Annotated in this window: 49 protein-coding genes and 1 tRNA gene; 19 read left to right on the top strand and 31 right to left on the bottom strand. The window is 59.1% G+C overall.

Features of this window, described 5'->3' with window-relative positions:
* Positions 1–281 precede the first annotated feature (281 nt).
* Both msrQ and msrP read right to left on the bottom strand, forming a co-directional pair.
* A complete protein-coding gene (msrQ, locus tag ACR0KW_RS21420; RefSeq protein WP_480806820.1) occupies positions 282–896 on the bottom strand; it encodes a protein-methionine-sulfoxide reductase heme-binding subunit MsrQ in 615 nt (204 codons plus the stop codon).
* A 4-nt stretch (positions 897–900) separates the two neighbouring features.
* The gene (gene msrP / locus ACR0KW_RS21415) at positions 901–1803 is read right to left on the bottom strand and encodes a protein-methionine-sulfoxide reductase catalytic subunit MsrP (RefSeq protein ID WP_480806819.1); all 903 of its coding nucleotides are present in this window, start codon (positions 1801–1803) and stop codon (positions 901–903) included.
* Between the two features lie 246 nt (positions 1804–2049).
* Between msrP and ACR0KW_RS21410 the strand changes: the two genes are divergently transcribed.
* The 3 genes from ACR0KW_RS21410 (at position 2050) to ACR0KW_RS21400 (ending at position 4976) form a co-directional block, all read left to right on the top strand.
* Positions 2050–3012, top strand: coding sequence for a hypothetical protein (locus ACR0KW_RS21410; protein WP_480806818.1), 963 nt, complete (start codon positions 2050–2052; stop codon positions 3010–3012).
* A gap of 167 nt (positions 3013–3179) precedes the next feature.
* Positions 3180–3995, top strand: a complete 816-nt coding sequence (locus ACR0KW_RS21405; RefSeq protein ID WP_480806817.1) for a cyclase family protein — start codon at positions 3180–3182, stop codon at positions 3993–3995.
* A gap of 57 nt (positions 3996–4052) precedes the next feature.
* Entirely contained in the window at positions 4053–4976 is a 924-nt protein-coding gene (locus tag ACR0KW_RS21400; RefSeq protein WP_480806816.1) for an alpha/beta hydrolase, read from the top strand.
* 45 nt (positions 4977–5021) lie between these two features.
* Here ACR0KW_RS21400 and clpB read toward each other — a convergent pair whose 3' ends face one another.
* Positions 5022–7640, bottom strand: a complete 2619-nt coding sequence (gene clpB, locus ACR0KW_RS21395; RefSeq protein ID WP_480806815.1) for an ATP-dependent chaperone ClpB — start codon at positions 7638–7640, stop codon at positions 5022–5024.
* A gap of 305 nt (positions 7641–7945) precedes the next feature.
* Here clpB and ACR0KW_RS21390 point away from each other — a divergent pair, with 305 nt between their 5' ends.
* Entirely contained in the window at positions 7946–8803 is an 858-nt protein-coding gene (locus ACR0KW_RS21390) for a glycosyltransferase family 2 protein (protein WP_480806814.1), read from the top strand.
* Positions 8804–8824: 21 nt separating this feature from the next.
* Here the strand turns inward: ACR0KW_RS21390 and ACR0KW_RS21385 are convergent, their stop codons facing one another.
* Complete coding sequence (locus ACR0KW_RS21385; protein ID WP_480806813.1) at positions 8825–9145, bottom strand: hypothetical protein; 321 nt, start codon at positions 9143–9145, stop codon at positions 8825–8827.
* A gap of 149 nt (positions 9146–9294) precedes the next feature.
* On the opposite strand from ACR0KW_RS21385, the gene pyrF reads away from it, so the two are divergent.
* Both pyrF and ACR0KW_RS21375 read left to right on the top strand, forming a co-directional pair.
* Positions 9295–9999 carry an orotidine-5'-phosphate decarboxylase gene (pyrF, locus tag ACR0KW_RS21380; protein ID WP_480806812.1) on the top strand — a complete coding sequence of 235 codons (705 nt, stop codon included), beginning with the start codon at positions 9295–9297 and terminating at the stop codon, positions 9997–9999.
* Positions 10000–10358: 359 nt separating this feature from the next.
* Complete coding sequence (locus ACR0KW_RS21375; protein WP_480806811.1) at positions 10359–11612, top strand: DNA polymerase IV; 1254 nt, start codon at positions 10359–10361, stop codon at positions 11610–11612.
* A gap of 2 nt (positions 11613–11614) precedes the next feature.
* Here the strand turns inward: ACR0KW_RS21375 and ACR0KW_RS21370 are convergent, their stop codons facing one another.
* Complete coding sequence (locus tag ACR0KW_RS21370) at positions 11615–12475, bottom strand: N-formylglutamate amidohydrolase (RefSeq protein WP_480806810.1); 861 nt, start codon at positions 12473–12475, stop codon at positions 11615–11617.
* Positions 12476–12625: 150 nt separating this feature from the next.
* On the opposite strand from ACR0KW_RS21370, the gene ACR0KW_RS21365 reads away from it, so the two are divergent.
* Both ACR0KW_RS21365 and ykgO read left to right on the top strand, forming a co-directional pair.
* Positions 12626–12700 (top strand) — tRNA-Val (locus tag ACR0KW_RS21365).
* Between the two features lie 90 nt (positions 12701–12790).
* Positions 12791–12916: a type B 50S ribosomal protein L36 gene (ykgO, locus tag ACR0KW_RS21360; protein WP_008755722.1), complete on the top strand. Its 126-nt coding sequence runs from the start codon at positions 12791–12793 to the stop codon at positions 12914–12916.
* Between the two features lie 145 nt (positions 12917–13061).
* On the opposite strand, the gene ACR0KW_RS21355 is transcribed toward ykgO, so the two are convergent.
* Positions 13062–14420 (bottom strand): tetratricopeptide repeat protein, encoded by a 1359-nt coding sequence (locus ACR0KW_RS21355; protein ID WP_480806809.1) that lies wholly within the window; start codon positions 14418–14420, stop codon positions 13062–13064.
* Positions 14421–14642: 222 nt separating this feature from the next.
* Here ACR0KW_RS21355 and ACR0KW_RS21350 point away from each other — a divergent pair, with 222 nt between their 5' ends.
* The 3 genes from ACR0KW_RS21350 (at position 14643) to ACR0KW_RS21340 (ending at position 16848) form a co-directional block, all read left to right on the top strand.
* Positions 14643–15659, top strand: coding sequence for a Fe(3+) ABC transporter substrate-binding protein (locus ACR0KW_RS21350; RefSeq protein WP_480806808.1), 1017 nt, complete (start codon positions 14643–14645; stop codon positions 15657–15659).
* 119 nt (positions 15660–15778) lie between these two features.
* Positions 15779–16333 carry a helix-turn-helix domain-containing protein gene (locus tag ACR0KW_RS21345; protein ID WP_480806807.1) on the top strand — a complete coding sequence of 185 codons (555 nt, stop codon included), beginning with the start codon at positions 15779–15781 and terminating at the stop codon, positions 16331–16333.
* Positions 16330–16848 (top strand): N-acetyltransferase family protein, encoded by a 519-nt coding sequence (locus tag ACR0KW_RS21340; RefSeq protein WP_480806806.1) that lies wholly within the window; start codon positions 16330–16332, stop codon positions 16846–16848. Before ACR0KW_RS21345 ends, ACR0KW_RS21340 begins: the two co-directional genes overlap by 4 nt.
* On the opposite strand, the gene ACR0KW_RS21335 is transcribed toward ACR0KW_RS21340, so the two are convergent.
* The 12 genes from ACR0KW_RS21335 to nadA form a co-directional block, all read right to left on the bottom strand.
* Positions 16845–17570, bottom strand: a complete 726-nt coding sequence (locus ACR0KW_RS21335) for a response regulator (RefSeq protein ID WP_480806805.1) — start codon at positions 17568–17570, stop codon at positions 16845–16847. The genes ACR0KW_RS21340 and ACR0KW_RS21335 overlap by 4 nt on opposite strands.
* Positions 17571–17665: 95 nt before the next feature.
* On the bottom strand, positions 17666–18910 hold the full coding sequence (locus tag ACR0KW_RS21330; protein WP_480806804.1) for a molybdopterin molybdotransferase MoeA: 1245 nt from the start codon (positions 18908–18910) through the stop codon (positions 17666–17668).
* Positions 18903–19388: a plastocyanin/azurin family copper-binding protein gene (locus ACR0KW_RS21325; RefSeq protein ID WP_480806803.1), complete on the bottom strand. Its 486-nt coding sequence runs from the start codon at positions 19386–19388 to the stop codon at positions 18903–18905. Before ACR0KW_RS21325 ends, ACR0KW_RS21330 begins: the two co-directional genes overlap by 8 nt.
* Positions 19389–19402: 14 nt before the next feature.
* Complete coding sequence (locus ACR0KW_RS21320) at positions 19403–21604, bottom strand: HEAT repeat domain-containing protein (protein ID WP_480806802.1); 2202 nt, start codon at positions 21602–21604, stop codon at positions 19403–19405.
* Between the two features lie 164 nt (positions 21605–21768).
* The gene (locus tag ACR0KW_RS21315; protein WP_480806801.1) at positions 21769–24450 is read right to left on the bottom strand and encodes an arsenate reductase (azurin) large subunit; all 2682 of its coding nucleotides are present in this window, start codon (positions 24448–24450) and stop codon (positions 21769–21771) included.
* A 14-nt stretch (positions 24451–24464) separates the two neighbouring features.
* Entirely contained in the window at positions 24465–25034 is a 570-nt protein-coding gene (locus tag ACR0KW_RS21310) for an arsenate reductase (azurin) small subunit (protein ID WP_170327762.1), read from the bottom strand.
* A gap of 5 nt (positions 25035–25039) precedes the next feature.
* Positions 25040–26227, bottom strand: a complete 1188-nt coding sequence (locus tag ACR0KW_RS21305) for a cytochrome-c peroxidase (RefSeq protein ID WP_480806800.1) — start codon at positions 26225–26227, stop codon at positions 25040–25042.
* 11 nt (positions 26228–26238) lie between these two features.
* Entirely contained in the window at positions 26239–27345 is a 1107-nt protein-coding gene (locus ACR0KW_RS21300) for a cytochrome-c peroxidase (RefSeq protein WP_480806799.1), read from the bottom strand.
* A gap of 98 nt (positions 27346–27443) precedes the next feature.
* The gene (locus ACR0KW_RS21295) at positions 27444–29696 is read right to left on the bottom strand and encodes a hybrid sensor histidine kinase/response regulator (protein ID WP_480806798.1); all 2253 of its coding nucleotides are present in this window, start codon (positions 29694–29696) and stop codon (positions 27444–27446) included.
* 85 nt (positions 29697–29781) lie between these two features.
* Positions 29782–30630 (bottom strand): carboxylating nicotinate-nucleotide diphosphorylase, encoded by an 849-nt coding sequence (gene nadC, locus ACR0KW_RS21290; RefSeq protein ID WP_480806797.1) that lies wholly within the window; start codon positions 30628–30630, stop codon positions 29782–29784.
* On the bottom strand, positions 30627–32192 hold the full coding sequence (locus ACR0KW_RS21285; RefSeq protein ID WP_480806796.1) for an L-aspartate oxidase: 1566 nt from the start codon (positions 32190–32192) through the stop codon (positions 30627–30629). The genes nadC and ACR0KW_RS21285 overlap by 4 nt, the downstream gene beginning before the upstream one ends.
* Before the next feature lie 8 nt (positions 32193–32200).
* Positions 32201–33253 carry a quinolinate synthase NadA gene (nadA, locus tag ACR0KW_RS21280; RefSeq protein ID WP_480806795.1) on the bottom strand — a complete coding sequence of 351 codons (1053 nt, stop codon included), beginning with the start codon at positions 33251–33253 and terminating at the stop codon, positions 32201–32203.
* 376 nt (positions 33254–33629) lie between these two features.
* On the opposite strand from nadA, the gene gntH reads away from it, so the two are divergent.
* Positions 33630–34886 (top strand): guanitoxin biosynthesis MBL fold metallo-hydrolase GntH, encoded by a 1257-nt coding sequence (gene gntH, locus ACR0KW_RS21275; RefSeq protein WP_480806794.1) that lies wholly within the window; start codon positions 33630–33632, stop codon positions 34884–34886.
* A gap of 365 nt (positions 34887–35251) precedes the next feature.
* On the opposite strand, the gene ACR0KW_RS21270 is transcribed toward gntH, so the two are convergent.
* Positions 35252–36130, bottom strand: coding sequence for a LysR substrate-binding domain-containing protein (locus ACR0KW_RS21270; protein ID WP_480806793.1), 879 nt, complete (start codon positions 36128–36130; stop codon positions 35252–35254).
* 116 nt (positions 36131–36246) lie between these two features.
* On the opposite strand from ACR0KW_RS21270, the gene ACR0KW_RS21265 reads away from it, so the two are divergent.
* Positions 36247–36996, top strand: a complete 750-nt coding sequence (locus ACR0KW_RS21265; protein WP_480806792.1) for an SDR family oxidoreductase — start codon at positions 36247–36249, stop codon at positions 36994–36996.
* A 17-nt stretch (positions 36997–37013) separates the two neighbouring features.
* Positions 37014–37403: an ectoine synthase gene (locus tag ACR0KW_RS21260; RefSeq protein WP_480806791.1), complete on the top strand. Its 390-nt coding sequence runs from the start codon at positions 37014–37016 to the stop codon at positions 37401–37403.
* A gap of 469 nt (positions 37404–37872) precedes the next feature.
* On the opposite strand, the gene ACR0KW_RS21255 is transcribed toward ACR0KW_RS21260, so the two are convergent.
* Entirely contained in the window at positions 37873–38613 is a 741-nt protein-coding gene (locus ACR0KW_RS21255; protein WP_480806790.1) for an SDR family oxidoreductase, read from the bottom strand.
* 32 nt (positions 38614–38645) lie between these two features.
* Entirely contained in the window at positions 38646–39641 is a 996-nt protein-coding gene (locus ACR0KW_RS21250) for a zinc-binding dehydrogenase (protein ID WP_480806789.1), read from the bottom strand.
* A 91-nt stretch (positions 39642–39732) separates the two neighbouring features.
* Here ACR0KW_RS21250 and ACR0KW_RS21245 point away from each other — a divergent pair, with 91 nt between their 5' ends.
* Positions 39733–40569, top strand: coding sequence for a LysR family transcriptional regulator (locus ACR0KW_RS21245; protein ID WP_480806788.1), 837 nt, complete (start codon positions 39733–39735; stop codon positions 40567–40569).
* Between the two features lie 2 nt (positions 40570–40571).
* Here the strand turns inward: ACR0KW_RS21245 and ACR0KW_RS21240 are convergent, their stop codons facing one another.
* From ACR0KW_RS21240 to ACR0KW_RS21220, 5 genes are all read right to left on the bottom strand, one after another.
* Positions 40572–41267 (bottom strand): SDR family oxidoreductase, encoded by a 696-nt coding sequence (locus ACR0KW_RS21240; RefSeq protein WP_480806787.1) that lies wholly within the window; start codon positions 41265–41267, stop codon positions 40572–40574.
* 11 nt (positions 41268–41278) lie between these two features.
* Positions 41279–41788: a nuclear transport factor 2 family protein gene (locus ACR0KW_RS21235; protein WP_480806786.1), complete on the bottom strand. Its 510-nt coding sequence runs from the start codon at positions 41786–41788 to the stop codon at positions 41279–41281.
* A 61-nt stretch (positions 41789–41849) separates the two neighbouring features.
* Positions 41850–42803: an alpha/beta hydrolase gene (locus ACR0KW_RS21230; RefSeq protein WP_480806785.1), complete on the bottom strand. Its 954-nt coding sequence runs from the start codon at positions 42801–42803 to the stop codon at positions 41850–41852.
* Positions 42804–42916: 113 nt separating this feature from the next.
* Complete coding sequence (locus ACR0KW_RS21225; RefSeq protein ID WP_480806784.1) at positions 42917–43804, bottom strand: helix-turn-helix domain-containing protein; 888 nt, start codon at positions 43802–43804, stop codon at positions 42917–42919.
* An 87-nt stretch (positions 43805–43891) separates the two neighbouring features.
* Positions 43892–44788, bottom strand: a complete 897-nt coding sequence (locus ACR0KW_RS21220) for a LysR family transcriptional regulator (protein WP_480806783.1) — start codon at positions 44786–44788, stop codon at positions 43892–43894.
* Positions 44789–44930: 142 nt separating this feature from the next.
* Between ACR0KW_RS21220 and ACR0KW_RS21215 the strand changes: the two genes are divergently transcribed.
* Genes ACR0KW_RS21215 through ACR0KW_RS21205 form a run of 3 tightly spaced genes read left to right on the top strand, consistent with a single transcriptional unit; the run spans position 44931 to position 46437 of the window.
* Positions 44931–45425, top strand: coding sequence for a nuclear transport factor 2 family protein (locus ACR0KW_RS21215; protein WP_480806782.1), 495 nt, complete (start codon positions 44931–44933; stop codon positions 45423–45425).
* Positions 45426–45445: 20 nt separating this feature from the next.
* A complete protein-coding gene (locus tag ACR0KW_RS21210) occupies positions 45446–45838 on the top strand; it encodes a nuclear transport factor 2 family protein (RefSeq protein WP_480806781.1) in 393 nt (130 codons plus the stop codon).
* Positions 45835–46437 carry an NAD(P)H-dependent oxidoreductase gene (locus ACR0KW_RS21205; RefSeq protein WP_480806780.1) on the top strand — a complete coding sequence of 201 codons (603 nt, stop codon included), beginning with the start codon at positions 45835–45837 and terminating at the stop codon, positions 46435–46437. Before ACR0KW_RS21210 ends, ACR0KW_RS21205 begins: the two co-directional genes overlap by 4 nt.
* A 75-nt stretch (positions 46438–46512) precedes the next feature.
* Here the strand turns inward: ACR0KW_RS21205 and ACR0KW_RS21200 are convergent, their stop codons facing one another.
* The 5 genes from ACR0KW_RS21200 to ACR0KW_RS21180 are packed head-to-tail and all read right to left on the bottom strand — an operon-like array spanning position 46513 to position 50086.
* Positions 46513–47571 carry a 2Fe-2S iron-sulfur cluster-binding protein gene (locus ACR0KW_RS21200; protein WP_480806779.1) on the bottom strand — a complete coding sequence of 353 codons (1059 nt, stop codon included), beginning with the start codon at positions 47569–47571 and terminating at the stop codon, positions 46513–46515.
* Between the two features lie 11 nt (positions 47572–47582).
* Positions 47583–48056, bottom strand: a complete 474-nt coding sequence (locus ACR0KW_RS21195) for a hypothetical protein (protein WP_480806778.1) — start codon at positions 48054–48056, stop codon at positions 47583–47585.
* 18 nt (positions 48057–48074) lie between these two features.
* Positions 48075–49226 (bottom strand): aromatic ring-hydroxylating oxygenase subunit alpha, encoded by a 1152-nt coding sequence (locus ACR0KW_RS21190; protein ID WP_480806777.1) that lies wholly within the window; start codon positions 49224–49226, stop codon positions 48075–48077.
* 9 nt (positions 49227–49235) lie between these two features.
* Entirely contained in the window at positions 49236–49499 is a 264-nt protein-coding gene (locus tag ACR0KW_RS21185; RefSeq protein ID WP_480806776.1) for a hypothetical protein, read from the bottom strand.
* Positions 49499–50086 carry a TetR/AcrR family transcriptional regulator gene (locus ACR0KW_RS21180; RefSeq protein WP_480806775.1) on the bottom strand — a complete coding sequence of 196 codons (588 nt, stop codon included), beginning with the start codon at positions 50084–50086 and terminating at the stop codon, positions 49499–49501. Before ACR0KW_RS21180 ends, ACR0KW_RS21185 begins: the two co-directional genes overlap by 1 nt.
* Positions 50087–50631: 545 nt before the next feature.
* Here ACR0KW_RS21180 and ACR0KW_RS21175 point away from each other — a divergent pair.
* Positions 50632–52278: a hypothetical protein gene (locus tag ACR0KW_RS21175; RefSeq protein WP_480806774.1), complete on the top strand. Its 1647-nt coding sequence runs from the start codon at positions 50632–50634 to the stop codon at positions 52276–52278.
* Positions 52279–52590: the final 312 nt, after the last annotated feature.

Raw genomic sequence — 52590 nt, 5'->3', positions numbered from 1 at the left:
CAGTCTCTCCCGTGTGTCTCCACCGTCTCTCCGATGCGTCCCACCGTCTCACCGGTGTGTCCCGAGCGCCTCAGCAGCGCCGGTGAAGGGGGTTCTAAGTATAACCAACACTAGCCGCAAGTGGAAAATTCGAGAAACCTGCAAAAAACCGCAAAAACGTATTTTTTACAATAAAAACAATTAACTACAGATTCACAAATTGCGCCGGCTGCGCGTTTCCCTACTGACCCCACCCCGAATCCAGGCTTTTGCACAGGGTTACCCACAGACTCGGTCGCGAGTCAGGCGGAATCGGCCTCACGCGGCCGAGTCAGCAGACCTGCAAACGGAACACGCAGCAGCAACAGACCGATAATCAGGGACAAGTAGACCAGCGGTTCGATCTGGAAGCCCTTGGCCAGCATGACATAGTGCACCCCCCCCAGGATCGCCGCCGGGAAGACCAGTCGCTGCAGGCTGCGCCACCGGGCCCCCAGTTTTCGTACGGACAGATTGTTCGATGTCACCGCCAGTGGCAGCATCAGGACAAACGCCGCCATCCCGACCGTAATATAAGGACGTTTGAGAATATCGGCCCAGATCTGGCTGGGTACCTGCACGTCCAGAACAAGCCACACCAGCAGATGCAGACTGACATAAGTGAATGTCAGCACGCCAAGAGCACGGCGGAACTTGAGCAGGTTCAGACCAAGGAACCGCCGCAGCGGAGAAATCGCCAGCACAGCGATCAACAATTGCAGCGCCAGTTCTCCATACCGATGCTCCAGCGCCTCGATCGGTTCGACACCCAAGCCTCCGGTCAGTGCCTGATAGAACAGCCAGGGGGCCGGAAGCACCCCCAGCAGATACACCGCCCAGACGGGGATGCGGCGCAATATCTGATTCACCCGCTGCATAGGCTTAATAGTATTCCGCCAGATCCATGCCCTCGTACAGGCCCGCGACCTCTTTCTCGTAGCCATTGAACATCAGGGTCGGGATCCGCTTGGCAAACAACCCACCGCCGATCTGGCGTTCCGAGGCCTGCGACCAGCGCGGGTGATCCACGTTCGGGTTCACATTACTATAGAAGCCATACTCGCGCGGGTTGGACATGTTCCAGCTGGTGGGCGGTTCAACATCCGTCAGGGTGATCCGCACAATCGACTTGATCGACTTGAAGCCATATTTCCACGGCACCACCAGACGCAGCGGCGCGCCGTTCTGGTTCGGGATCGGACGGCCGTAGATGCCGGTCGCCATTATGGACAGCGGATGCATCGCCTCATCCAGACGCAGACCTTCGCGGTAGGGCCAGTCCAGAATCGGATAGCGCACGCCCGGCATCTCATCCGGGATCACTGCGGTTTCAAAGGCCACAAATTTGGCGCCGTCCTGCACACCCGCCATATTCAGCAGATCGGCCAGTTCGAACCCGTTCCACGGAATCACCATCGACCAGGCCTCGACACAGCGGAAGCGGTAGATGCGCTCCTCGACCGTCATTTCGGACAGGATGGCCTTGAAGTCATAGTCACCCGGATTATCGACCAGACCGTCAATCCTGATGCTCCAGGGCTCGGTGGTCAGGGCGCCGGCATATTTGGCCGGATCGTCCTTACCGGTCCCGAATTCGTAGAAATTGTTGTACGAGGTGATCTCTTCCCAGGTGTTCGGCTCCAGCGCCTCCTGCGCCGCGGCCCCCCGCGTCATCCCTGCCAGTCCGACACCTGCCAGCCCGGCCATGACCTGCCGCCGGTTCAGAAACGCCGCCCGGGGGGTGACGTCAGCATGTGTCAGTGTATTGGTCCAGCGATGCGCCATGTATGTCTCCAGTCGTCAAACATCCTCGGATAGTGAGGTAATCCGCTGATAGCACAGAGCCAAGGAAACAGGCGTCACGATTGAGAGACGAGATTGTAACGTATCAGGTCCGTCGGCCGGTCACTGCGATTCCAAAATGACACATTGCCGCCCTGCATTTGACAATCCCTTCTGAAAAGAACTGGCGCAGCCTGTGCGGCTTGGATACGCCGACAGTTAAACGAATACCGATAAGAGATTACTACAGTGCTGTTTGCCAAAGCGTTCCCTTTGTCCCTGTCCATTTGCTGGCGCCTGGCCGTTGTCTTGCCGGTCATGTTTATTGCCCTGACCCTCTATAACCTGGTCGGAGTCCTGGTCGGGTTTCTGCTGGGCCTCATCTTTCCGCCATTTGCCTTCATCGTTACGTTCCTGATCATGGCCTCTTCCAGCGTCGTTCCGACCCTGCTTGGGACAAGGATGGGGCTGCAGGTCAAAGGCGTAAAGCCCAGCACGGGCATCAAGGGGCTGTTCACCCCGGCGGTGATATATGGCGCCGTCGAGGGTGTAAGCGTGACGCTTATTGTTGGCGTGATCGTTGCGGCATCAATATTCGTGATTTCACCGGACATTCTGCAACAGAGTGAAGTCGCCGACCTGGCGCTTGAATATGTCGACCCGTCCTGGGCAATTCCTGGGCTGCTGGGGCTGCTAGCGGTCTTTCTGTCGGTGTGCTCGATCCGGGCCAGCCTACTTGTGCCGATCACATCTGCCTCGATCGGACGGGACCCGGACGGTATGCACTATACACCTTTCCGGCATTTTCGCGCCTCGTTCGGCCCGTTGTTTGCGCTGACCATCTTCAGCTATGTCGGGATGATCGCCCTGCACGTGCTTCTGATCGCGCTGATGATCGCCTTGGACTATTTCGGTTCCCTGCAGGCTGAACTGCAGGAGTTTGAAGACATGACCAAGGGCATGGCCTCGATCCGGCCCCTTTGGTCGCTGCTTGGCCTGTTCGTACTCTACATGCTGATCGGGACATGGGCTTTCAGCCTGCAATGCGCGGGCGGGGTACTGGGGTATCTGAGGTTGCGCGAGACGGCACCGAAACTGTCCGAGGTGATCGAGGCCAATCAAAAGTCCAGGCAGGACAACGAGGACGCCCCACGCATGAGCGCGGAAGACTTGCGCGCCCTGCGCAAAAGCCGCCAGACAGGCGGCTACTAAGCCCGATTTGCGTAAGTGCTTGCAGGCGCGGCCGTGGCGGCGCCTACATCCTTCCCGGGCTTTACAACGCTTGCGGCAAAAATGCAGGCTGATCCTCAGGTACTGAAGACGAAAAGCGGATGGCCTGCCCGTCCCAACAGCTGAAGAACCTCAGAGGGAGAAGACGAATGTGTGACATTTGCGTAATGAACGCCGTCAAGGACCGCATGCTGTCGCGACGCGGGTTTTTCAAAGCCGCCGCTGCCACCGGCGTGGCCGCTGCCGCAACCGGGGCTGCCGCACCTGCGGCGCTGGCTGCAGGCCATGGCGGGATCGAGGACATGACCCACACGATCAGTCCCGATTTCCCGACCTATTTCGGAGAGCCGGGATACGCGTCCGAACAGGTTTTCAACTTCGCAGACCACGGCTTCAACGTGCAGCGGATGGTGGTGAACGAACACACCGGCACGCATATTGATGCACCTTTGCATTTCTCGGCAGACGGGGCCTCGGTGGATGAAATCCCGGTCTCGGATCTCGTGGCACCGCTCTGTGTCGTGGACATCGCGGCCCGCGCGGCCGAGGACGCGGACACGCTGCTGACCCCGGATGACCTGAGGGCGTGGATTTCGGCCAATGGCGATATTCCGGACGGTGCGTGCGTTGCGCTCTATTCCGGCTGGGCCGCCAAGGCCGACAGCGATGCTTATCGCGGATTTGATGGTGAAGCACAGCATTATCCCGGTTTCCATGTCGAGGCCGCGCAGATGCTGATGGAGGAAACCGGCGCGCGGTCGATCGCATCGGACACCCTATCTCTGGACCACGGCCCCTCAACGGATTTCGCCACGCATTATGCGTGGCTGCCAACCGGCCGTTTCGGGATCGAAAACATGGCCGGTCTGGACCGGGTGCCAGCCGCCGGTGCCACGCTGGTTATCGGCGCGCCCAAACATGTCGGCGGCACGGGCGGTCCGGCCCGGATATTTGCACTGATATAAGGCCGTTTCTGACCCGCCTTTGCAGGCGGGTCTTTTGCCCCCTCTCAAGCTACCACTATGACCAAAGACCATCCCTCCCCCACCTTTGCCCTGATCAGTCCCGAAGCCGAGGCCTTTGCCGCCCAGGCCCCAAACCGCGATCTGAGCCAACCTCTGGACGACCTTCGGGCCTTGTTGCGCAAGGAAAGCGAACAGGGGTGCGCGTCAGTTGTTAAAAAGACCGGCGTCACCTTGTCCGAGCAGACAATCGCAGGCGTGCAATGCATGGTCATCACGCCACCTGAACCGCGCGTGGGCCGAAAACTAGTCTATCTGTTCGGCGGCGGGTTCACCTTGGGCAGCCCGTTCGAAGACCTACCGATTTCCGCTTCGCTCGCCGCGAAGACCGGGGCTGTAGTGATAGCGCCACATTATCCGCTGGCCCCCGAACACCCTTACCCGGCCGCGCTTGATGCCTGCACTGCGGTAATCTCGTCCGTTTTGGCCGAAACACCGGGCACCTGCCTGTGCGGAGAGTCTGCTGGCGGCAATCTGGCGCTGGCCGCGCTTCACCGACTGCGTGCAACTCATGGACCGCAACCAAAGGCGCTGGCCCTACTGTCGCCGTTTGTCGATGTAATCAACCCCGGAGACAGCGGACGGGCTGACCGCGACCCGTTCCTCAACCAGTCGGAAATCGAGTTTTTCCGGTCCTGTTACGTGCCCCAGAACGCCGACCCGACGCACCCTGACGTCTCACCGATCTACGGTTCGTTCGACGTCGATTTTCCGCCCGTCTTCCTGACCAGCGGAACACGCGATCACCTGCTGAGCGGTTGCGTGCGTCTGGACCACCTTCTGCGCGAGGCGGGCGCGGACTGCACCCTGCGCATTTGGGAGGGCATGTGGCACGTGTTCGAATTCTACCCGGATATCCCCGAGGCAGATGCCTCACTGACGGAAATCGCCGGCTTTCTGAATCGGCACTTTGCCGGGACATAAAAAAGACCCGCCGAGGTGGCGGGTCTTTCAGTACTAGGGCGCCAGTTAGTGCACGACGGCATCATCCGGGCGGGGGCGTTCCGACGTTCCCAACCGGTCGCCGATGATCAGGCCATCGGTCCCGGCGGTCACGGGAACGGCTTCGCCATCCTTGATCTCACCGGCCAGCAAGGCTTCGGCCAGCGGGTTCTGCAGGGCACGTTGGATCACCCGCTTGAGCGGACGGGCACCAAAGACCGGATCATAGCCTTCGTTTGCCAGCCATTCCTTTGCGCCATCGTCCAGCGCCAGCTCGATCTTGCGGGCAGCCAGACGTTTCTGCAGACGTGCCATCTGGATATCGACGATGCCATCCATGTCGGCCCGCTTGAGGCGATCAAAGATGATGGTCTCGTCCAGACGGTTCAGGAACTCGGGCCGGAAATGCGCCCGGACCGCATCCATCACATCCCGCCGTGCCTGCGCGCTGTCGGCGCCTTCGGGCAACTGGCTCAGTGCCTGAGACCCAAGGTTCGACGTCAGGATGATCAGCGTCTGCTTGAAGTCGACGGTGCGGCCCTGACCATCGGTCAGAACGCCGTCATCGAGAACCTGCAACAGCACGTTGAACACGTCTGGGTGCGCCTTTTCGACCTCATCGAACAGCACGACCTGGTAGGGCCGGCGCCGCACGGCTTCGGTCAGCACACCGCCTTCGTCATAGCCGACATAGCCCGGAGGGGCACCGATCAGACGGGCGACAGCGTGTTTCTCCATGAACTCGGACATGTCGATGCGCACCATCGCGTTGTCATCGTCGAACAGGAAGTTCGCCACGGCCTTGGTCAGCTCGGTCTTACCCACGCCGGTCGGGCCGAGGAACAGGAACGAACCCAGCGGGCGGCCTTCGTCGTTCAGACCCGCGCGCGCGCGGCGCACGGCGTTGGCCACGGCAGTGACCGCCGCATCCTGACCAATCACGCGCGAATGCAGATCGTCTTCCATCCGCAGCAGTTTCTCACGCTCGCCTTCCAGCATCTTGGCGGTCGGGATACCGGTCCAGCGTTCGACCACCGAAGCGATCTGTTCCGGACGCACCGTTTCCTCGGCCATCATGGCGTTGCTTTCGGCGTTTTCGGCCTCGGTCAGCTTTTTCTCAAGCTCGGGGATGATGCCATAAGACAACTCACCCGCTTTCGCCAGGTTGCCCTCACGCTTGGCGATCTCCAGATCAGCCCGCGCTTTGTCGAGCTGTTCTTTCAGATCACGCGCGCCCGCAAGCTTGTCGCGTTCGGCCTGCCACTGGGCGGTCATCTCGGCGGATTTTTCCTGCAGGTCGGCCAGGTCCTTTTGCAAGGTTTCCAGACGATCCTTCGAGGCCGCGTCATCCTCAAGCTTCAGCGCCTCTTCCTCGATCTGCATCTGCAGGATCTGACGGTCGAGTTGATCCAACTCCTCGGGCTTGGAATCCACCTCCATCCGCAGACGCGACGCCGCCTCATCAACAAGGTCGATGGCTTTGTCGGGCAGGAAGCGGTCGGTGATATAACGATGCGAGAGCGTCGCCGCCGATACCAGCGCCGAGTCGGAAATCCGCACACCGTGGTGCAGCTCGTACTTTTCCTTGATGCCACGCAGGATGCTGATCGTGTCCTCAACCGTCGGCTCGGTGACCATCACAGGCTGGAACCGACGCGCAAGGGCCGCGTCTTTTTCGACGTATTTGCGGTACTCGTCCAGCGTGGTCGCGCCGATACAATGCAACTCACCCCGGGCAAGCGCAGGCTTGATCAGGTTGGCGGCATCCATTGCGCCGTCGGACTTCCCGGCACCGACCAGCGTGTGCATCTCATCGATGAACAGGATGATCTCACCGGCGGCTTCAGTGACCTCGGTCAGAACCGCCTTGAGGCGTTCTTCGAACTCACCACGGTATTTCGCACCGGCGATCAGCGCGCCCATGTCGAGCGCCAGCAGCTTCTTGTCTTTCAACGATTCTGGCACGTCGCCATTGATAATGCGCAGAGCCATGCCCTCGGCGATCGCGGTTTTACCGACGCCGGGTTCCCCGATCAGAACCGGGTTGTTTTTGGTGCGGCGCGACAGAACCTGCATCGAGCGGCGGATTTCCTCGTCTCGCCCGATGATCGGGTCGATTTTGCCCTCAGCCGCAGCCTCGGTCAGATCGCGTGCGTATTTCTTGAGCGCGTCATAGCCCTCTTCCGCCGACGCGCTGTCAGCGGTGCGACCCTTGCGGATGTCGTTGATCGCCTCATTCAGTTTCTGTGCGGATACGGCACCGGCCTCCAACGCCTCTTTGGCTTTGGACTTCACCATGCACAGCGCCATCAGAACGCGCTCGACCGGCACGAAGCTGTCGCCCGCCTTGGTGGCGATCTTCTGCGCCTCGTCCAGAACTTTGGCAGTCTGGCCGTCCATGTAAATCTGGCTTGCGTCGCCGCTGACCTTCGGGATTTTCCCCATGGCCGCGTCCAACGCCTCGACCACGCGGCTGGGCGCACCGCCCGCGCGTGAAATCAGGTTGCTGGCCAGCCCCTGATCGTCATCCATCAATGCTTTCAGTATATGTGTGGGCTCCAGTCTCTGGTGCCCCTCGCGCAGCGCAATTGTCTGCGCCGCCTGTACGAACCCCCGTGCCCGCTCGGTGAACTTGTTTAAGTCCATAGCAATCTCCTTTATCTCAAGCGCCCTGAATATGATGCGCCCGCTTGGCGGCACACATCGGTCTGGGCCTCGCATTCAATCTGGTGAATTTCTAAACGCTTTCAAGACATAGCATGCGCAAATACTACTGCATCGTCCCTTCGGCCCGCGTGCACTACGCCGGTTATTGACGTCGGCGCCACGAACCACGTTGCTATGCCAGATGGCTCCAAATAGTCGAAAGGGCGCTATCTCATCGAAGCCTTTGGCCTTGCCCGAAGATTCACGCTCAATTAGTTTCGCGTCGCCGACAGGGAGAGTTCGAGTTGAAAGTTTGCGCCGTCACCATGGTCTACAAGGATCATTGGTATTTATCGAAATGGATTGAGTATTACGGCCAGCTGCTCGGCACCCAAAACCTGTACATCATTGGTCATGGCAACGATGAGGTTCATTCCGAACTGGCGAAAGACTGCAACCTGATCAGAATTCCGCGCAATCAGTTGCCGGAAGATTTTGATGAACAACGCTGGCGGATGCTCACCGATATCTGCGCCGTTCTTCTCAACTCGCATGACTGGGTGCTGTGCGGAGACGTGGATGAAATCGTCCTGCCGACACAGCCCGACCAGACGCTTCTTCAGGTATTGGAAAGCCAGCAATCGCAAAGTGTCGTAGGTGCTGTGGGGTTCGAGGTCGAGCCGCTGACGGACAGTCGGTTTCAACTCAGGTTTTCGGCCCGCTATTCGAAACCCTTTGCCCTGAGCGAACCGATCACGTTTTCTCTGGGCGCGCATGGGGCCTTCCATCCTTGGTCACACACCCCCGGGCTTGCGCTGATTCACTTTCCGCTGGCCAACAGAACATCCCTGCAACACCGATCCGACGCGCTTGAGGCTGATTTCGAGGCGTTGCGCAACGCACCGGCGCAGGACCGCAGTTTCCGCCACAACGCTTTACTCAAGTGGGGCGATGTGCAACGTCGCAAAGCCAACACCACAGCGCACGTGCAAAACAGTGATACCCCCGTTTCCCTCAGCGACGCCGTACTGCAAGCCGCGCCGCATCTGGCCAGCTCGATGAAGGTTGTTGAGGGCAAGGAATATCGCGTGGCACCGCGCAGGCTGCGAAACATCAATATCCTGGCGGAAATGGATGACAGGCTGACCACGCTTTTCTCCTAGGCTCTGCTACGCCCGTGCGGCCTATCGCCGTGGAACGGTATACACGGCATAGCCCCCGGTTTTCGCCACCTGCCGCGCCCCGTACATTTCGACCAGCGATCGCTCGGCATCGCTGCCTGTCGGGCAGGACACAAGATCCGCTGCGTCATCCAGAAAATCGATGGTAAAAGCCGTTTCTCCGGTCAGCTGGCAATCGTCATCGGTGGATCGGTATCCGCGCACAAGACGCAGATCATCATTTGTCGGCGACACGATGAATGTATCCGCCGCCTCCGTCTCCAATGGCATGTCCTGACAGGCCGCCAATACCAGAACGAGTCCAAACCCAAACCGCGCTTTCATATTCCCCCCATCAGAATTGCTCGCATGTTCGACCGGCACCATAGCACAGCCCGGTTTTCGCGACTTGATCTAAATCTCTCCGGCGCTGCATGGACACAAGCGTCCGAAACCGCTAGGACGCAGACGTTTGCCAAAAAGGAGCTTGCCCCATGTCCGATGACCGCCTGATCGTTGCCCTTGATGTCCCGAACGCCCTGCAGGGGTTGGCCATGGCCGAGCGGCTGGGCGATGCGGTGTCCTTCTACAAGATCGGTTTGGGGATGCTGACCGGTGGCGGGCTGGCCCTCGCCAATGAGTTGAAGCAGGACCATGGCAAGCGCATCTTTCTGGACATGAAGCTGTTCGATATCGGCAACACGGTGGAAAACGCCGTGCGGGGGCTGGCGCAGTTCGATCTGGATTTCCTGACCGTGCACGGGGACCCCCACGTGGTCCGCGCCGCGAAAGAAGGGGCATCCGGCAAGGACCTGAAGATTTTAGCGGTGACCATCCTGACTTCGCTGAACCGCGATGATCTGGATGCCAGCCTGCTGAAACAAGGTGACGTACAGGATCTGGTGGTTGAACGTGCGGCCAAGGCTCTGGAGGCCGGGGCCGATGGCGTCATCGCCAGTCCGCAAGAAGCCGCCCTGATCCGCGCCCTGCCGCAGGCCGAAGGCCGCCTGATCGTCACCCCCGGCGTTCGCCCGGCCGGGGCCGCCTTGGGCGACCAGAAACGCGTCGCGACGCCCGCCAGCGCCATTGGCGATGGCGCCGATCACATCGTTGTCGGCCGCCCGATCTATCAGGCCGACGACCCGAAAGCGGCCGCCGAGGCGGTTCTTGCCGAGTTAAATTCCTTGACACAGCACTGAGGCGCCCCGCCAAATCAGCGGATATTCGCGGCTAAAAACGCAGCCAACCGGTTGACCTTACGTCACTTTCCCGCCGATCCGCGCCAAATCGTCCCTGTGCCCCAAAACACACATGAAAAACCCGAGTTTTTCTTCTGTGAACTGGATCCTATCGAAACCGGTGAATTTGAGCGATTCTGGGGCTGTGATACTCCCCGCGGACCGTCTCTTCCTGAGGTCCGTCACCTCCCCCCGCCACTTCGCGGGGGGTCTTCTTCCGGAAAGTGCTGTGACCTTTGCATCCGCTGGTACTTTGCGCCGCAGCCGGGGCTGGTATAAGTAAACCGCTGACTGGATCGCACGGAAGGCGGGAAAATTACATGCCCGGTCTCTGCCGAGATTGCCTGACTACTTTGACCGACGAACGGCGCTGCCCTTCTTGCGGCAGCCCGCGAGTAAAGACACATCCCGAACTGTTCGATCTATCCATCGCCCATATGGATTGTGACGCCTTTTATGCCTCGGTCGAGAAACGCGACAATCCGGAGCTGGCCGACAAGCCTGTGATAATCGGTGGCGGCAAGCGGGGGGTTGTATCGACCGCCTGTTACGTCGCCCGTATTCGCGGGGTGCGCTCGGCCATGCCGATGTTCAAGGCGCTGCAACTCTGCCCCGACGCGGTGGTGATCAAGCCGCGCATGTCCGTTTATGCTGAGGTCTCGCGCGAAATCCGCAACATGATGGATGAGTTGACCCCGGTGGTCGAGCCGCTGTCGCTGGACGAGGCGTTCATGGACCTGTCCGGCACTGAACGCCTGCACGGCGCGCCGCCTGCCGTGATGCTGGCGCGCTTGGTGAAACGGATGAAGGATGAGCTGGGCGTGACCGGCTCGATCGGCCTGTCGCACAACAAGTTTCTGGCCAAGGTGGCGTCCGATTTGGACAAACCACGCGGGTTTTCGGTGATCGGCCAGGCCGAAACGGCGGATTTCCTGTATGACAAACCGGTGCGGCTGATCTGGGGCATCGGCCCGGCTGCGCAGGAATCATTGGACCGCGCCGGTATCCGCAGCTTTTCCGACTTGCTGCGCTGGGATCAGGAGGCGCTGACCGCACGGTTCGGATCTATGGGTTATCGGCTGTGGCATCTGGCGCGCGGGCAGGACAAACGGCGCGTCTCAGCGCACGAGCCGATGAAATCGATCAGCAACGAGACTACATTCTTTGAGGACACCGCCAGCCTGGACATTCTGGATGGTCACTTGTGGCGCATGTCGGAAAAGGTTGCCGACCGCGCCAAGGCCAAAGCTCTGGCCGGGCGGGTCGTCACTCTGAAACTGAAACGCGCCAATCACAAGACCCTCACCCGCCGCGTGTCCCTGCGCGACGCAACGCAGATCGCTGACCGAATCTATCGCACCGCCCGAGGGCTGTTCGATCAGGTCGGGAATCAGGGGCCCTACCGCCTGCTGGGCGTTGGCCTGTCCGATCTGTGCGCTGAATCGCAAGCGGACATATCGGGTGACCTTCTGGACCCCGGCGCGACCCAGCGGTCACAGGCCGAACGCGCCACCGACGAAATCCGGCGCCGCTTTGGCAGCGATGCGATTGTGAAAGGCCGTGCCCTGCGCTGAGGTCACTCGGCGGCCAGAGGCAGAGATTCCTCCCCAATACCGGCAATGTCCCGGATGACCTCGCGCAGAATCTCCTGAAACGCGGCGAAGTTCTCATTCGGCTCGATTCGGGCTTCGTCCATGTAAAGCGCCCGGTCGATCTCGATCTGCACTGCGTGCTGATCACGGGTCGGGCGACCATAAGTCTGGGTCAAGTAGGCCCCGGCAAAGGGCGTGTTGCGCGCCACGTTCAGCCCGGCCGCGACGAAAGCTGCCTCGATCTGGTCCACAACGTCAACCGAAGCCGACGCCCCGAACCTGTCACCCAGCACCACATCCGGCCGTCGGGCCCTTGGGTTGCTGACCATGGCAACGGCCTCATGCGGCATCGAATGGCAATCGACCAGAATCGCCTGCCCGAACGCATCATGCGAATCGGCGAGCAGGGATTTGATCCGTGCGTGATACGGCCGCCAACAGGTGTCGATGCGCAGCCGGGCCTCATCCATCGTCAGCTTGCCGCGATAAATCGCACGTCCATTGGCCACCACGCGGGGAATCACCCCCAGCCCGGAGGCAACACGCGGATTGTGGCCATGTCGGCGCGCGCCCTGAATCAGCGCCGGATCCAGTTCCTCGGCGCTGCGGTTCAGGTCCAGGTAGGCGCGGGACATAACTGCCGAAATCAACGGCGCACCAAAATCAGCTGCCGCTGAAAACAGCTGATCCACAAAAGCATCTTCCGAGGATCGAATCACGTTCTCGCCCAGTACAGTACGGTTGAGCATGGATTCAGGGTAGTTCCGGCCACTATGCGGAGAGGAAAATACCACGCAGGACGTGCGGCTGGCGGGCATATCCAATACATATGGCGTGTTCTGCATGGTGACTCCTTGTTCGGTTTCAGCATAGACCGGAAAATAGTTGGACCAAACCCCTTGAACCCCTTTGCGACTCCTTTTATAGACCCCGCTACCGGCGCGGGGTTCCGCGCCCCATTTCGTTATGGGGCAGGGCAACGCAAAGGTTTAAGTGGGCGGTTAGCTCAGCGGTAGAGCACTTCGTTGACATCGAAGGGGTCACAAGTTCGATCCTTGTACCGCCCACCATCGTTTAACTGTTCCGGGTTTCCGGGGCACCCGCTAACCCAGGCGCTGGCCACGTCCTTGATGAAGGCGCCGCAGATTGGAGACAGACCAATGAAGGTCAAGAACTCGCTCCGCTCGCTCAAGAACCGGCACCGCGACTGCCGGATTGTGCGTCGCAAAGGCCGCGTCTACGTGATCAACAAGACGCAGCGCAAGTTCAAAGCTCGCCAGGGCTGAGAACTGCACATGACCGTTTAAAGAAGCCGCGCCCTTGGGTGCGGTTTTTTTGTTGATGGGAGTACATGTTCTGAGCAGATAGAGAGCTTTCGCGGCAGGTTTGCAAATGACCGCTTTGTTGTTGGAAATCAGGCAACAGCAATTGCTAGCGCAGTTCCAAGCCCCCGACATTCTCCCATTTGCAAGTGACGTCCTTCAAACAGGCATATACCGCAGCTTGCGTTTCGGGAGTGTAAACATCGGTCCTTTCGCCCGTATAGTACCCCCCATTTTTCATCAATTCCTGAACGTCCCAGATCACACTGTTGTCAGCTATCGCCAAAGCTTCGTCCCATATATCCTGCGCCTCGACCGTTCGGCCCTCTTGCTCGTATACGGCGGCCAAGCGAAACAGCGCCTCAATGAACGGTGGGGAAGTTGCATGGCCTGCATCGTAGTTTTCTGGCCGCGCCAAACGGATAGCTTCCTTGTAGCTCGTCTCTGCTTCCTCCAAACGATCTAACTGTTCGAGAATCTTGCCTTTCGTAGTCCAAGGCATATGCTTTTGCGGCCTGTAGGCGATCAGCCGGTCCACTGAAGTTAAGGCACCCGTCCAATCCTCCAATTCCATTTGAGCTTCCACTTTAAGTTTCAAGCCATCGCTGTAAACAAAAGAGAAGTTTGAATTATGGCTGGTAAACACGTCGGCCGCACATTCATTTCCGGCGGCCCTCAATTCAGATACTTGTGCTCTGAATCCCTCTCCTAATTGCTCGTAGAGTTCCGGGCTTTGAGTCACATACGACAGCTCCTCTAACGCTGCCTCGTATTGTTCCATCTGCATGTTCTGTCTTGCGCGTAACAGCATCAGGTACTCGGGACGATCAGTTGATTGTATCAACAAGTCCAGCGCATTCAGCGCCCCCGTTTGCGGTCCATCCGCATAGTTGGCCAAATGGTTTACGAAAGCCATATCCGGGTTGTTGGGACTCGTGCCTTGTTCTCTTTTTAGAATCTTGTCCAGTGCCGAAGGGTCACGCCCTCCGACCTTCCAGATCACCCACGTCATATACCCAATTCTTCGGCTTGGTGCGCAATAAAGCGGGTCTAGTACCAGAGCCTGCCGATAGTCAGAAATCGCCGATTCCAAATTTCCAGCGGGCATGTTCAATCGCCCGCGCCAATACCAGGCCCAGGCCGAGTTCGGATTAAGCTCCAGAGCCGTGTTGATATCCGACATGGACCCCGCGTAATCACCCAAAATTCCCTTAACCCATGCTCGATCCCGCCAATGGTGATCAATTTTCTCGTCATTCGGATAAGTGGAAATCACTTTGTTGAGCGCCGCCAACATCTCGTTGCACGTCCGGGTTTGGTTTTCCGTGCGGCGCGCCTCCTTGCAAGCGGTCAGTGTGGAATTTACATTTTCAAAAGCCGTAGCTTTAAACGGCTTATAGATGAAAAGACCGACTGTAGTTGTGGCAAGAACCAGAGAGAGCAACCGAAGTTTATTACGTAGAATCATTGGTTAGAAACGTCTGTTTTTTGGAATGCGACTTCAGACATAGTGATGCGCAGAGAGTATGGCTGAAGTAGGGCAGCGCGATTTTCTCAAAGTGTGCCCCTAGCGACAGCGACCATTTGACCTACTAAATTTGTCAGATTTACTTGCATCCCCCCAAGAATTGTTTCATTGACCTTTTCAGTCAGAAATAAACCACCACAGCTTTCAAAGTTGGGAAACATGATGCTGAAATCCTCTACCTGCGTTGCCGCCGCCCTGACGGCCCTGATTGCAACCTCTGCCGCTGCCGAGGGAGAGCTGAACCTCTATTCCTCGCGCCACTACGACACTGACGAAAACCTGTACGGTGAATTCGAAGAGGCAACCGGCATCACCATCAACCGTATCGAGGGCAAGGCCGATGAGCTGATCGCCCGGATGGAAGCCGAAGGGGCGAACTCGCCTGCCGATATCCTGCTGACCGTTGATACTTCGCGTCTGGCGCGGGCCAAGAATGCGGGAGTTCTGCAATCGGTCGACAGCGCCGTTCTGGAAGAGCGCATCCCCTCCAACCTGCAGGACACCGACAATGAATGGTTCGGCTTTTCCCAGCGCGGGCGCATCATCTTTTTCGACAAGGAAAACGTGGCCAACCCGCCGACCACCTATGCCGATCTGGCCAAGCCGGAATACAAGGACCTGATCTGCATCCGGTCGTCCAGCAACACCTACAACCAGACCCTGCTGGCCTCGATCATCACCCACGAGGGCCCCGAGGCCGCTAAAGCCTGGGCCGAAGGCATTGTCGCCAACATGGCGCGCGACCCGCAGGGCGGAGACACCGATCAGCTGCGCGGCATCGTTTCCGGCGAGTGCGACATCGCCGTGTCGAACACCTATTACTTTGCCCGCGCCATCCGCAAAGACGTCAAAGGCGTGTCCGCCGATATTGACTCGATCGGCTGGGTCTTCCCCAACCAGGACAGCACCGGCGCGCATATGAACCTGTCCGGCGCCGGTGTGGCGGCGAACGCACCGAACAAGGAAAACGCGATCCTGTTCCTGGAATACCTGGCCAGCGACTCGGCCCAGAAATACTTCTCGGCTGGCAATGACGAATTCCCGGCAGTCGAAGGCGTCGAGCTTGTGGACTCGGTCAAGGCACTGGGTGACTTCAAGGCGGATGACGTGAACTTGTCCGAGGTTGCCAAGAACCTGCCCGAGGCGCAGAAAATCTTCAACGAGGTTGGCTGGAACTGATCCGAACAAAAACCCGAGCAGTAGAAGTGGGCGCGGATGTATCTGCGCCCTTTCTTGTTGTGTTGTGATTTTTTTTGAATAATATTCTCAGATACGAACGCGATTCCCATATCTGAACCATGCTGGACGACCTCTCAAACCGCCTTGCCAACCACCTGAACGAGCTGCGCCGGGGCCACGGATGGTCACTGGACCAACTGGCCCAGCACAGCGGCGTCAGCCGCGCCACCCTCTCGCGGATGGAGAAGGGGGATGTCAGCCCCACCGCGGAAACGCTGGGGCGGTTGTGTGCCGCATATGGCCTGCCGATGTCCCGCCTACTGATGATGGTCGAGGACAGTTTCGACCCGCGGGTACCTTTCGAGCGTCAGCCGGAATGGCGCGACCCGGAAACCGGGTTCACGCGCCGCTCGGTGTCTCCGCCTGCCACGGGGCTCAGCGCCGAGGTCCTGGAAGGCCATCTGCCGCCCGGCACGGTGATTACCTATGACACGCCGCCCAAGCCCGGGCAGGAACATCACCTGATCATGCTGGACGGTGCCCTGACGCTGACGGTGGACGGGGTCGCGCATGATCTGAGTGGCGGCGATTGCCTGCGCTATCACCTGTCCGGTCCGACCCGGTTCGAAACACCGCCCGCCCGCGGGGCGCGATACTTGCTGGTGCTGATATGATCTTGCGCCTGGACGACAGCGGCTTTGACAACGCATTGGAGGACCTGACGGATATCCTGCACGCCTGTGTGCAGGACGGCGCCAGCATCGGGTTCATCCTGCCCTTTGCGCAGGATCAGGCGCGCGCCTATTGGCAGGGCCGGGTGCGGCTGGACCTGCAGACCGGCGCGCTGGACCTGTTCGTGGCCCGCGACAGTGGGCGCATTGTGGGAACGGTACAGTTAATCCCGGCAGCGATGCCCAACCAACCGCACCGGGCCGATGTGGGCAAATTGCTGGTCCACCCGAAGGCCCGGCGCCGGGGGCTTGGGCGTGCTTTGATGGCCGCGCTACAGGATCGGGCGACCCAACTGAATCGAACTCTGCTGGTGCTGGATACGCGCAGCACTGACCCGTCGCGCATCCTGTACCAAAGCATGGGGTTTCAAATCGCCGGAGAGATTCCGAACTATTGCCGCAACCCGATCGAAGACCGGCTGGAGCCCACGACCTATATGTTCAAGGACCTTAGCTAGGCCGAGCTTTTGCGCACATTGGCGGCAAAGCAATAGCCGATCCCATGCACCGTCTTGATAAAGGTCGGCGCGGCGGGATCGGGCTCGATCTTCTTGCGCAGCCGCGCGACATGCACGTCGATGGTCCGGTCGCCGACAATGGTTTCGCGCCCGCGGGCCTTGTCCAGCAATTGATCGCGGGAAAAAACCATGTGCGGGTTCGTCACAAAGGCCAGTAGCACATCGAACTCGGTGGTCGTCAAAGGCGTGGCCCCGGACGCACCAGCGGCGGTCAGGGTGCGCTCATTCACATTCAGCACCCAGTCACCGAACTTGACCTGAGGCATCTCGTCCCCATTGGCCGCTTTCTCTTCGGGTCGGGCCCGGCGCAGAACGGTGCGGATGCGGGCCAGAACCTCACGCGCCTCAAACGGTTTGGTGATGTAGTCATCGGCCCCGAACTCCAACCCGACAACCCGATCGAAAATCTCATCTCGGCCCGAAAGAACGATGATCGGAATGTTGGAACTCACCCGCAGCTCGCGCGTAATGTCGAACCCGTTGCGACCGGGCAGACCGATATCCAGCAGGATCAGGTCGATCTCGGAGGTTTCCAGAACAGCATCCATCGCATTGCCATCTGCGGCGCAGCTGACCCGGCAACCCTGCTTTTCAAGGTAGCGCTGCAGAAAAGACGTTATCTGCGGGTCATCATCGACGACAAGGATATGTTCTTTAACCATAATCAGATCCAAGCGGGCGTGTTAAGCTGGCGCGGAACAGTTGTAGCTGCTGCTGATCGTTTCATGCAAGAACGCGGCTGACCTATTCAGCAGCGTCAGAAACGCAGGAACTGCAACCCGTGGCCTTGCGGCAGCGTCTCAGTTTCGGCCGGAATGATCGCCAGACCATCCGCCTGCGCCAGCAACGCGACCCGACCGCTATAGGATGCTGCCATCAGGCGCAGCCGCGGGGTACCGTCAGGTGCCGAGCCCTCGATCCTTACGGGACGGTATTCCTGACGCCCTGCCCGGCGCTCCAGCGGTTCAGCCAGAACAGCCTGTTCCGGCGTGTGCGGGGCGTGGTGCAGACCGGCCCTGCGGGCCATCATGTGCGATCCGATGATCTGCCATGTCACATAGGCCGAGACCGGATTGCCCGGCAGCCCGACATAGAGCGCATCGCCCCGGCGTCCGAACATGATCGGTTTGCCCGGTTTCATCGCCACCTTCATCACATCGGTCTGACCGCCGATTTCGGCAAACAGGCGCGGCATGTGGTCTTCGTCGCCCACCGACACACCCCCTGTGGTGACGATCAGGTCAGAGGTATCGCAGGCCTCACGCAGCACCTGCTCCAACAGTTCTGGATCATCCTCAACCGGGCCTTTGTCGTTAAGGTCGACCCACGGTTTGTCCAACAGCGCCCGCAGCATGTAGCGGTTCGAGTTGTAAATCTGGCCAAGGCCCAATGCCTCACCGGGCTGACGCAGCTCGCTGCCGGTCGAAAAGATTGTGACCCTCAGCTTGCGATACACCTTGACCTCGCCATACCCGGCCGAGGCCAGCGCGGCGGCCTCGCGCGCGGTGATTTCGCACCCGCGCCGCAGGATCGCGGCACCGGCCTTCAGGTCCTCACCCGCGCGGCGAATATGCTGGCCGGGCTTGGGACGGCGGGTAAAGCGGATGCCGTCGGCGGTGGTCTCGCAATCCTCCTGCATCAGGACTGAATCAAAATCCGCCGGCACCGGAGCGCCGGTGAATATCCGCAGAGCGGTACCTACGGGCGCCTTATGGGCACCGCTGTCCCCGGCGGCCACGCGCCCGGCGACGGGCATATCAAAGGTCGGACCATCGCCCAGTTCCGCCGTCCGAACCGCGTAGCCATCCATGGCCGAATTGTCGAAGGCCGGCATGTCCACCTTGCTGGTGCAATCCTCGGCCAGCACTCGGCCGATGGCGTCGATCAGCGGCAGCACCTCGGTATCGGCTACCGGATCGGCCACGGCCAGACCTCGGGTCAGAGCTTCGGACACCGTCAAATACATTTGAGCGTGCCGGTCGCAGGCGCATCCATCAGCCATTTTGATCCTCCAGTTGTTCGAAAAGCTCTTCAAACCCGGCCTGTTCGGCCTCGCCCAATTTCGGCAAATAGGCGCGCGCCTCTTCCAGGTTCGAGCCTGGGTCACCCACAATCAGCAACATCACCATGCCATGTCGCCCATGCACGCGGCAACGGATGCCATAGACGCCTTCCTTGTCGAAGGTCAGGTCCATTTCGGGCTGGCCGCGGATCTCGAACGCGCGCGCGCCCACCGGGATCATGCGAATGATCGAGGTCACCGTATGCCGCCCGGTCGAACCCTTGAAACGGACGGTCGATCCGGCCGGCACATGCAGCAGCTTCGGCTCGAACCGAAAGGCATGGGCCGGGGTGTCGGCGTTCAGGTCTATGATCTGGTGCACCACGGCAACTTCGGGAATATCCTCGGCCTGTGCGGCGGGGGCAAAGGCCATCACCCCCGCAAGGATCGCTGCACTCAGTTTCAGCGAAATCGTCATCTGTCCCTCCGGGTTCAGGCCACCCGCGAGGGTTTCCCCAGCAGATCGGCCAGCGCGCTGATCATCACCGGCCATAGGGCACGGCGGTCTTCGTCGCGCAGCCCGGTCAGCAATTCGCGCCCAATGGACACCACCGCCGGGGTGCTGTCATTGACATAGGTCACGATTCGCTGCTCGGGATTGGCCAGCAGGAAGGGCACGATGGCCGCCCCCGCCTGATCCGGCGCGGTTTCCGACAGCAGCCGCATCGCCGACTGACGCACCGGGGCCGAGACGTCGTCCAGCAGGCTGCGCGCCACATCCGGGGCGCCATCCCATCTGGTCAGAATGTGCATGGCGTCGATGCGGAACGGGGTATCCCCGGTTTTCACCATCGCCCGCAGCTTGCCGCGTAGCATATCCTGCGGTGGCAGATCAGCCTGTTGCAACAGTTTCAGGGCCTGCAGCGAGAGGGCAGAATCCGTGTGTGACAGGCCCTGGGTGATCAGATCGACCAGTTGACTTTCATCCAGCTCCGCACCGTGACGCGCCACCGCGACGCCCAGCGCCGCAAAAGCCTGTTGCGCAATTTCGGTTTCGGGGTCTTTGGCGATCTGCGCCAGCATGATCTGCATCCCCTTCACCTCTCCCAGCAGGCGGATGGCGGACATGCGGGTTTCACGCTCCAGCGCTTCGGCATTGTCGTCCAGCGCAATGCGACGGCGTTTGGGGTGGCGTGTCGCCTTGGCCAATAGCGCCTGTTCGCGCGGGGTCAGGGGTTGGACTTCGTCCTCCTCGGCTTCTTGCTTCATCTCGGCGGCGATGGCGTCATGGCCGAGGATTGCGCCAAGGCTGGAGGTCGGGCCGTTGTCGCCGCCCTCAGACACATCCAGACCGGCTTCTTCCAGCGCGGCGATATCGGTTTGCGGTGTGTCGGTGGGTTCTACTTCCGAAACGGGCATCGGGGCCAAAGCAAAGGACAGCAGCAATTCGCGACCCTGCTGCTGGTTCACATGCGGGCGCTCTGCATCGGTAACGATCATTGCCAGCGAGGCCACGGCTTTCAGCCGCACCGACCGGAACGGAGACCGGCAGGCGCGTTGCAACCATTCTGCCGCTTCGCGCAAAGGCGAGGTCACCAGCGCTTCGACGATGGCCCATTGGATGCGCTCGGCCTTGAGATCATCCGCATCTACCGAAAACAGCGCATTCAGCCGGTCGGCCACCAGTTCCGGGGCCAGTGCGGCCAACAACCCCAGCGCCTGCGCAGACACTTCGGGCTGTTGCCCGGTGGCGAGGAAATCCAGAACCTGCCAGCGCAGATCCTCCTGATCGGAGATCGGCGTACTGCGGTCCAGACGTTCAATCAGCGCCAGCTGTACCTTGGCACCGGGGTCGCGCATCATACGATCCAGCAGTTCGGGCTCGGAAAAGCCCGAGAGGTTCAGCGCCGCGATGCGGATGTCTTCGACCGCATCGGTCAGGGCCTGATCGACAAGCGCGGCATCATTCGGCATCAGCGCCTCATAGGCGATCAGACGCACGGCCCCGTCCTTGTCTGTGACGGCCTTGCGCAGGATGGCTTCGGCCTCGGACCCGCCAATCGAGGCCAGCGTCCGCAGGGCGCGGTGGCGCAGGCGGCGGTTCGAGGATTGGGTGAACACGCCCAAAGTCGGCACGGACGGTTCACCGATCCGGCCCAGCGCCTCGCAGGCCACATCGCCCAGCTCCTGCCCGTCTTCATCCATCAGGGCCAGAACAATGGGTTCAATCGCCGCCGGATCACCCATCCGACCCAGCGCCTTGATCGCTGCGATCTGGGTATCGAGCCAGTCGTCCCATTCGTCCTGATGCAGCTCATCTTCGTCCCAAGTGATCTCATCCCCGCGTCCGGTCACGAGTGTGCGCAGATAGGGCGCTGCATCGTCGGATTTCAGCTCGGCCAAGGCCGTCACGCAGGCCAGTTTCACCTCGCCGCAGGGATCGTGAATCAAGTTCTCCAGCAGTTGCGGCGCGGCCTCCTGCACGCCCAGCGCGCCCAGCGCTTGGGCGGCGTCCTGGCGCACGTCTTCATCGTCGTCCAGCAGCGCCTCGACCAGCGCGGGACTATTGGAGGCACCAATAGCGGTCAGGGCCTGAATGGCGCGCAGGCGGATCACGTCATATTCGGATTTTGCGTATTCGGAAAACAGGCCGGTGGCCTCATCGCGCAATGCGGTATCGGAATGCATGTTCATATCAAGCTGCCATGTCTGCGGTTGGGAGAGGTTGGGAAAATGGAAGGCAGGTTTCCCAACCGATGCCTGCCTTCCAAGTGAACCGGGGGGCCGGTTCAAGGCCCCTTCTGCAGTGGGGCCGAACCCGGAGGGCGGCATGGCGTCCGCCCCCCGGAAAGCTGTCGTCAGGCGATGTCGCGCGGTGCAAAGGACATCGTACGGAACGAGGTCTTGTAGGGGCTCGGCCCCAGTTTGCGCAGCTTGGCAACGCCCATCTTGTAGTTGTAGTTGCCGCTGATCCAGTCGACGATCCGGCCCTCAAGCGCGTTGGCGGGCTGCTGCATGTGCAGGAAGTCCATGTAGACCACGCTCTTCTTGATGGCGGGCGTGACCATGGCCACGGCGGTGATCGCCGCTTTGGTCAGTTCGATATGCCCGTTCTCCATCAGTTTCGAGAACTGGAAGTCATCGCCTTCCACACCCAGCAGCGTGGTCTTGTTGCCCGGAACCCGTTCAGAATAGACCATCACATAGTCGCCGCTTTCGATGCCACGCTCGGCCGCATCGTCAGGGTGAATCTCAACCCAGTTTTCCGGCCAGCGCTGCACGATATACGGGCGGCGACGGTCGTCGAAGCCGGACTGCCAGCGTTCATTGATCCGACCGGATGTGGCCCACAGCTCGCCTTCTTCCTTGTTGGGTTTCAGCCATTCCCAATAATCCGAGAACAGACCCCATGGCGATTTCTGGATGTTGCACTTGCCGGTCTGACTGTTGAAATGCGTCAGTTTCTTGTTGAACACATCCTTACCTGCGGCGCCGGTATCGGGCAGCGTACGGGTCGTGTCGTGAAGACGCTTGGTTTCAATCAGCGTGACACCATCGGCATCCAGCATAACCGGACACTGCACACCGTCGGTGCCAAACTCACGGACCTTCTGGTGCAGGCCTTTACCTTCCATCTTGGCCAGACGATAGACCGCGTGGAAGTCCTTGCGCGACCCGCGGGTAAAACGCACGGCCTCTTCCGCAACCTCGTTCGAGTTCTGCCAGTCGAACCCGTCAAAGCCCATCCGCTGTGCCAGTTGCGCGATGATCCACCAGTCGGGCTTCGCCGCACCGGGCGCATCATAGAACTTCTGATACAGACGCAGACGGCGTTCGCCGTTGGCCCGCAGGAAGTCCTCTTCACCCCAGGTTGCCGCCGGGAACACGATGTCGGCGTAGCGGTTGCCGATCGGGTCCTGCAGATAGATGTCCTGGTTGATCACCACCATGCCGCCGCTGTCGGCGCGGGCCTTCAGTGTGTCGATCATCTCTTGCTTGTCGAAAGAGGCGATCTGGTTCGGATTGCGGACGGTCAGCTCCTCAAACTTGTCGGCCAATTGCTGCGATCCGCACATGGACTGGATCCAAGTGGTGCCGATAACGTGGGCCATACGGGTATGACCTGCGATCAGATACCGGTCGGTATCCATCGCACGGCGACGGCGACCCGGCAGTTTCTCGGGCGATTTATTGCGCGGGTATTTCCCGCCCTTCACACCGCCCCGCTGGTGACCACCGGCCCGGCCAATGACCTGACCCGGACGGCCGCCACAGCCACAGATGATGCCCAGCGCGGAAATCGCCTGCGTGTTGCCGGTGTTGTTGGACCAGTAGAACCCTTTCTCGATCATGACCGAGGTTTTGGGCCGTGTGCCATCCTCTTTGGGTTTGGCCAGCCATTCAGCAGCAGTATAGATTTTCTGCACGTCGATTTCGGCCATGGCGGCTGCGTTCTCGGGCGAGAATTCGTCCTGCGACAGCAGCCACTCTTTCCAGTCTTCAAAGCCCTTAGTCTGGAACTTGCCCCAGGTCGTACGCCACTGCCATGGCGTGTTCCGGGTGCCCTGACCAAAGCCAGACGAGCTTTCCCACTTGTTGTTGACCCATTTCTTGATCCAGTCGCTGTCTTCCCAGCCATTTTCCACGATGACGCGGGCGATGGCGTTGACGACCAGCAGGTCAGTGCCAGGCAGAACGTCGATATGCAGACCGCCCATCTTTTCAGCATGGGCCACGCCAGCAGACCGACGCGGGATCAGATAGATTTCTTTCTGACCGTTCTGCATCCCCTTCATCATCCACTGGGTATAGAGGATGGTCTTGGTCTCATACGGGTCGGTGCCGCAGACCAACAAAGTTTCCGCATCCCGCCAATCCTCATACGACGGGCCGAAATTGTCGAAACCCGCATCCCGGAAACCGGGGGTCGAGGTCACGTCGGAGGGTGTGTCGTGGAAGGTGAAGTTCGCAGTGTTGATATGGCGCAGCGCGTATTTCGAGATCGCATAGGTGTTCTCGATATACTGATAGCTGAAGGTCTTCACGCCATAGGCATTGGTGCCGTGTTTGGCGATGACATGGTTGCCCACCTCAGCCGCCACATCCAGCGCCAAATCCCACGGAACCGGCATCAAGGTGCCATAGATCCGCATCAGTGGCGTCTTCAGACGGTCGCGCGTCGGTGTCTGCGGGTTATAGCATTTCTGCGCGATACACCCGCCCCGCAATGAGCTGTCGCCGTCGGTGTTGACGTATTGCGTGTCCTTGTCGGGGATGATTACCACGTGGTGCGGCTGACCCTTGTGCAGAACGATATTGTGCTGGTTCGGCGCGACCCAGGCACCCAGCGGTGCTACGGGGAAATCCTCGCCAAATGCGTTTTCGTCCGCGGAAGGGCCGCCGGGTTTGGCCGTTACGGGCCAGCGATAGACTTTGTAACCACAGGCCACGATGCAGTAATCGCAGGCGGTCGAGATGACCTCGGCGCCTTTGGGCGGCAGCGGGACGTTGGTTTCGGGTACGTAATACGGGGTTGCCATGATACCGTTTCCCCTTATGCAATCAGGTTGTCGTAACGGCCGTAGATCAGGCCGAACATGCCAACGGCGTAGATGTCATCGCCGTCCAGTTCCAAAAGGACCTGCGGCAACGACTGGTAGGCCTGCCCCGAGACGAGGATGCCGTGCCGTGTCACGTCATAGGTGGACAGGTGCAGCGGGCATGGGCCCAGCACCTTGTGATCCGCTTTGTAGGTGTCGTAGAGCGATCCGCCCTGATGCGTACAGGTCAGGTTGAACGCCACAACGTCCTTTTGCGGACCGATGCCGCCGCCGCTTTCCACGCCGGTCTTGACCAGGATCGAGTCCGAATAGTCGCCCTCATCCGGGTAGTAGAATTCGACCGGGACATCCTGCTCCAGTTCGGAAAGTTTGCCGATCAGCTTTCGCGGATAGGTGGAGACCAAGGCGGGAACCTGTTCGGCCTGACCGTGGCGGGTGGGCATCGCCACCATCACGGCAAAGGTCGTGGCACCCGAGGCGAACAGGAACTGGCGGCGGTTCACGGTGCAGGCCTTTTTGGCCTCGCCCGAACAGCTGCATCCGGTTGCGTTATGATCTGTCATGACGCTTACTCCTCTGCTGCAACCGCAGGAAGCGGCTGGTAGTCCGGCAGGTCGGGTTCCTCGATCAGGATTTCCTCGCCGGACAGGGATTTCAGGAAGGCCACCAGATCCGATTTCTCCTGGTCATTCAGACCAAGTGGTTGGATCAGCTGGGACTTGTTGGCTGAGAACTCGTTCTCGCCGCCGCCCTGGTTGTAGAATTCGACCACATCCTCGAGCGTCGCCAACATGCCGTTGTGCATGTAGGGTTCGGTATAGAGGGTATAGCGCAGAGACGGTGTGCGGAACTTGCCCTTGTCGGCCTTTTCCTTGGTGCGGAAATAGAAGCCGGGGTCGTCCTTGGTGTGGCGATACATCTCTTCGGTCGAGCCTTTGGCATACAGCTCATACCGGAAGGTCACTTGCGCCAGGCCATCGTCCTGCCAACCGTCATAGGCGGGCACGCCGGTGTTGTAGTATTTCTCATCCGACAGCAGCGCGCCGTTGTGGCATTCGGAACATTGCGCCTTGCCGGTGAACAGTTCCAGCCCGCGTTTCTGTTCTTCACTCAGCGCCGCATCATCTCCGCGCAGATAGTTGTCGAAGGGCGTGTCTGTCTGAACGATGGTCCGTTCAAACGCGGCGATGGCCCGCCAAGCGTTACCGACGCGCGGCCACTGATCGCCAAAGACATCGTTGAACCGCTCGACGTATTCCGGGACAAAGGCCAGACGGGCCTCCATCATGTCGGCCTCGCCGTTCCCGGCGACCGCACCGCCTGCGGCGGATTTGGCCTGGCTCTCAAGGCTCTTGGACGAGCCCGCCCAGAACAATTTGCCGTAATAGGCCGAGTTCACGATGGTCTGGCTGTTGCGCCAGTGGGTCGTACCGGGATATCCGAATGAAATCGGAGCTTCGACATCCCAACCGATATCCGGCATGTGACAGGCCGAGCACGGTGTCGACGGGTTGCCACCCAGACGCGGATCGAAGAACAGCATCTTGCCCAGTTCGATCTTGGCGTCGGTCTGCGGGTTGTCCAGCGGAATTGGAGGCTCGCCCAGCGCCACCAATGGCGCATCCGGGTCGGGGTCTGCCCCGCCAATACCGGCCTCAATCTCCATGCTGGTTTCCGCAATGGCCTGTGATCCCAGGACGGCAAACAGGGCAGCGGTGGCGATTGTGCCTTTGAAGTAAGACGAAAGGTCTTTCATGGGTCCACTCCTCAGTTTGTCGCGTTTTGCCAGTTTTCGATCGGCGCATAGTCCGTATCGATACCCTCGGCGACGAAGTCGGGGCCGGTCAGCGGCTCGCCGGACAACGCCTTGAGGAAGGCCACCAGCTGCGCTTGCTCGGTTTCGTTCAGGTTCAGCGGCTTGATGCGCGGATCCTTGTTTTCATCCTCGCCACCACCGGCGTTGTAGAAGGCCACCACGTCCTCGAGCGTTGCCAGCGTGCCGTTGTGCATATACGGCGCGGTATAGGTCAGTTCGCGCAGTGTGGGGGTCATGAAGGTGCCGAACGTGTCGGCGGTGTGGGTGCGGATGTACGCTCCGGGGTCGGCGCGCAGGTTCATGTAGTTCGCAACGCCCAGGAACTTCATCATCGCCACAAAGGTGATGTGACGTTCGGGGGTCGCCCAGATATCGGGGTTGTCGCCCACACCGATATTGTGCGGCAGGTCATCGGTGAACCGCTCGCCCGCGTGGCAGGAGTTACAGCCGCTGGCCTTGAACAGCTCATAGCCCGCCTTGGCTTCCTCCGACATCTCACCCGTGTCGAACGGAGCGCCACGCGAGATCAGCGTTTTCAGATATTCCGGGATTGCGTTGCGGACGCCGCCGTTCGAGGGCTCGCCAAATCCGGCAGCTTCAAACATCTCGACATAGACCGGGTCCTGCTTGATGCGTTCCTGCATCAGACGCATGTCCATGTTCATGGAATATGTCTCGGTGATACTTTCGCGGGTCACGTCATTCAGGTTGGTGCCGATCCGCCCATCATGGAACCACGCCGCGCGCTTGGCGCTGTTGATCAGCGTTGGCACATTGCGGAAATGCAGGTTGCCTGCATAGGCGTCCGACAGGGCCTGCCCGTCGGTGAAACCCAATTCCGGCTGGTGGCAGCTGGCGCAGGACAGCTCGGTATCGCCGGAAAGTCTTGGATCAAAAAACAAACGTTTGCCAAGGGCCGCCTTGGCTGGGTCGAACTCTATGGCTTCTACCGGGCCCGGCTCATCGGCCTGGGCCTGGTCTACCGGTAACGCAGCGCAGATCGTCAGCAATGAAACTGTCGACAGCGCCGAGAACCACGTTCTGGCTTTGGTCATCATCTGAAAGCCCCTTTATCGCTATTCCGATCACACGGTTTGGCCGAGGACCGGCTGGACAAACCTTAGGGGGCAGATGTTTCGTGGTGATTTGATCCAGGTTAAGGTCTGTGAAGAGATGTTAAATTTTGTTTCGAAACCTGATGCAAAGATGTGCGGATAATGCGTGCAAGACTTTGGACATCAACGGGTTTCTGAACGCGTACGGTCGAGTCGCCATCGTCAGGCGTTTCTGCATCGTCAAAATAACTGCTGACCAAAATGGTCGGAATATCAGGCCGCAGAGCCCGCGCCGCAGCGATCAGATCGGTACCGGTCAGCCCGGGCATCATCAGGTCCGTCAAAAGGACATCATAGCTCTCTGGTGCTGCACGGAACGCCTCCAGCGCCCGTAGCGGATCGGAATAGGCCTCGACCCGATAGCCATAGCGGGTCAGCAGCCGGCGCGTGACATACAGGACGTTTTCATCATCATCGACCAGCAGAACGTGTTCATCTCCGGCCACTGCGCGCAGTTCGGACTGCTGTTCGGGGCTGAGCGCGGGCATCATCGGATAAAACAGACTGAACCGGGTGCCCTTGCCGGGTGCCGAGTGCAGCTCGACCCGGCCATGGGATTCCTCGACACTGTTATGCACGATGGTCAGCCCAAGACCGGTGCCCTTGCCCACCGGTTTGGTCGAGAAGAACGGCTCGAACACTTTTTGCTGTACCTCGTCGCTCATCCCCGGCCCGGTGTCGGTGACATCCAGACGGATAACGCCAATCGCCTCGTCCGGCATGTCATCCAGCGCGTCGTCCTCCGCCCGGCTGATCCGCAGCACCACCTCGCCGGGCTGGTCGCCCATCGCCTCGAACGCGTTGTGGCACAGGTTCAGAAGAGTCTGGAAAAACAGGGTGGTGTCGAAATCGGAAAAGGCCGCGTCAATCTCAATGTCAAAGCGGGTCTCAATTCTGGGCGGGGCCGAGACCTTGATCAACTCCAGCGCCTCTTGCGTGGCTTTCACCAGATCGCCGCGCTGCGGGTTGCGCGGGCGCTGGCGGGCAAATGTCAGCATCTTACGCACCAGCGCCTGCGCCCGCCGCGCCGCAATCCGGATGTGACTGACCGAGGTCTGGACGTCCTCGTTCCCGTCGGCATCCAGTTCGATCAGATCAGCGTTGCCGATCACGCTCATCAGCACGTTGTTGAAATCATGCGCGACCGATCCTGCAAGGATGCTGACGGCCTCCATCTTCTGCACCTGAGCGAATTGTTCGCGAGTGCGACGGGTTTCGGTGATGTCTTCGCCGATACCAATGTAATGGGTGACAGAACCGTTCTGATCCACCAGCGGGAAAATCGCCGTCGAAACCCAATAATGCGCGCCATCCTTGCGCAGGTTCCGAAACACGCCGTACCAGCTTTGGCCCTGTTTCAGCCGCCCCATCAGGTCCTTGTAGACCCCCTGCCCGGAATAGCCCGATTGCAGCAACTTGGGTGAATGGCCATAGACCTCGTCCGCCGTATACCCGCTGAGGTCAAAGAACTTGCGATTGGCGTATTCGATATTCAGATCGGTATCGGTGATCAGGATCGAGGTCGGGCTTTGCTCCACCGCGCGGGCCAGTTTGCGTTCGGCCAGTTCAACCTGCTCGCGCAGGGTCAGTTCGGCCTGCAGGCGCCGGTTGGTGCGCAGGATGTTGGCGATCAGCAAGGTGGTCAGGATGGCGACCACCCCGACAAGAACAATCAGCCCGACCAGCAGAACCGAGAAGTTGCGCACCAGCCGCTCGCCATCGGAAAACGCGCGTACCATGCCCGAGAGGCTGCGATCCCGCTCTTCGACCCACAGGGTTTCCAGCGTTGCCAAAGCCGCCAGCGCGCCGCTGTCATCGACGCGCACTCGGGTATCGATCTGTTCGGCGGTCTGGCCTGCGGCGATACCCTCTTCGATCAGGGGGATGTTGCCGGTATATTCCAGGGCAACGTCTTCGATCTGCCGCAAGGCGTCCAGTTCCACCTGCGATGGGTCCGAGTTGCGATAGGCCTGAATCGTCCCCAGCAGGCGAGCCGATTGCTGACGCAGGATCGGGCCGTAATCCGGGTCCTGCCGAAGCACGTAGTTCTTGAAATTGTGAATCAGACCGCCATAGCCGAAATCCGCACGGATGTCGGAGATCCAATAGCCGCGCGGCGTGGTTTCGACCGAATAGCTGTGCCAGGCCTGCCGCATCTCGCCAATGCGGTTGCCGGTTTCGCGCGACATATACAGGAACACCGACAGGATGATCACCAGCGCGATGCCGATTGCAAAGGCCACGGCAAGCGACCGCCCTGGATAACCCTCGACCACTTTGGGGACGTCTTTCATGCCTGCACCCTGACCAGAACATCTTTCAGGCCTAGGGTGTGTCACGTTTTGCAGATGCGCGCCACTTTTGTTCAGGCTGTGCAGCTTAGAAGTCCAGCCCGATATCAATGGTGCGGTAGGAATGGGTCAGCGCGCCGGACGAGATGTAATCCACTCCGGTCGCCGCCACGGCGGCCACCGTGTCACGGCTGATATTGCCCGAGGCCTCGGTGACGATCCGGCCATCCACCAGCGCGACCGCCTGCTTCAAGGTCTCGGGCGGCATGTTGTCCAACAGCACCACATCGGCTCCGCCGACCTCAAGCACTTCGGCCAGTTGCTTCAGCGTGTCCACCTCAATTTCAACCTTCATCATGTGCGAGGCGCGGGCCTTGGTGGCCTCGAGCACCGCCCGCACGCCCCCAGCGGCGGCGATGTGGTTATCCTTGATCAGGATCGCGTCGGACAAAGAGAAACGGTGATTGAAACCACCGCCATGCAGCACCGCCTGTTTTTCGACAATGCGCAGGCCGGGCGTGGTCTTGCGGGTGCAGGTGATCCGCGCCTCGGTGCCCTTGGTCTCGGCCACCAGCGCCGCCGTTGCGGTTGCCACGCCGGTCATACGACCGGCAAAGTTCAACGCCACTCGCTCACCCGACAGGATCGAGGCCGCGCTGCCTTTGATTTCCATCAGCGTATCACCCTTGGTGCAGCACTGACCGTCGGCAATATGGGTCGTGACCTGCAGCGACGGATCGACCAGACGGAATGCCAGCGCGGCAATCTGCATCCCCGACACCACCGCGTCCTCGCGCGCGTTCAGCCGCGCATTATAGGTGGCATCCGCCGGGATCACGGTCAGGGTGGTGATATCGCCATTGGCGCCCAGATCCTCCATCAGCGCCGCGCGCACCATGGGTTCCAGGATCATGTCGGGCAAAGCCGGGTAATTCATGCTGCATCCTTTGCAATGCGGTCCCGCAGGGCCAGTGCCTCGGTCAGTTTCAGGGCAGAGCGTTGGCCGGGGCCGGGAATAAGGTCAGGGAAGTCGGATCGGTAATGCGCACCGCGGCTTTCCTCGCGCAGCAAAGCGGCGGCGGCGATCAGCGTGGCCGTGGCTGTCATGTTGAGGAACACTTCGGAATCGGCGTGCTTGGCCTCAAGCGCAGCGATCTGCGTCAAGGCGTGGCGCAGGCCCGTTTCGTCGCGCACCACGCCCACATGTTCCGTCATGGTGCGGCGCAGGGTGGCCACATCCTGATCCAACGCGGCTTCGTCGCCGGAGGTCAGGTGTACATCCACCTCGAGCGCCGCCTGCGTGGTCATCTCACCTGCAATGTCCCGCGCGCAAGAGCGGGCAAAAACCAGCGCCTCGAGCAATCCATTCGAGGCCAAGCGGTTCGCGCCATGCAACCCGGTCGAGGCCGCCTCGCCACAGACCCAAAGCCCCGTCAGAGAACTGCGCCCTGCCAGATCGGTTTCGACCCCGCCCATATGATAATGCGCCGAGGCGGTCACCGGGATCGGGTCGTGCGCAGGATCAACACCATTGCGCAGGCAGGCCTCGGTCACGGCGGGGAATTGCGTCGCGATCTCTGCCCCGATGGCTTGGCGTGTGTCCAGAGCGGGTCTCTTGCCCGCCTGCGCCTGCTGGTAGACGGCGCGTGCAACCGTGTCGCGCGGGGCCAGTTCGGCATCGGGGTGGATGTCGGACATGAAGCGGTGGCCATCACGGTCGATCAGAACAGCCCCTTCACCACGCAGCGCCTCTGTCGCCAATGGCGTCGGGTCTTCACCCACACCGATTGCGGTGGGATGGAACTGCACGAATTCCGCGTCGGCAATCCGGGCACCGGCACGGGCGGCCATACCGATGCCCTGCCCCCGGATACGCGCCGGATTGGTGGTCTGGGCGTAGAGCCCCGACGACCCGCCGGTGGCCAGCACATGCGCCGCACCGCGCAACAGAACGGTTGGCGCTGCGGCCATATCCGCATTGGTAAGGTAAACGCCAGTGACCCGGGAGCCGTCACTTTCCAATCCGACGGCCTGCGCGCCTTCGATCACCTGAATCCTTGGGGTCTGGCGCAGTTCTTCGATCAGCGCACGCATGATCTCGGACCCGGCCTGATCGCCCTTGACCCGCACCACCCGCGCCGCGGAATGCGCCGCCTCTCGCGACTGCACAAACCCGCCATCGGTGGTGCGGTCGAACCCGGTACCAAGGTCGGACAAGTCATAGATATGCTCGGGCGCGGCCTGGGTTACGAACTCGGCCACCTCACGCAGAACCGACCCGGCGCCCGCGCGCATGGTATCCTCGGCATGGGCTTCGGGGCTATCCGTCCGCGCCATCGCCGCTGCGACGCCACCCTGCGCCCAGGCCGAGCTTGCGCCGGACCCCAAAGGCTCGGGCGAGATCATCACGACCGGACAAGGGGCCAGTTTCAGCGCGGTATAAACCGCCGCTAGCCCGGCCCCGATGATGACCACACGCGGCGTCTCAACGATCTGCATGTCGCCGATCAAATACCCAGTTTACGTGACAAATCGATCATGCGCTGCACCGACAGGCGCGCCTTGTCGGCCACGCCCGCGTCAACCTCGACCTGTCCGGTCATGGTGTCCAGCGCGAACAGCACCTTTTCCAGCGTGATCTTCTTCATGTACGGGCACATGTTGCAGGGGCCGACAAATTCGACCTCGGGCAATTCATCGGCGATGTTGGATGCCATCGAACATTCCGTGATCAGCAGCGCCTTTTCCGGCTTCTCATCGGTGACATATTTGATGATGCCGCTGGTTGAACCCGAGAAGTCGGCCTCGGCCACAACGTCCGGCGGACATTCGGGATGCGCGATCAGGCGCGTGCCTGGATTCCATTCGCGGAAGTCGCGCAGGTCATTGGCGCTGTACTGTTCGTGCACGATGCACGACCCTTCCCACCAGACCACGTTCTTCTGTGGAACGTCGCGGGCGACATTCTGCGCCAGGTACTGGTCCGGGGTCATGATGACCGTGTCACTGTCCTGCGCGGCAACGATCTGTGCCGCGTTGGACGATGTACAGCAGATGTCCGAGGCCGCTTTGACCTCGGCCGTGGTGTTCACATAGGACACCACCGGTGCGCCGGGATAGCGGCGGCGCATTTCTTCGATCCCCTCGGCGGTGATCGATTCCGCCAGCGAGCACCCAGCCTCCATATCCGGCATCAGCACGGTTTTCTGCGGGCTGAGGATTTTGGAGGTCTCGGCCATGAAATGCACGCCGCATTGCACGATTACATCCGCCTCGACCTCAGTCGCCTTGATCGCCAGCTGCAGGCTGTCGCCGCCGAAATCGGAAACGCCGTGGTAAATCTCGGGCGTCATATAGTTATGACCCAGAATGACTGCATTGCGCTCGGCTTTCAGGTCGTTGATCGCCTTCACGTAGGGCGCATAGATCGCCCAATCCACGGGCGAGACCACGCGGGACATGCGGTCGTAGATATCGCTCATGCTTTCGGCAAGCTCGGGCGACGGGGCCAGGTCATATTTTTCGGAGAGATGCGCGCGCTGCGCGGGTAGGTCGAACACGGGACTGTTTTTCTGCCTGATGAACTCGTGACGCTGTTCATATGGTGTTTGTGGCGAATTTACCACCACCCAGACCAGAAGAATCTTCTGATATCGCTAGCGTCGGCGGAATTATCTTTCCGAAGCGTGTAATCCCAAGGCCTTACACTCACACGTGGCAAGTGCCTCCGCGGTCGCCATGACCATCTTTCCCGCCCGCTGCGGATCAACGCCATCCCGATGACGGGACCGAATCCCAAACAAAAACCTGCATAAGGCTGTCCACTTGGCGTTTCAGGGCAAGACTTGCCAAATGCATTCCAGAATTGCGATCCTTTGATGAGTCGAATCCGCGCAGTTGTACGTTTTGTCAGAGTCCTAGTGGGGGAGATTTTCAATGTTGTTTTCTAAGTTTTTTGTACGCGCAATGGCACTTGGAGCGGGGATATTCGCTTCGTCTGCCACGAGTTTGGTTGCGGAAAACCAAGGTCCTACTGAATGGTCTAGAACCGAGCCTTATCCCAACCAGACAGTATATTATCCTGGCACGGAAACCCTTGGTCCGGACGAAATGAGGGTCGTCGCTTGCGGAACGGGAATGCCGCAGCCGCGCCTGAAACAGGCTGCTGCGTGTTTCCTGGTCGAGCTGGGGAATGGAGAAAAGTTCATCTTCGATATGGGTGAAGGGTCGTATGAACGGATTATGGCGCTTGGGATTCCCCTGGATCAATTGGACAAGGTCTTTTTGGGACATTTGCACCTTGATCACGCAGGTGATTTTCCGGCCTTCTACTTCACCGGCCCTGTGAACAACCGCCTGACACCTGTACGTCTTTGGGGACCCGAGGGGATCAAGCCGGAATGGGGCACAAAGTCCTGGGCGGACCACATGATGAAGATGTGGGCGTGGGAAGAAGCAACCCGAGGCGCGGCAGTCGATCCGCGCGGCTTGCAGCTTGAGGTGAACGAGTTCGACTGGAAAGCTGTAAACAACGTCATCTTCGACGAAAACGGTGTTCAGGTCCGGACACTTCCAGCCATTCACGGTGAGCAAGCGGTAAGTTTCCTTCTGGAATGGAATGGCCTCAAGTTCGCCTTTTCGTCCGATACGCTTCCGACGCGATGGTGGAGAGAGCATGCAGCCGGCGCGGATCTTGCCGTCCACGAGTGCTTCACCCCGCCTGAGTTCATGATCGAGAAATACGGATTTGCACCATCGGAAGCGATTTTTGTAGGCTCACAAGGGCACACCGCTGCGCAAGCCTTCGGCAAGATTATGTCTGATACCGCGCCGCGGCTGGCGGTTTGCTATCACTTCCAAAATGACCACGACATCGCGCTGGCCGTTTATTCGGCAATACGGGAAACGTACGACGGCCCCTTGGATTTGGCCGCTGATTTCATGACGTGGAACGTAACGAAAGATACAATTCGTACGCGTCAGGGTGTACCCAATGAGGAATCTTTCCCGGCACCGGTCCAGATGGCAAAACAGCCCCCGGATTCTGCTGCGGAGTTTCCGTTTTCTGAGTTCGATCTTGAGAGTATCGACCGCCCAGCCGCGCAAGCCACGAACGACATGATCAAAGCATTCAACGAAAGCTCAGGAAATAACGAGGTGGGAGCATATACCAGCCTCCCCTTTAAGGAATAGTCAGAAGATTGGCGCTACATTAGTCCCGGAAATGAGCTCGCCAAGGCTGTTTTGTCCGTGTAGCTGACGGTTTCCCTGGTGACAGGCGGGGATGCTTTTGCCGAAGCCACGTGCCCGAAGCTCGTCCTTGATCGTTGTGTGCGCGGGATCGATGCCGACCGCTAGATAGGCTCAGAGCCACTTTCACAACAATCCGACCGGCTTATCTGGGAGCCCGCGACCAGAGCTTGGAGATACGCACCAGGTTATCCAGGTCGGCGCCTGCGTACTCAGCCGTCTTTGCCGTCAAACTGAAGTGATGAGCGATACAACCGCAGATCGCTTCGCATAGCACCCGTTCCGCGTTGTTGCTTGGCATTTGACCGTCAAAGCGACATGAGCCACTTCTTGAAAATTCTTACGGTGACCCGCTCCTGATCACCGGGGCGACAGACGAAGTAGAGCCCACGATCCAGCGCAACATGGCTTTCGTCTAGGCGGATCAGCCGACCGAGTTCCAAGTCCCTCTCGACCAAGAGATGTCTTGCCAACGCCACGCCTTGGCCATCTATCGCCGCCTCCAACAGAACGGCACTGTCTACATACTTGATGCTTTGGGAGTTGATGCGATCCGTATTCAGCCCAACTTGCGCAGCCCAACTTTCCCATCCGACGTTGAAGGCATCGTGCAATAACGGGAGGTCAGCCACGTCATCAGCACGCATAGGTAGCCGCGTTCTCCCAACAAGGGACGGCGCAGCCACCACGATCAGTTCCTCTTGTCTTATTTGCTCGTGATACAGCCCACCCCAACCGGGTTTGCCAAACCGCAGGGCAACATCAACCTCGGACGTATCGAAATTTGCAAAGGTATCATTTGTATCCAGTAGCAACGCGATACCCGGATGTTCTTGCTGAAACGAGCTGAGTAACGGCACAAGCCATTTGAGCGCCAGCGACGTGGACAAAGACACCGTAATCGACTGGCGGTGATGCAATCGCCTGACCTCCGATACGCCCAGCTGCAAGGCCGAAAACGCCCCACGCGTTGATTGGTGCAGGCGTTCCCCGGCTTTGGTCAGCTCAACACCATTGGGGCGGCGGTGAAAAAGCGTCACGCCAAGGTGCAGCTCCAGCAACTTGATCTGCCGGCTGATCGCCCCGTGGGTGACGTTCAGAGCATCCGCTGCCTTGGTCAGGCTGGAACGGGTTGCGGTTTCGTCAAAGGCCTGAAGGGCGCGAAGGTGTCTGAGGTTTTCAGCCATGTGAGAAAATCTAACAGCAATGTTCCATAAACTCGATAGTCCCGATGAATTCCAAGCGAGTACACTGGCTTCAACTTATGAAACGTCACACCATTCGCCGAGAGAAAGGGCTTACCATGCCTATAACCAAAGTGACGCTGATGACAGGGACAGGACAAGGCATTGGTCGGGGCTGCGCTATTGAAATGGCAAAGGCAGGCTACAAGGTTTCGCTGATGTCTCCGTCTAACCGGTCCGTTGAACTGGCGGACGAGCTTGGCGGGATTGGCCGCCGCGGCTCTGTGCTGGATGTCGATGATCTGCAAGCGATGATCGACGACACGATGAGCAAATATGGGCGGATAGATGCAATCGTCAGCAATATGGGTCACGGTGGAACGGTACCAGAAGCCATCAAGACCGTGGGCTTCGATCCGGACTTTGACGGGCCACTTTTGGAGCTCAGCGACGAGTTGTGGCACGAAAGTCTGGACATGTATGTGCTGAATGTCGTGAAGATTGCCCGTATCGTCACGCCCATACTGATCGAACAAGGCGGCGGCGCTTTCGTAAACATCTCGTCCATGAATGCGGTCGAGCCTCGCGCGCCATACCCCATGAGCATGTTACGCGGCGCTTTGCACAGCTTCTCAAAGCTCTATGGGGATCGTTATGCACGCTACAACATTCGCATGAACAACCTGCTCCCCGGTTTCTGCGAGAACGTGAACCTGTCTGAACGGGCCCGCCGAGAAATCCCCGCGCAGCGGCCTGCAACATTTGAGGAAATTGGACAAGCTTGCGTGTTTCTGGCCAGCGAAGGGGCCCGCTACATTAACGGTCAGAGCATACTGTCTGACGGCGGGATGAACCGCGCGGTTCGATAGAAAAGAGGCCGTGAGCAATGATTGTGACGGCGCTGAAAGATATTCTTGGTACGGATCGGGACGTTTCCGGGCCTGGTTGGAACAGCAGAAGGCTGTTGCTGGCGTCAGATGGCATGGGATTTACGCTGATGGATACGGTCATCCAAAAGGACACCGTGCTCAAGCTTGAGTACACCCATCATCTAGAGGCGTGTTATTGTATCGAGGGGCAGGGCCGGATCAGGGTGGCTGGAGATGAAACCTGGCATTCCCTTGAGCCGTTCACTCTCTATGCATTGGATCAACATGACCGGCATGTGGTGCAAGCCACAGGTACTGATCTGCGGCTTGTCTGCGTCTTCAATCCGGCGCTCGGCGGACGGGAAGTGCACCGCGAGGACGGAAGTTATGCACCGGCTGAGCCCTGAAAACTGAGCGGACATTGGTCCAAACGAACTTGCCAAAATCAAATACCGCGCATTCGCGGTTAACAGCGGCTCCAGCGATCTGAACAAATTGCAGGAGCCAAGAGTGTTCGTCGTAATGAATCTACGCACCTGCTCGGTCCGAGGGTGCTCTTTCGAAATGCGCGCCGCTGCAATTGGGGCGACGATATCGACACTGCCATGTTCGGATATCAAATGCGCAGCTGCGGTCTGAATCGTGGCCGGATTTGAGGTTCAGCGTGAGGCACCGCAATTGCGCTTGCGTTCGACCCAATCCGGACACCCTCGCCATGCCACGCTGTTCGGATCAGGCGGCAAGACAGACCGTATCCTCCGCCACCAAACGATTTGCCAATGCTTTGACCAAAGCCAGGCCAAGACCTTGGTTGCCACCTGTCAAAAGGGCAGTTTTGGGCATGTTGCGTTCTTTTCGTTGGGATTGGGTCAGGCATCAATTGCGCACAAGGTGGCCGCCATCCACGTCCAGCACGGCGCCGGTCAAAAACCCGTTTGTCATCGCCATGATCGCAGCTTGCGCGACGTTCTCAGGCTCTCCGACCCGTCGGACAGGCAGGCTACCGGCAACTTGGGCATACATGCCTTCGCGCGCCTCATCCGGCATTGCGGCATAGGCTTCGGTTGCAACCATGCCGGGGCTGATGCTATTCACCCGCGCTCTGCCGGACAGTTCCAGCGCCAACCCTTTCGCCAGGGCCTCGACCGCTGCATTTACTGCGCCCAGACCGGTGGCCCCGGCAGATGGGCGACGGCTGAGAACACCGGAAAAGAACGTGATGGACCCGCCTTGGACCAACACAGGTAACACTTCGCGCGCAGCCACGTAGGGACCGATGAACTTGGCCTCGAACATGGCGCGCAGGTCGTCCGTGGGCAGATCCGTGAACGCCCCATGCGCGACGCTTGAGGCAGAGATCACCAGATGGTCTACCGGTCCCAGCCCACCGGCCCAGGATGTCACACCAGCCTCATCAGTCGTATCCACCGGCGCGATCTGCACCCGGCACCCGATTTCCTCGACTGCCGCCTGTAACTTGACCGAACTGCGGCTGGCGATCGTGACTTTTGCTCCAAGGGCGGCGGCCATCTTTGCGGTTGCCTTTCCCATACCACTGCTGCCACCGACGATGACGATATGCTTGCCTTGCAGGGCGGTCTCGAAAACTGTGCTCACTGCTATGCTCCTTTATTGTCAGGGCGGGTATGTCAGTCGATGCTCAGCACCAGCTTGCCGGTGGTTTCACCTGCTTCCAGACGGCGGTGCGCTTCGGCGGCTTCGGCAATGGGCAAGGTGGTGACCTGCGGGCGCAGAACGCCGGCCTTCAACAGGTCGAACACGATGGCCATATCCGCGCTGAACCGATCAGGGTGGTTGATGAAATAGGTGTAGATGTCGCTGACCCTGGCTGAGACTGACTTCTGGAAATGTTTCGCCAAATCCTCGGCAAAGCTGCCTGTGGGTGGACCCGCAAGGAACCCGAACAGAACCGCCGTGCCTAGCGGAGCCAGTGCGTCGAGGTCGGATTTAAGAGACTCGCCCGAGATCGGGTTCAGCGTCAGATCCACGCCGCGCCCGCCGGTGATCTCCATCACCCGTGCGGTAACATCTTCGGTGCGATAGTCGATGACGTGGTCGGCGCCTTGATCTTTGGCATACCCAACCTTGTCGGTGCTGGCCGAGGCGATCACGGTCATGCCCAGATGCTTGGCTATGTGCAGGGCCATGGTGCCGACACCGCCCGCGGCCGCGTGAACCAGCACGGACTTGCCCGCCGCTGCACCGCCCAGATTGACCAGCATGTGATAGGCGGTCATCGCGTTGACCGGGGTCGCCGCTGCGATTTCAAAACTGATCATGTCAGCCAACGGGGTCACATAGGGCGCACCGATCACGGAATGCGTACCGTAACCGCCCGCACCAATCGGCCCCATCCACGCCACGCGATCGCCCACAGAGATACCCTCGACACCCTCACCTAAGGCTTCGACAATTCCGGCCCCTTCAACACCTGGCACATGAGGCAGATCAGGCACCATCCCCTCGGGCATCTCGCCCCTGCGGATGATCGTGTCGATAAAGTTGACTGCTCCGGCGTGGTTGCGGATCAGGATTTCTTGGGTACCGGAGGCCGGAGCCGCACGGTCGGTTTTGCGCAAAACTTCTGGCCCACCGGTGTGAGTGATTTCAATAGCGAAAGGCATGATGTGTCTCCTTCTGTTGAGCAGAAGGTAGAAGTCCAATCGCAATATGATAATGATTGATTTCAACATAGATCATCCCAAAAATAGGATAATGATCTACAATGACCTTGCCCTGTTTACCGTTGTCGCCAACCACCTCAGCTTTTCCAAGGCCGCGGACCGCTTGGGCATACCGCTCAGCCGGGTCAGCCGCAGGGTTGCAGAGTTAGAGGACCATCTGGGCACCAAACTGTTTGAGCGGACAACCCGCCAAGTCCGCCTGACCGAGGAGGGTCGCCGCCTTCTGGACCGCTGCCATAACCCGATTGAGGCGCTTGAGGGCGTTGCGGGTTTTGCCCACGACACCAGACGTCAAAGCATCCGCATAACGGCACCGCCACTGGCCGCCCGCACGACAATAGGCCCACGCCTGCTGGATTTTGCGGAACAGAACCCGGATGTGGAACTCGAACTGACAACTACAAATGTCATGCTGGACTTCTTTCGCGACAATATCGACCTGGCCTTTCGGGTCGGCCCACTGACTGATTCCAGCCTGATCGCGAAGCGGCTGTGGTCGGTTCCCTACTGCTTTTGCGCTGGTCTGAGTTTCATCCGGGAACGGAGACTAAACTCGCCGGTATCGCGGCAGGACTTTCAAGGCTTGCCCGCACTGACGGCCGGTCAGCCCTGGGTCCTTGAAACCGGGGAAACGCTGCACCCGAAGCATACCGCGCACAGCTTGGCTGACCTTGAAGTCATCGCGCAGGCCGCTCGACGCAACCTAGGCGTTGCAATGCTGCCTCAGGATATGATGGGCGGAGAATTGCAACAGCTTGAGGTCACGGACGCCGTACCACTGACGCGAGACATGTTCGCCGTTTATCCCAGCCGCCGCCTTTTGCCGGCAAGGGTCAGGAAGTTGATTGATTTCATGGTGCCGGGATAGATCTACCAATCAATCGCAACGCCATCGCGAAAGAACCCGCCGGTCGGGCCGTTTTTTGGCAAGGTTGCCGCCCAGACGACACCTTTGGCGCCTTCGGAAACCGGACACCCCCCGCCGCCCATATCCGTGGCCACCCAGCCGGGGCATACGGCGTTAACGAGAATGCCATGTGGTTTCAATTCGGCAGCGGTTTTGATGGTCAGCGCGTTCAGAGCCGCTTTGGAAACGCCATACCCGGGCGTGCCGGCGGACATGCCGGTCAGCGACCCCGCGCCTGAGGACACGTTTACGATCCGAGCGTCCTGTCCGCGTTGCAACAGCGGTACCGCTGCGATGGTGGTCTCCCACGGGCCGAAAAGGTTCGTATCAAACGCACGGCGCACCCGCTCAAGATCGGCGTGGTGGGCCTGTTGGTCCGTGTCGTAATCCACGCCCGCGTTGTTCACCAGAACATCGAGGCGCTCATAAGTAGTTTCAATCAAGAGAACGAAGGCAGCTACGATTGAATCCGGATCGGATACATCCAATTGCAAGGCTTCCGCCCCATGGCCAATCTCCTGTGCAGCAGCCCGCCCTTTTTCCAGATCGCGCGCGCCAACAAGAACTTTAACCCCGTGGTCTTGCGCCAGTTGGCGGGAGACTTCTTTACCGATGCCGCGATTGGCTCCGGTCACGAGTGCGATGCGCTGACTGGTCATGATCTCTTCTCTCACTTCGCTTCGGCCGCGCGTTCGCCGGCAACGGCGACAAGGTTGCGGTCGCCCGTTTCCCAGAGTGCGGTCATGGTCATCGAGGTGACAACCCAACGGTCGTCTGATTTCGCAAGCTCATAATCATAGCGGCCACCCAGGACCCACAAGCCATCGTCAAGGCGATGGGTCGCCGTGAAATCGGCCTGCACGGTGGCGGCTATAGCTGTCAGAGAGGTGATTGAATGGTTGGCCACCATGTGATGCGTGCTGTCGAACCCGGGAAGGAAAGCCGCCCACCCCGCCACAAGGTCATCGGCGGGTTGCGTTGCCCGTTCACCGCCCCAAAGGCTGGTGTAATCAACGGTCACGGTGTCGGCGAAAGCGGTACGCACACGGGTCCAGTCATGGCGATCTGCACCAGCGGCGATATCCGTGATTGTAGTCGAGATGGCGATTTGTTCCTCGGCAAATGCTGCGGTCCCGAGCAGGGTCACGGCTGCAAGGGCAGAGATGAGTTTCCTGTGCATAAGAAGGCTCCGAATGGATGAGGATGGACGCCGAAGGGAACCCCGGCGCCCCGGACAGGGCTTAGTTGGACTGACCAGCGCGGAAATGGTCGGCCACGGTGTCTGCCGCGCGGGTGACATCCTCGGGGTTGTCGTAGAAATCGAACTGAGTGACATCCTCCAGCCATTGCGCCGTCGCTTCGCCCGCAAACCGGGCCAGGAAGGTCTGAACACCCTGCGGGATCGCGGCACTTTCCGAATGGACAATAGCCAGCGGTTTATCCAAACGCTGCGGGTTATCGGCCGGGTGGTAGGTTAGCCAGCCTTCCCAACCCGCATTGTTCCATTTGTCGTCGTATTCCGGGATCGCGCCGCGGTCGGCCTCGTAGTAGTAGCCACCTATCGGCATCAGCACACCTTCGGCACCCTCGGGGCCCGCAGCGGGAATGATCTGACCACCTGCGGCTTCGGCTGCGTGGGACAGCTCGATCAGACTGGCAACGCCTTCTGCGCCACCATAAACCGTCTCGACGATTTCAGCGTTTTGCAGCCAGGGTGCGACAAGGCCGAGGCGCTGAACCAGCGGGTTACCGGATACAGCATCGATCATGTACCCGGCTGATGCGCAAATCCCCAGACCGTTGATGTGATCGGCGTCCACTTCGGGCAGAGTCGCGACGAATGCGATCGCAGCTTTGATGTCCGAGGTCTTGGACGAGGGGCTTTCAACAAAACGTACCTTGTTCGGCAGATCGCCCGATTTACCCCAACCCCGGAAATCGAAGGTGAAGGCGGCAAATCCCCGTTCGGCCATTTCACGGGCATAGTTAGCGGGCATTTGTTCCTGAACCGAGGTCCAGGCCCCTGTTACAACAACAGTCGGCAACGGCGCATCACCGCGTTCTTCTGGCAGGTAAAGCGTGCCGGACAGGGTTGCCCCTTCGTTTTCGAATGTCACGGCACGGGTTTCGACCTGAGCGATGGCGGCTGACGAAGCCAACAAAGCAGCAGCGGTGTTCAGAGCGAGGGTTTTCATGGCGGTATCTCCCAAAGTCTGTCTGGTTGGGCGTAGGCCCGATGACCAAAAAGATACTTTTGGGAAGCCGGACAAACTTGCACCGGACTGCCGCGTTTTTGAAGGATCCTGCTTCAGGCGGCATTCGTTGCGCGGAACGCACGCGGTGTTTGGCCGACCACTTGTTTGAAGCTGCGCGTAAAATGCGCTTGATCGGAAAATCCGCAGGCCAACGCGATGTCCCCCAGAGGTCGGGCCTGATCCTGCATCATCTTCATCGCCTGTTCGATCCGGTAGGCCATGACATACTGCATTGGAGTCGAGCCGAGCGTTTCCTTGAACACCCGCGCGAAATGCGAGGGGCTCATGCCCACCTCAGACGCCATCTGATCTACGGTGATTGTCTGTTCCAACCTGTCCTGCACAAAGGCCAGCACCCGTTGATAATGCTGGGACGAGAAGCGCGCCGACAGCTCAATCTCTTCAGCGCGGCGTTTCCCGTATTTCTGCAGCAGTTTGACCAGAAACACCCGGCTCATCGCTTCGAACATGACAACCGAGGACATATCGTCGGTTTCAAGCGCGTCACGCAGAATGACACCCGCGGCACATAGGTCAGGATCAGAAAACTGCGGCAGATCGTGAAACTGTTCGGGCGCCAGCAGCATCCCAAGCTCGGCCTGGGCAAAGTGCTTCACCTTGTCCGGATGCAAGGTGATGACAATCACGTCGGACTGCCCGTACCAACGCCAGCCCGACCGAACACCTGCAGGCGTCACGATGACCTCATCCTTGCGAAATATGAAATCCCGCAGCCTGCCATCCCGCCAATTCTGAACGCGATGCCCTTTTTCCTGAAGGTTCAAAAGAACATGGTGTTCCGCAAATACGTCTTCCGGCATCCGGTCTGGCTCGGCCCGAAAGTACCGCACCGACATCAACCCCGCCGCCGAAGGGCGCTGCATCGCATCACTGTTGAGCAGCGGTTCTGAAGGGTAGATATCGGCATATTTCAAGGGCAAGTGCGGGCTCCGGCTGAGGGCGAGGACAGCTTTGCAGGTATCGGCATGGCAGACAATGTTCGTGAAATGGCGTTTCCCGGCCCCAGGTCAAAAGCGTTTCTGGCGTTTTAGGTGCTCGATGAACAGCCTCAGGGGCATCATCGACCTGTATTCTCGGGGGAAATACATAAAGATACCCGGAGTTAGCCCCAAATGGTCGTCAAGGACGGCTGTCAGAGATCCCGCATCGATATGTGGGGCGACATAGGCTTTGAACGTATAAGCCAGCCCCAATCCTCTCTTTGCCAAATCGACAGAGGCTGGAAGCGTATTCGTGATCAGATTGCCCCGCACGTCGACAGAGTACTCTCCCTCGCTCGATTGAAAGCTCCATGGTGCAATCTGGCCCGAGGACTGAAATCTGTAGCGAATACAGCTATGCCCAAGAAGATCTCGCGGCGTTTCCGGGGTTCCTTTTAGCGACAGGTAGTCCGGGCTTGCCACAACAGCAAGCGGCAAGGGCTGCGTCAGCCGTACCGCCACCATGTCCTGCGCGACACGATCCCCCAAACGGAACCCGGCATGAAGTTCTTCGCCCAGAATATCCGACAACGCATCGGTTAGCGACAATTCCAGCTCGATCTCGGGGTATTCGGCACAAAACCCATTTAGGTGCGGACCGACAAAAAGGTGATAGGCGAACTCCGGCATCGCCAATTTCAGTGTACCGCGCGCGGCGTGGCCGGTGCTGCGCGCGCTTTCGACAGCTTCGGACAGTTGGTCAAACGCCGGTCCGGCGCCGCGGATCAGGGCGCGCCCGGCCTCGGTCAGGCTGATCGAGCGGGTGGTGCGAATGAAAAGCGCGGTGCCCAATTGATCCTCAAGCGCTTTCAATTGGTGGCTGACGGTCGAAGGCTTGATGCCCAGCGCCTCGGCTGCGGCGCGCAACGATCCATGGCGCGCAATGGCGGTAAAGATTTCAAGCGTTGCAAGTGGCAGGCGCACAGCGTTTCCGGACTTCACAATTATTCGACTTCATACATGAAAGTAGTGATTGATGGGGGAATTATCACGAAACGCAAGGATTATTACCTTCACGGCATCACCGCCCAGAAGGCTGTCGCCAATTTTCCCCGGAGGACACAAGATGAACTCTCTGAACAAAGCTGTTGCCCTCACCGCCACATTGATCGCAGGACAAACTGCCATGGCGGCATCCCCCGAAGACAATATCAAGGTCGTACAGGATTTTTTTGCCGCCTACGGCGCGAATGATCTGGACGGCATCGCCGCCGTGATGGACGAAAACGTCAAATGGCATATCCCCGGTCGCCATCCCTTGTCCGGCACCAAGATCGGCCGTGACGAGGTGCTTGCCTTTTTCGAACAACTCGGTGTCGCCGGGTTCCAAGCTGAACCCATCTATTTCGGTGCGGACGAAACCCACGTGGTTGATATCCACCGCGGCTGGTCGAACGCAGAAGGCAAACCAAATGTCGATACGACATGGGCGCTGGTTTACCGGATCGAAGACGGCAAGATCGTCGAGGCGACCAACATGTCAGCCGATCAGGACTCGGCCAACACGTTTTTCTGGTCGCAATATACTCTGGCCCCGGTGCCCGAGCGACTGGCCAAATAACCGATCACCAGGTGAAACTCATGACCGATTATCCCGAGATACGCACATTCATCGCTGACTGGTTTAGCCGGTTTGACCGGTTGGACCCGATCGAGGCGTTCCTACCAGACCTGCATCCCGATGTGGACTGGGACATGCCCGACGTCGATACCACTCTGACCGGGCATGACCGCATGCGCGATTGGTATGCCGGAGTGCTGCAAACCCTGCAACGCCCGACCGAGCATCACGTCAGCAAGATCGAGATTTCCCCCGGCGCGGCGCAGTTCGAAGTTTTGTTTCGCGCCACGACCATTGCGGGTGAAAAGATCGAAGCGCACGTTCAGGAAAACTGGCGCTTTGACACCCGCCCCGATGGCCATCCCCTGATTACCTTCTACTCCGCGAAGCTCCTGCAAGAGGCAGATACATGAAAACCCTCGTTCTCACCGCCCATCCGGACCTGGGCAAATCACGCATCAACCGCGCCTGGTTCCAAGCTCTCTCGGGTGTGGCCGATGTAACCACCCGCGATCTGACCGCCATCGGCGGCGCCGAGATGCGCTTTGATGTTGAAGCCGAGCAAGCCCTGCTGCTGGCCCATGATCGGATCGTGTTTCAATTTCCGTTTTACTGGTATTCTGCCCCACCGGTGATGAAAGCCTGGATGGATCAGGTTCTGAGCTACGGCTTCGCCTACGGACCGGGCGGTGATCACCTGAAGGGGCGCGAGCTTCTGATCCTCGTCTCGACCGGTGGGCCTGAACACAGCTACCATGCGGGCGGATACAACAATTTTTCGATGGCCGAGTTTCTAAAACCGTTCCAGCAGACGGCGATCTTGGCGGGCATGACCTATCTTCGGCCGTTCGTGGCCCACGGGATGGCCTTGGCGACGCAAGAGCAGATCGATGAAAACGTGCCTCACATGCTGGCATATTTGAGTGATCCCGAGTTGGACCCCAAGGTCAGGCAGGCGCGCTTGCTCAAGCAATTGGTAGACGATCCGTCACTAGCGGCCGCGGTCAGCTGACGTCTGCCGATCCCACAGCGCTCAGAAATGTTTTGACCCGTTTTTCGGCACGTGGGGTCGCTACACTAGCCAAAATCAGTCCTCAAACCTCAAAGCAATGTTCTTTTGCGTGGCAACACTTTGGCAGCACAGAATGAGCCCCTTAGATATATCATCGTCTTCAAGCGCGATCCGGTTCCGCATATGGACGGCTCCTTCGGTTAGGCGGGCCATGCAGGCCCCGCAAACTCCGGACTGGCAACTGAATGGTGGGTTTAACCCTGCTGATCGGGTAGCTTCGAGTAGGGTCTGGCCCTCAGCAACCGGTACGTCATGCCAAACGCCATTCAGCTCAATTTGGGCCGTCGCCGCGATCCCGGATACACTCAGGTCGCTTTCGGTATCCCCGCCAAAGCTCTCCTTGTGAATGCGGTCATCGGGAACGTCCAGGTTTTGCAGCACTGCCCGAAGGTCCGCGTTCATGCTGCCAGGGCCGCAGATCCAGTATTGGGCGTCCTGTGCAACCGGAGGCGTTTCGTCAATTGCGGCCCCGATGGCAGCGGCATCCAACCGCCCCGTGCGCCAGGGGCTGAACCAGCTGAGCAAGGCGGGGTGGGACAGAACATGTCGCAGAGTGAACCGCTGCGGGTATTGCGCCTGTAACTGCTCCAGCTCCTGTCGGAAAATGATGCTGTCGGCGTTTGTGTTGCCAAAGACCAGATGCGCCACGGAATGAGGCTCGTCTGCCAGAACAGCGTTGATCATTGCGTACAATGGCGTGATGCCACTGCCGGCACCAAAGAAATAGTGGGTGCGGCGTTTCAGGGCTCCGGGGTTCAAAGTGAACTGTCCGAAGGGGGGCATGACCTCGACCGTATCCCCCGCCGACAGGGTGTCGCCGATATGGTTCGAGACGATCCCGCCTTTGACGCGTTTGACAGTGATACGCAGCGCGGACCCGGGAGGGTTCGAGATCGTGTAGCTGCGCCGGTGCTCCTCTCCGTTGATCAGAAACCTGACCGTCAGATGCTGCCCGGCTGTCCATTGAAACAGATCGGTCAGGGCCGGAGGGACGTCAAAGGTCACATTGGTGGCCGCGCCTCCGATTTCCGTGCGGATTTCAGATACGGTTAGTGGATGAAAGTCACGTTGCATCGGGATACCCATCATCGGTAGTCGTAAGTCGTGGTCAAAGACCGGATCACCGATCCGCCCAGATAGGATTCAAAGACAAACTCATCGGTCTGAAGCATTTTGCCAGCATATCCCTGCCAATCATAATCGACGTAGGTCACTGCGGTGACGTGTTGGACGCCATCTTCGGATCGTGCAGTGATCTGAGGCGCGGACCGTGTGGTTTCCGTGTACCCTTCTAACGCCTTAGCGAGTTCGGGGTCTTCCGCTTCGGTGATATCGGCGATCTGGTATGAGAAGACATCATCCGCTTGCCCCATGCCATATTTGAGGATGACCCGATGCGTGGCGTCGGGGTGCCAGTTGTCCCATGTGGCCAGCAGGCTTTGTTCGTCTTTGGCCTGCACGATGCGTGCAGCGATGTCCTCAGGCGCGTCTGCCTGCGCCGTCAGCACCAGACCCGAAGCAAGCGCGACACCGATCAGGGTGGCTTGTACTGGTTTCATGATCAGCCTCCGCATAGCTCAGTCGTCCTGCATGAACGCCAGCACCGCTTTCTGGTGCTTTGTGATCGGGCTTTCGCCAACCCCAGCCGGACCGATTTCAAGGTACGGGCTTTTCAAAGACTTCTGCTGTTGTTCGCAGGCATAGATATCCTCGGCCGTGAAATCTCCAGATGCCATCGGGTCGTCTTCACCCGCGGCATCATCCCCGTGGTATTTTGCGCCGCCGAATTCCTTCCAGAAGCCCCAGCTTTTCCACTGTTGTTTCTGAAATGCCCAGTCCGATACGTTCGCCAGTTTCGTTCTGTTCTCGACCCGCGTCAGGTTCGGGGCAAGCGGAGTGATGATGAACAGGTTCCAGCTTTCCTCGCTGGCTCCGATGCCAATGCCGGGAAACAGCATCGGAACCCATGCGCCGACATGCGGTTCGGGGATCGTGCGCGGCATCGGGATGTTGGCTTCGTGGTTCTTTGCATAATCCGCCGACGGGGGTTCCCAAAAGTGATAGTGCGGCCCTTGCCACCCGTATTCGGCCTTGGCGTGGTCATACATATGCAGGGTATTCGAATGCAGATGGCTCAGGTGGTAGACGTCGATGTAGTTCTCAACAACGATCTTCCAGTTGGCCTTGATCTCGTAGGTATTCCGACCTTCCGTATATTCGACCAGTTCTTCGGGCTTGTGAGGGCCTAGGTGAGGTGCCACTGCCCCAAACCACTCAGCCAAGGTCGGCGCGCCCGGGTCGGGGTGTACGAACAACATGCCGCGCCAGACGTCCACGCTGGCCGGCTTTAGGCCAAGGCAGGATTTATCGACACCGTCGGGGAACTCGGACGCCTCATCGGGCACTGAGATCAGATTGCCTTCCAGATCGTAAGTCCAGTCGTGATAAGGGCAAGTCAGCGCCTTCTGCGTTTTGCCGACCGCCCGGATCAATTGAGTACCCCGGTGGCGGCAGATATTGTGAAACGCGCGCAGGCGGTGATCGCGTCCCATCACGATGAACAGGTTGTTCAGGCCCGCCTGAACGGAAAGATAGTGCCCCGGACCTTCGATATCCTCGACCAATCCCGCGAACCTCCAGGTGCGCGAAAAGATCATCTGTTGTTCTCGATCGAACCAGTCTTGTGCGGTGTAAGCCTCGACCGGCAGATGGTGATACATTTTGGTCATCTCAAAACCTCAGGCAAGTAGATGGGCGTATTGGGGAAAAAGGCTGGCGGCGATCATCATCAGACCCAGCGCCGCCCAGAGACCGACGATGGCCCAATACAAGATCGGGTCCTCTGTGCGGTTGATCTCGAAGACCAGAAAGGCCTGCCCGTTCAGAATTGTCGGGACGACCCACCATACAAAGAGCAATCCCCATACCCAGTAGAGACCCAGCGCAGTGGCTGCCAACAGGATGGGTAGAGCGATATAGTTCGCTGTTCTGGCGTGGCTCATTATTTGGTCTCCAAGGTCGAGGCCAGCAAGGAGGCCGCCAGTTTTAATTCGGCGCGCCAAATTGCGGGTGGCTCCAGCGGAGACAAGGCATCCATGCTGACAAAAATTGCCGAGATTCCCTGTGTCACCGCACGAATGCGTGCATCCGACGCATCCGGGGTAGCGCGTTTCAGGATATCCTCAACCACGTCAAAGAATTCCGTGAGGCTGCCCATCAGGTCCTGCCTCAGATCCGGTCGAGCCGGAACAGCCGTCACCAGCGCCTGATAAGCCAGCATCAACCGCGGATCGGTCCCGCTGTCATCGGCAAACAGCGTGTCCACAAGATCAGATGGTGTTGCCCCGCTTGGTAAGGCCTGACGAAGCCCCTCCAGCGATTCAGCGAACCCGGCAACGACATAGTCGGCCAGTGCTGTGATCATCTCATCCTTGTTGCCCAGGTAATGACGTAGAAGCGGGCGTTTGACGCCAGCTTCCTCGGCAATCCGTTCCTGTGTCGCACCTTCGAGCCCGAACCGCGCCACGCATGTGAGGTAACCATCCAGAATCTCATGGGATCTTTGGTCTTTCAGAGAAGGTCTTGGCATTTGGGTCTCATAAATTGTCACAATTGACAAATAACGATTAAACTTACTTTGTCAATGATGACAATTTACTTTCCAACCCATTCCTCAAAACGAAACCTGAAGCGCAAGAGCTTTGGTTGAGAAGCCATGACAGTTTGAATTGTTCGCTGAACGGCTCTTCGAACATTGCGTAGCGGGTGTCCGCTGTCCGGCCTCACAGATTATTCAAACGGGTCACTTCGACATCAAACAAAGTGTAGCGAGGCGCATCGTTAGCTATCTCAGTGGCGCCAATTCAGCGATCCTGACAAACGCTCCCCGTTTTTTAGTTCCACACCCAATCGCGACAAAACACGGTAAGAATGGCGCGGAGGTGATCGCTCGTCGTAGCGGGTTGCAACGCGACGCTAATATTTCAATCAACCGAGCTTGATTTCAATTTTGAACATTGTGGTCTGGGATGCGGCTTGCAACATACCAGTCCCAGCGCAGGCCCTGGCACTCCACCGGTATCGAAAATCGGTCCATTGTGGTAATCTCTTTCCTTATACTGGGGGGATACCATTATGGAATATTATGACCTCGGGACTTATAGCCGAAAAGTTACGACCTCGTCGAAAGAAGCTCAGCTTTGGTTTGACCGGGGCTTGGCATGGACCTACGCGTACAACCACGAAGAAGCGATTGTGTGCTTTCAAAAAGCAGTGACTGCCGATCCAGGCTGCGCAATGGCGCACTGGGGCATCGCGTATTGTATTGGACCGAACTACAACAAGCCTTGGGAAACATTCGAAGAAGACGAGAAGCCTGACTGTATCGCCTTGGCGAAAGCGTCAATCGTTGCTGCTACGTCGTTAAAAGGCCAGCTGACACCCGTTGAACGTGCGCTCATCAAAGCAATTCCAGCGCGTTACCCGGACTCATCTGATATCGAAGATTTCAGCCCCTGGAACGATGCCTTCGCCGATGCGATGCGAAAGGTTCACGCCGAATTCAACCAGGACCTGGATGTCTGTGCGATCCTGGCCGAGTCGATCATGAACCGGACGCCCTGGCAGCTTTGGGATTTGCCGACCGGGAAGCCCGCCGAAGGAGCCGATACGCTTGAGGCCATTTCCGTGCTCGAAAATGCGTTCAATACACTTCCCGGAGCGTGGGCGCACGCAGGACTATTGCATATGTACATTCACCTGATGGAAATGTCACCGCACCCCGAGCGGGCGCTTCGTCACGGCGATGTGCTCAGCACGCTGGTGCCCGAGGCCGGGCATTTGCTGCACATGCCAACCCACATCGACGTTTTGTGCGGAGACTACATGAACGTGGTTCTGCGCAATCACAAAGCCATATTGGCGGATCGGAAGTTTCTACAGCGCGAAGGGCCTGACAACTTCTACTCCGTATATCGGTGCCACAACTATCACTTCAAAATCTACGGAGCGATGTTTCTGGGGCAACCTTCAGCGGCAATCGAGGCAGCCGAAGAGCTGAACGAAACCTTGCCGTCAGACACTCTACGGCCGATGGCTGACTGGTTTGAAGGCTTCATTCCTATGAAGCAGCATGTGCTGATCAGGTTTGGACGCTGGCAAGATATTCTCGATCAGGATCTGCCAGAGGATGAAGAGCTTTACAGCGTGACCCTCGCCATGATGCGGTATGCAAGGACGGTTGCCTTGGCCAACCTGCACAGGATCGCTGACGCCGAGAGTGAAAAAACCAAATTCTATGATGCCCTGGCCAGAGTTCCTGAAACCCGAATGCTGTTCAACAACACATGCCAGGACATTCTGAAGGTCGCCGAGCAAATGATGCTGGGTGAACTAGCCTATCACAAAGGAGAGCACGAAACGGCCTTTGACCATCTTCGAAAGTCGGTCGAGATCGACGATAACCTCCCCTACGACGAGCCCTGGGGGTGGATGCAACCCACCCGTCATGCACTGGGCGCACTTCTTCTTGAACAAGGCCAGATGGAAGAAGCCGAATCCGTTTACCGCGCAGACCTTGGTCTGGATGCAACGCTTAGCCGGGCCTGTCAGCATCCGGGTAACGTCTGGAGCCTGCATGGCCTGCACGAGTGTCTCACTCGACGTGGCGAAACGGTCGAAGCCGCTCACATCAAGTTGCAACTGGACAAGGCCGTCGCGCGCGCCGAGGTGCCAATCAAGGCATCCTGCTATTGCAGGCAGAAAGCGCTGGCAGCTGAATAGTGCCAGGCTGCAAAGCACATCTTTGCTAGGTGGCACCCTGCGCGACCCGAGTTAACTGTAAGTGTGCGCAAAACACTTCGCACACCTACACCGGTGCAGGATGCCGCGAACGCGTTTGCACCGCCTCTCATAAACACTGAGAATTTTCGCCGGTACAAGACGAAGCATGCGAGGCCCACTTCCACGATCAGTTGGTATTGCGTTCCTTGACCTACTGTCTAGATCAGCTTCCATTCCGCCAACTGGCCAGGAACAGTCAGTGACTTTCGACATGCCTACACGCGCTCTTTCACCAAATCTCAAAGAGTTGTC

This window comes from Ruegeria sp. CG11 (assembly GCF_056537245.1).
Note: the sequence above shows the minus strand (reverse complement) of the source record. Positions and strands in the feature narration are given on the sequence as shown.

What these genes read in the sequence shown, in the direction of transcription:
- msrQ (WP_480806820.1), bottom strand. Translation starts at nt 896, where the DNA reads ATGCAGCGGGTGAATCAGATATTGCGCCGCATCCCCGTCTGGGCGGTG.
- msrP (WP_480806819.1), bottom strand. Translation starts at nt 1,803, where the DNA reads ATGGCGCATCGCTGGACCAATACACTGACACATGCTGACGTCACCCCC.
- ACR0KW_RS21405 (WP_480806817.1), top strand. Translation starts at nt 3,180, where the DNA reads ATGTGTGACATTTGCGTAATGAACGCCGTCAAGGACCGCATGCTGTCG.
- ACR0KW_RS21400 (WP_480806816.1), top strand. Translation starts at nt 4,053, where the DNA reads ATGACCAAAGACCATCCCTCCCCCACCTTTGCCCTGATCAGTCCCGAA.
- clpB (WP_480806815.1), bottom strand. Translation starts at nt 7,640, where the DNA reads ATGGACTTAAACAAGTTCACCGAGCGGGCACGGGGGTTCGTACAGGCG.
- ACR0KW_RS21385 (WP_480806813.1), bottom strand. Translation starts at nt 9,145, where the DNA reads ATGAAAGCGCGGTTTGGGTTTGGACTCGTTCTGGTATTGGCGGCCTGT.
- pyrF (WP_480806812.1), top strand. Translation starts at nt 9,295, where the DNA reads ATGTCCGATGACCGCCTGATCGTTGCCCTTGATGTCCCGAACGCCCTG.
- ACR0KW_RS21375 (WP_480806811.1), top strand. Translation starts at nt 10,359, where the DNA reads ATGCCCGGTCTCTGCCGAGATTGCCTGACTACTTTGACCGACGAACGG.
- ACR0KW_RS21370 (WP_480806810.1), bottom strand. Translation starts at nt 12,475, where the DNA reads ATGCAGAACACGCCATATGTATTGGATATGCCCGCCAGCCGCACGTCC.
- ykgO (WP_008755722.1), top strand. Translation starts at nt 12,791, where the DNA reads ATGAAGGTCAAGAACTCGCTCCGCTCGCTCAAGAACCGGCACCGCGAC.
- ACR0KW_RS21355 (WP_480806809.1), bottom strand. Translation starts at nt 14,420, where the DNA reads ATGATTCTACGTAATAAACTTCGGTTGCTCTCTCTGGTTCTTGCCACA.
- ACR0KW_RS21350 (WP_480806808.1), top strand. Translation starts at nt 14,643, where the DNA reads ATGCTGAAATCCTCTACCTGCGTTGCCGCCGCCCTGACGGCCCTGATT.
- ACR0KW_RS21345 (WP_480806807.1), top strand. Translation starts at nt 15,779, where the DNA reads ATGCTGGACGACCTCTCAAACCGCCTTGCCAACCACCTGAACGAGCTG.
- ACR0KW_RS21340 (WP_480806806.1), top strand. Translation starts at nt 16,330, where the DNA reads ATGATCTTGCGCCTGGACGACAGCGGCTTTGACAACGCATTGGAGGAC.
- ACR0KW_RS21335 (WP_480806805.1), bottom strand. Translation starts at nt 17,570, where the DNA reads ATGGTTAAAGAACATATCCTTGTCGTCGATGATGACCCGCAGATAACG.
- ACR0KW_RS21330 (WP_480806804.1), bottom strand. Translation starts at nt 18,910, where the DNA reads ATGGCTGATGGATGCGCCTGCGACCGGCACGCTCAAATGTATTTGACG.
- ACR0KW_RS21325 (WP_480806803.1), bottom strand. Translation starts at nt 19,388, where the DNA reads ATGACGATTTCGCTGAAACTGAGTGCAGCGATCCTTGCGGGGGTGATG.
- ACR0KW_RS21320 (WP_480806802.1), bottom strand. Translation starts at nt 21,604, where the DNA reads ATGAACATGCATTCCGATACCGCATTGCGCGATGAGGCCACCGGCCTG.
- ACR0KW_RS21315 (WP_480806801.1), bottom strand. Translation starts at nt 24,450, where the DNA reads ATGGCAACCCCGTATTACGTACCCGAAACCAACGTCCCGCTGCCGCCC.
- ACR0KW_RS21310 (WP_170327762.1), bottom strand. Translation starts at nt 25,034, where the DNA reads ATGACAGATCATAACGCAACCGGATGCAGCTGTTCGGGCGAGGCCAAA.
- ACR0KW_RS21305 (WP_480806800.1), bottom strand. Translation starts at nt 26,227, where the DNA reads ATGAAAGACCTTTCGTCTTACTTCAAAGGCACAATCGCCACCGCTGCC.
- ACR0KW_RS21300 (WP_480806799.1), bottom strand. Translation starts at nt 27,345, where the DNA reads ATGATGACCAAAGCCAGAACGTGGTTCTCGGCGCTGTCGACAGTTTCA.
- ACR0KW_RS21295 (WP_480806798.1), bottom strand. Translation starts at nt 29,696, where the DNA reads ATGAAAGACGTCCCCAAAGTGGTCGAGGGTTATCCAGGGCGGTCGCTT.
- nadC (WP_480806797.1), bottom strand. Translation starts at nt 30,630, where the DNA reads ATGAATTACCCGGCTTTGCCCGACATGATCCTGGAACCCATGGTGCGC.
- ACR0KW_RS21285 (WP_480806796.1), bottom strand. Translation starts at nt 32,192, where the DNA reads ATGCAGATCGTTGAGACGCCGCGTGTGGTCATCATCGGGGCCGGGCTA.
- gntH (WP_480806794.1), top strand. Translation starts at nt 33,630, where the DNA reads ATGTTGTTTTCTAAGTTTTTTGTACGCGCAATGGCACTTGGAGCGGGG.
- ACR0KW_RS21270 (WP_480806793.1), bottom strand. Translation starts at nt 36,130, where the DNA reads ATGGCTGAAAACCTCAGACACCTTCGCGCCCTTCAGGCCTTTGACGAA.
- ACR0KW_RS21265 (WP_480806792.1), top strand. Translation starts at nt 36,247, where the DNA reads ATGCCTATAACCAAAGTGACGCTGATGACAGGGACAGGACAAGGCATT.
- ACR0KW_RS21260 (WP_480806791.1), top strand. Translation starts at nt 37,014, where the DNA reads ATGATTGTGACGGCGCTGAAAGATATTCTTGGTACGGATCGGGACGTT.
- ACR0KW_RS21250 (WP_480806789.1), bottom strand. Translation starts at nt 39,641, where the DNA reads ATGCCTTTCGCTATTGAAATCACTCACACCGGTGGGCCAGAAGTTTTG.
- ACR0KW_RS21245 (WP_480806788.1), top strand. Translation starts at nt 39,733, where the DNA reads ATGATCTACAATGACCTTGCCCTGTTTACCGTTGTCGCCAACCACCTC.
- ACR0KW_RS21240 (WP_480806787.1), bottom strand. Translation starts at nt 41,267, where the DNA reads ATGACCAGTCAGCGCATCGCACTCGTGACCGGAGCCAATCGCGGCATC.
- ACR0KW_RS21235 (WP_480806786.1), bottom strand. Translation starts at nt 41,788, where the DNA reads ATGCACAGGAAACTCATCTCTGCCCTTGCAGCCGTGACCCTGCTCGGG.
- ACR0KW_RS21230 (WP_480806785.1), bottom strand. Translation starts at nt 42,803, where the DNA reads ATGAAAACCCTCGCTCTGAACACCGCTGCTGCTTTGTTGGCTTCGTCA.
- ACR0KW_RS21215 (WP_480806782.1), top strand. Translation starts at nt 44,931, where the DNA reads ATGAACTCTCTGAACAAAGCTGTTGCCCTCACCGCCACATTGATCGCA.
- ACR0KW_RS21210 (WP_480806781.1), top strand. Translation starts at nt 45,446, where the DNA reads ATGACCGATTATCCCGAGATACGCACATTCATCGCTGACTGGTTTAGC.
- ACR0KW_RS21205 (WP_480806780.1), top strand. Translation starts at nt 45,835, where the DNA reads ATGAAAACCCTCGTTCTCACCGCCCATCCGGACCTGGGCAAATCACGC.
- ACR0KW_RS21200 (WP_480806779.1), bottom strand. Translation starts at nt 47,571, where the DNA reads ATGCAACGTGACTTTCATCCACTAACCGTATCTGAAATCCGCACGGAA.
- ACR0KW_RS21195 (WP_480806778.1), bottom strand. Translation starts at nt 48,056, where the DNA reads ATGAAACCAGTACAAGCCACCCTGATCGGTGTCGCGCTTGCTTCGGGT.
- ACR0KW_RS21190 (WP_480806777.1), bottom strand. Translation starts at nt 49,226, where the DNA reads ATGACCAAAATGTATCACCATCTGCCGGTCGAGGCTTACACCGCACAA.
- ACR0KW_RS21185 (WP_480806776.1), bottom strand. Translation starts at nt 49,499, where the DNA reads ATGAGCCACGCCAGAACAGCGAACTATATCGCTCTACCCATCCTGTTG.
- ACR0KW_RS21180 (WP_480806775.1), bottom strand. Translation starts at nt 50,086, where the DNA reads ATGCCAAGACCTTCTCTGAAAGACCAAAGATCCCATGAGATTCTGGAT.
- ACR0KW_RS21175 (WP_480806774.1), top strand. Translation starts at nt 50,632, where the DNA reads ATGGAATATTATGACCTCGGGACTTATAGCCGAAAAGTTACGACCTCG.